The organism is Allobosea sp. 47.2.35, assembly GCF_024655635.1.
Taxonomy (GTDB): domain Bacteria; phylum Pseudomonadota; class Alphaproteobacteria; order Rhizobiales; family Beijerinckiaceae; genus Allobosea.
Genome location: NZ_JANLGI010000020.1, coordinates 1 through 57151, shown reverse-complemented (window position 1 = coordinate 57151; position 57151 = coordinate 1). Strand labels below are relative to the sequence as shown.

Here is a 57151-nt window from a genome sequence, read left to right as displayed (position 1 = left end):
CGCGCGTGCTGAAGCCGCCGCCCTTCGAATCGAGCAGGAGCACGACGAGCAGCGGCGTCAGCACCATGCCGAAGAGATTGGAGACCGAGGCGCTGCACAGGGCAGCCGCGACATTACCCCGCGCTATCGAGGTGAAGGCGATCGAGGATTGCACGGTCGAGGGCAGGATGCAGACGAAGATCAGTCCGGCGATCAGCTCCGATGGCAGGACGCCGGCGAAGACGCGGGCGAGCAGCACGCCGAGCAGCGGGAACAGGACATAGGTGCTGGCGAAGACAAGCGATTGCAGGCGCCAGTGCAGCAGGCCTTCCCAGACCGCTGCTGGCGACAGCCGCGCGCCATAGAGGAAGAACAGCAGCGCGACGGCGATCGAGACTGCATCATTGGCGACCACCGCGCCGCTGCCATGGGCAGGGAAAACGGCCGCGATCGCGACCGTCGCCATCAGCGCGATCAGATAGGGGTCGATGCCGAAGCGGGCGAGGGTGCGGCGGAGCATCTGTGGTCCTTCCGAATGGGATGCCGCGTTGTAATCGCCTTCCGCTTCATTTTGATCCATGTTGTCTACTATATCGGATATCATGAATCATGATGATGTTCGATTCCGATCCGAAACCGCTCGATCCCGTCCTGCTGCAGAGCTTCCTCAAGGTCTGCGAGACGCTGAGCTTCACCGAGGCCGCACGCCAGCTCGGTTTGCGCCAGTCTTCGGTCAGCCAGCATGTCGCGCGGCTGGAGAAGCGACTGGGCCGGCGCCTGCTGGAGCGCGACACCCATGGCGTGCGCCCGACCCCGGACGCGGATGCAATCCTGCCCTTCGCGCGGCAGGCGCTGGAGGCGGGTCAGCGGATCGAGCGCTATCTCGCCGGTTCGACCCTGCGCGGGCGGCTCCGGCTCGGGGTCTCCGAGGATTTCGCCTATACGGCGCTGCCGGAGATCCTGGCCGCCTTCGCCATGCAGCACCATGCGGTCGACCTCGAACTGACGGTCGGCCTGAGCGGCCTGCTCTACGAGCAATATGACGCGGGCGAGCTCGACCTGATCTTCGCCAAGCGGCGCAAGGGCGACGAGCGCGGCGAGGTCGCCTGGCAGGAGCGCCTCGTCTGGGCGGGCCGGCCAGGCGCCAGGCTGGCGGAGCAACGGATCGTCCCGCTCGTGCTCTATCCGCCGCCGAGCATCACGCGCGTCCATGCGATCGAGACGCTGGAGCGGGCGGGCCGCGCCTGGCGCGTCGCCTGCACCAGCGGCAGCCTCGCGGGCCTGCGCGCGGCGACGGTGGCGGGCCTCGGCATCACCGCGCATTCCGCCCGCCTGATCCCGCAGGGCCTCGCCGAGGTCGAGCCGCGCGAGGCGCTGCCGCCGCTGGGCATGATCGAGTTCGTCGTCATCGGTGGCCAGTCACATCAGGCTGCGGCGCGGGCGCTTGCCGACGCTATCCTCGCCAGCGCAGGGCGGCTTATGCCGGGGGCACCCAGGCGCGGGCGCGGCTAGTCCCGCGCCAGAGCCGCGACCGGATCGAGCTTCGCGGCGTTCCGTGCCGGCAGGAAGCCGAAGGTCAGGCCGATCAGGGTCGAGCAGGCGATGGCGACGGCAAAAGCCTCGCCCGAATAGATGAACCGCATCTGCGAGCCCGACGCCTCGAAGCCGTAGCCGATGGCAAGCGCCAGCCCGATCCCGAGCGCGCCGCCGATGAAGCAGACCAGCGAGGCCTCGATCAGGAATTGCTGCATGATGTCGCTGCGCCGCGCGCCGACCGCCATGCGCAGGCCGATCTCGCCGGTGCGCTCGATCACCGAGACCAGCATGATGTTCATCACGCCGATGCCGCCGACCAGCAGCGAGATGACCGCGATCGAGGAGATCATCAGCGTCAGCGTCTGGGTCGTGGCGGTGATGGTGTTGCGGATCTCGTCCTGGTTGAAGATGAAGAAGTCCTTGGCGCGGTGGCGGTGGGTCAGGAGCTCCGTCACGGCCTCCTGCGCGGCCGCCATCGGCGTGTCGTCGTCGACGCGCAAGGTGATCGAGCGCAATGAGAGATCGCCGAGGAAACGGCCCTGCACCGAGGTATAGGGCATGAAGATCTGCGGGTTCTGGCTGCCGCCGAAGCCGCCCTGCTGCTGGCGCATCACACCCACGATGCGGCTGGGTACCGACCCGATCAGGAAGACCGTGCCGATCGGGTTGGCGGTGCCGTTCGGGAAGAGCGCGCCCAGCGTGTTCTCGTCGATGACGACGTCCTGCGACAGCGTGCGGATATCCTCGGCCGTGAAGAAGGAGCCGCGCGTCAGCACGCTGCCGCGTACGTCGAAATAGCGCTCGCTGACGCCGTTGACGAGCGCCGTCGCCTCGACATTGCCGAGCCGGATCGTCGCACTGGTCGAGACCGTCGGCGTCACGCTCGCGGCATAGGGCTGGGCGGCGAGGACCTGCGCATCGAGCACCGTCAGCGTCTTGACCCGGCCGGAGCGCGTATCGCCGAAGCCGGCGCCGGGGAAGATCTCCAGCGTGTTGGTGCCGAGGCCGGAGATGTTCTGGAGCACGTTCTGCTTGGCGCCTTCGCCGAGCGCGACGACGCTGACCACGGCGGCGATGCCGATGACGATGCCGAGCATGGTCAGGGTCGTGCGCAACTTGTGGGCGGCCATGGCGCGCACCGCCATGCCGAAGGCCTCCTTGAGACGGCCGAAACCGGCGCGCAGCAGTCCGGCTGGGGCCGGCACGGGGGAGGGCGGTGGCACGGCTTCCGAACGCGGAGCTGTGCGGCGATCGTCGATGATCCGGCCGTCGCTGAGCTCGATGATGCGATGGGCGCGCGCTGCGACATTCATGTCATGGGTGACGAGGATGACCGTGTGACCCTCCCGGTTCAGCTCCTCGATCAGCGCGAGCATCTCCTCGCCGCTCTTGCGGTCGAGCGCCCCGGTCGGCTCGTCGGCCAGGAGGACGCGGGCGCCGTTCATCAGGGCGCGCGCCACCGAGACGCGCTGCTGCTGGCCGCCGGAGAGTTCGGAGGGGCGGTGCGTCGCGCGTGATGCCAGCCCGAGCCGTTCCAGCAGCTTGGCGGCGCGGCTCTGGCGCGGGCCGGGCGGCACGCCGGCATAGATCGCGGGCACCTCGACATTGGCGAGCGCGGTCAGTTCCGAGAGCAGGTGATAGCGCTGGAAGACGAAGCCGAAATATTCGCGCCGGAGCCGGGCCAATTCGTCCGGGTCGAGGTCGCGGGTCGGCCGGCCGTCGATCTCGTAACTGCCGCCGGTCGGGCGATCGAGGCAGCCGACGATGTTCATCAGCGTCGACTTGCCCGAACCTGACTGGCCGACGATCGCGACCATCTCGCCGGCCTCGATGACGAGATCGGCACCATCGAGCGCCGCGACCGCGGCCTCGCCTTCGCCGAAATCGCGCCGGACGCCGGCGAGGCGGATGAGCGGCTTGCCCATCGCGCGCGCCTCAGAAGCCAAAGGGCGAGCGCCGGGCACGCGTCGGGCGCGTCGCATCCGGGCCGCCGCTGCTGCGGGTGGTGACGACGCGCTCGCCGGCCTTCAGGCCGGAGGTGATCTCGACCACGATCTTGTTGTCGAGCCCGGTCGTGACCTTGCGCTGCTCGGGCTTGCCGTCAGGGCCGAGCACATCGACGAAGCTGTTGGGGCCGCGGCGCCGCACGGCGGTCGATGGGACAGTGAGGACATTCTGCGCCCGCCCGACGATGACGGTGACCTGCGCCGTCATTGAGGTCAGCAATCGCCCTTCCGGGTTCGGCACCTCGAACAGCGCGTTGTAGTAGACGGCGCTGGTGCTGGATGCGGAGGACGAGCTGCTCGCGCTCGACGAGGAGGTCGTGTTCTGCGTCTTCAACGTGTCGGGCGCCGGCTCGACATAGGAGATCTTGCCGGGGAAACGCCGCTCCGGGGCGCCGAGCACGCTGAAATAGACCTCCTGCCCGGCCTTGACCCGGAGCACGTCGGCTTCCGATATCTTGGCCTTGACCGTCATGGTCGAGACGTCGCCGAGCACCACGACCGTCGGCGCGGATTGCACCGCATTCACCGTCTGGCCTTCCTGCGCGACGATGGCGAGCACGGTGCCAGGGCTCGGCGCGGTGATGCGGGTATAGCCGAGCTTGGCACGGGCATCCTCGACCTTGACCTGGCTCGAGACGATCTGCGCATCGAGCGACTCAATCTGGGCGCGTGTCGTGCTCACCGTCATCTCGGCATTCTCGAAGGCGTCGCGCGAGACGGCGTTCTGGCCGACCATCTGCTTCTGGCGGGCGAGCACCGCCTGGGCATAGGCGAGGCTGGCACTGCGCTCGGCGCGCTGGGCCTTGAGCGCGGCGAGATCGGCCTCGGCCGAACGGAGCGCATTCTGCTGGGTGATGCCGTCGATCTCGGCGATCAGGTCGCCCGTCGCGACATTGTCGCCGAGCTTGACCTTGAGCGAGACGATGCGGCCGGTCGCCTGCGCGCCGACACTGACCTGCCGGACCGGCTCCAGCGCGCCGGAGGCGAGCACGGCTTCCTCGACATTGCCCATCACCGCCTCGGCGCTGGGCAGGCTGACAGTCTCGGCCGGCGAGGGTTGGCGGGCCTGCCAGACATAGTAGCCGCCGGCAGCCGCGAGGATGAGGACGGGGAGAAGAAGGCGGCGCAGCCTCATGGTTGCGGCTCCTCGACGGGAAGAATGCGCAGGCGCGGACCGGTCTCGGCGTCGACGACGGCCGGAGCCGAGACATTGACGGGCCGGAGCCAGCCGCCGCCCAGCGCCTTGTTGAGCGCGATGAAGCTCGTCGCGAGCGCGACCCGGCTCTGGATCAGCGATTCCTCGGATGCGTAGAGCGTGCGCTGGGCTTCGAGGACATCGAGGAAGCTCGCCGTGCCCGCCGTATAAAGCGCGCGGGAAAGCCGCGCGGCTTCGCCCGAAGCGCGGGCGGCCTCGGTCAGGCTGCCGAGCCTGATTCGCTGCTGCCGCAGGCCGACGAGATTGTCCTCAACATCCTGCAATGCGGTCAGCACGGCGAGCTTGAGCGCCGCATCCTGCTGGTCGCGCCGCGCGCGGGCCGCATCCAACGCCGCCGCCAGCTCGCCGCCATTGAAGATGGGCACGCTGACGCTCGGGCCGATCGACCAGCCGATGGCGCTGTTCTTTGCGAGGTCGCCGAGCTTCAGCGCCGAGGTCGAGATGTTGCCGGTCAGCGAAACCGAGGGGTAGCGATTGGCTTCCGCCTGGCCGATCCGGGCCGTCGCCTGCGCGAGCTGGCGCTCGGCCGAGCGGACATCGGGGCGGCGGCGCAGCACGTCAGCCGGGATGCCGGCGCGCGGTGGGGCGGGTGTACCGGGAACCGCTGCCGTGCGCCCGAAATAGCCGGCCATCGCGGCCGGCGGGCGGCCGGTCAGCACGGCGAGCCTGTGCTGGCTCTGGGCGAGCGAGGCTTCGAGCGCGGGAATCTGCGCTTCGGTGCTGGCCGCTTGCGCTGTGGCGCGGGCGGTGTCGATGGCAGAGATGTCGCCAGCCTGGAAGCGGGTGCGGGTCAGCGCCTCGGTCTCGCGCTGGGTCTTGGCCGTGCTGCGGGCAAGGACGATCCGCGCCTGCAGGCCGCGCGCCTCGACATAGGTCGAGGCGACATCGCCGATCAGCGTCAGCATAACCGTGTCGAGATCGTCGAAGGCGGCGTCCGTGCCATAGGTCGCGGCCTCCACGGCGCGGTCGCGCGCCCCGAACAGGTCGAGTTCCCAGGAGGCGTCGAAGCCGGCGCGGAAGCTGTTGCGCGTCACCGTCGACGAGCGCGAGCGCGTGGCGGAGGCGCCGCCATCGACTTGCGGGAAGAGCGCACCGACCGCCTGCTCGCGGGAGGCACGGGCCTCGCGGATACGGGCCTTGGCCTGTGCGACGTCGAGATTGCCGGCGATGGCCTGATCGATCAGCGCGTTCAGCGTCGGGTCGCGAAAGCCACGCCACCATTCGCTCGGTCTGGGCGAGGTCTTGCCGCCGGGCGCCGTGTTCCAGCGCTGCGGCAGGTCGAGTGCGGGCGGCGCATAGTCCGGCCCCACGGCGCAGGCACCGAGGCTCAACGCCAGCAGGGACAGAAGGGGAATGCGAATCATCGCGGCCAGAATGCCGGGAAAACCCGGAGCCGCCAGCTTTCCACCCAGTCCATGCGCAATATTTCGTCCCTATGGCATTCCTGCCAGCAGGATAACCGGTCAGCCTGTCCGGCGCATTGCGGCTAGATGACCATCCTGTGAGACAGGGTCTTGACGGTCATGTAATGCGCCAAGCCCTCGGCGCCACCCTCGCGTCCGTAGCCGCTGTCCTTGACGCCGCCGAAGGGCACCTCGGCGACAGAGGCCTCCAGCGTGTTGATCGAGACATTGCCGGCCTCGATGCCATCAGCGAGCTGATCGGCCCGCGCTGCAGAGTGCGTGAAGCCATAGGCCGCGAGGCCGAAGGGCAGGGAATTGGCCTTCTCGATGGCTTCCTCGACCGTGCGGACGGGGTTGATGATCGCCATCGGGCCGAAGGGCTCCTCGCGGAGCGCGCGGGCATCGTCAGGCAATTCGGTGAGAACCGTGGGCGGGAAGAAATAGCCGCGATTGCCCAGGCGCTCGCCGCCGGTCAGCACACGCCCGCCACGGGCGCGGGCATCAGCCGTCAGCGCTTCCAGAGCTTCGATGCGGCGATGGTTCGCGACCGGGCCCATCTCGGTCCCGGCATCGAGGCCGTTGCCGACTTTCGTGGCCTGCGCCTTTTCCACAAAGGCCTTGGTGAAGCGCTCGTAGATATCCTGCTGCACGAAGAAGCGCGTCGGCGAGGTGCAGACCTGCCCGGCATTGCGGACCTTGCGGGTAGCGGAGAGATGGGCTGCGGCGATGGGGTCGACATCGTCGCAGACGATGACCGGGGCATGGCCGCCGAGCTCCATCAGCACCGGCGTCATATGGCGCGCGGCGAGCTCCGAGAGATGCTTGCCGACCGCGGTCGAGCCGGTGAAGGCGACGAGCCGGGTCTGCGTCTGTGGGATGAGATAGCCCGAAATCTTGGCGGGAACGCCGAAGACGAGGTTGAACACGCCGGGCGGCACGCCGGCATCATGCAGGGCCCGCGCGATGTGGAGGGCGCCGGCCGGGGTCTCCTCGGCCGCCTTGATGATGATCGAGCAGCCGGCGGCGAGCGCGCCCGCGATCTTGCGGCAGGGCTGGCTCATCGGGAAATTCCACGGCGAGAAGGCCGCGACCGTACCGACCGGCTGGTGCATCACGACATAGCGGATGCCGGGCTCGCTCGGGATGACGCGGCCATAGGCGCGCTGGCCCTCGGCCGCATCCCATTCGAAGAACTCGCAGCCCCGGACCACTTCGAGCCGCGCCTGCGCCAGCGGCTTGCCGTGCTCCAGCGTGATCGCATAGGCGATCTCCTCGACGCGCTCGCGCATCAGCGCGGCCGCCTTCAGCATGATCTCGGCACGCACGCGCGGGGCTATGCGGCTCCAGACCCGGAAGCCTTCGGCGGCGGCCGTCAGCGCATCGTCGAGGTCGGATTGGGCGGCGAGCGGCACCGCACCGATGATGCTTTCATCGGCCGGATTGAGAACGGGCAGCTCCTCCGCCGTCTTCCGCCAGGCGCCGCCGATATAGAGCTTGAGATCGGGATAGGTCGTCATGGAAGCCTCGGCTGGCGATGCGTTCAGCAGTCTTTGCGCGGCGTTCCCGCCGGTCTCGATGGGGACCATAAGTGGCGGGTCATTCTGTGATCCAGTCGGCTAAATCAGATAAATTCAGACTGTTATGGTTATGAATGGCGCGGGCTGGCCTTCTGGCGTCATTCCGGACAAGCCGCAAAGCGACGCCGATCCGGAATTCACCCAAGAGCGCGGCGCCCAGTCGTGGATTCCGGGTCTTCGCTACGCTGCGCCCGGAATGACAGGAAAAGGTCAGCGCACCAGCGTGCGCACGCGGTTCTCGATCACCCTGACTAGCCCGAGCGCCGTCATCTCCGAGGATTTCGGATTCGTGGCGAGCGGGCGGTTCTCGATGGCGATGTCGAGCTTGCCGAAGGCGCCGCGCGCGCTGAGTTGGTGGCCATTGCCGCCGGCGGCGGGGTCGGCGACGAGTTCGACGCGGGTGCGGTCGAGACCGATGCCGGCCAGCGCCGAAATCACCGCGACATTGGCGTTCTGTGGGAAGCGCGAGGCGGCTTCGCGGGCAGTGCCGGAGAAGAAGGCGGTCGCCTTGGTGATCTCGTCGAGCGCGATCAGGTTCTCGGCCGAGGTGCCGCGCCAGGCGGCCGGCGGCTTGACGATGCGGTGGACGACCTCGTCGAGCGGCAGCAGGGAGGCGGCCGCGATGCCGTCGATCCCGGCGAGCGCGCCGGGCGGGATCAGGAGTTGGCTGCCGCTGCTTTCGGCGGCAGCGATCAGGCGGGCGAGCAAGGCGTCGTCACAGAAGGCACTGGTCGAGGCGACGGCGAAAGCGGGCGCGGCTCCAAGCGCCGCCTCACCCCAGATGCCGACCGCTTCGCGCCCCGCCGCTTCGACGACGAGATCGAGGTCGAGCCCGGTGAGTTCGTCGGGTGTCGTGATGAGGTTCGCGCCGCTGGGGATACCTCCGGCCGTGGCCGCGTTGCGGACGGCGACAGCAGCGATGGCGATATCGCCCTTGCTTCGCTCCGCCAGCAGCTCCGCGACGCGGCGGTTGATGGCGCCCCAGCCGATCAGGGCGAGGCGCAGCGGCTTGCGAGATTGCGTCATGAGCCCTCCGCCGTGCTCAAGGCAAGATCGAGCAACGCGCCGCCGTTCAGGCCTTCCAGCATGCTGAAATGGTGGCCGGAGCAGATCAGGGGGGCCGGCCCTTGCCATGTCGCGGCGAGCGCGGCCGACTGCGCCTTGAAGGCGTCGCTCTCGCCCTCGCCGACCGCGAAGGCGATCCGCGTGGATTGCGGGCGTGGCTGGGCGATGGGGCTGAGCCGTGTGGCGCGAGCGGCATCGTCGAGGCCGAGCAAGCGGCCCAGCGGCAGGTGGCCGAGCGGCTTCAGATCGTAGAGACCGGAAAGCAGCAGCGCCGAGGCGATCGGCGGCGCATCCGGCGCGCAGAGCACCATGGCGGCGAGATGCCCGCCGGCGGAATGGCCGGAGACATGCAGGCTGTCGGCGTCGAGTCCGAGCGCATCGGCCTCGCGGACGAGAAAGTTCAGGGCAGCGACGCTCTGGGCGATGCCCGTTTCCAGCGGTGTATCTGGCGCGAGCCCGTAATTGGGCATGGCGACGGCATAGCCGGAATCGAGCAGTCCTTGCGCGAACTGGGCATGCTGGACCTTGTCCGAGGCCTGCCAGTAGCCGCCATGGATGAAGACGAAGATCGGCGCCCGGGTTTCGCCAGCCGGGCGGTAGAGGTCGAGCCGTTCGAAGCGGCCGGGGCCATAGGCGAGATCGGCGGCGCCATGGCGGGCGCGGAAGGCCTCGCCGTCTCGGCTCCATTGCCGGAACAGCGCCTTCATATCGGCCTGCAGGCGCGGGCTGTATTGCCGGCCGAGTTCGCGCAAGCTGTAGCCGTCGACCAGCGTATCGGGCAGCGGCTGTGCCGCGGCATGGCGGGCGCGGATGGTCAGGCCGGGCTCGCTCCTTGGCGCCAAGCGGATCGACGGGCGGAAGCCGGCGAAGGTTTCGCGATAGGCCAGCTCGACGGAATGGCGGGAAAGGTGGAAGGCCTCGGGCCGGTCGGTTTCCCAGAGCATCTCGCGCAGGTGATGCGGGCCGCAGCCGGCGGCGATGAGCCCGGCGAGGATGTCGCCCAGCGCATCGCGCAGGGCCTCGACCGGGTCGCTCTCTGCGCTGTGTGCGACGATTACGGAAAGGTCTTCAGACGCCGACATAGCGATGCACCAGTTCCGCATTGGCGGCGAGGTCGGTGCTCGAGCCCGACCAGACCGTGCGGCCCTTCTCGATGATGTAGTGCCGGTCGGCGATGCGCTTCAGCACGTTGATGTTCTTGTCGATCAGCAGGATCGACTGCCCTTGAGCCTTCAGCGCCTCGATGCAGCCCCAGATCTCGGCGCGGATGACGGGGGCGAGGCCTTCGGTCGCCTCGTCGAGGATGAGGAGCTTGGGATTGGTCATCAGGGCACGGCCGACCGCGAGCATCTGCTGCTCGCCGCCCGAGAGCGTGCGGGCGGACTGGCCGGCGCGTTCCTGCAGGCGCGGGAACAGGGTGTAGACACGTTCCAGCGTCCAGGGCGAGGAGCGCTTCAGGCGGTTCGAGGCGGTGGCGACGAGGTTCTCGCGGACGGAGAGCGTCGGGAAGACCTGCCGGCCTTCCGGCACGAGGCCGATGCCGCAGCGGGCGATCTTCTCGGGCGCGATGCCCCGGACGTCCTGGCTCTCGAAGCGGATATCGCCGCCCTTGGGCGCGAGCAGCCCCATGATCGAGCGCACGGTCGTGGTCTTGCCCATGCCGTTGCGGCCGAGCAGGGTCACGACCTCGCCCTCGGCGATGTCGAGCGCGACATCGAACAGGACCTGGCTCCGGCCATAGGCGGATTGCAGGTTGCGCACGCTCAGCATCAGGCGTCTCCCTCGCCGAGATAGGCGGTGCGGACCTCCGGATTGTCGCGGATCTCCTCGGCGGCGCCGGTGGCGATGACGCGGCCATAGACCAGCACGGAGATGCGGTCCGCCAAGGCGAAGACGGCCTCCATATCGTGCTCGACCAGCAGCATGGTGACGCGGCCCTTGAGCGCAGAGAGCATCGCGACCATCTGCTCGCTCTCAGCATGGCCGAGCCCCGCCATCGGCTCGTCGAGCAGGAGGAGGCGCGGCTCGCAGGCGAGTGCGATCGCGAATTCGAGCTGCTTCTGCTCGCCATGGGAGAGGTCGGCGACCTTGATCTCGGCGCGCTGACTCAGGCCCGCGGTGGCGAGATGCTGGCGGGCGCGGCTGCGCAAGGCCTCGTCGCGGCGCGCATTGCCGAGCAAGCGGAAGCTGTGGCCGTCATGGGCCTGCACGGCGAGCGCGACATTGTCGAGCATCGTGAAGTCTGGCAGGAGCTGGGTGATCTGGAAGGTGCGGGCAAGGCCGCGCCGGACGCGCTGGGCAGTCGTCAGCGCGCCGATATCCTCGCCCAACAGCGTGATCGCGCCGTCGTCATGGGAGAGTTCGCCGAAGAGCTGGGTCAGCAGCGTGGTCTTGCCGGCGCCGTTGGGGCCGATCAGCGCGTGGATCTCGCCATCGCGCACGTCGAGATCGACGCCGTCGGTTGCGACCAGCCCACCGAAGCGCTTGCGCAGGCCGCGCACCGAGAGGAGCGTTCCGGTCATGGCGCGCTCCTGCCGAGGCCGAGGCGAGCGAGCAGGCCGTTGAGCCCGCCTTGCGTGAAGAGCACGACGAGGAGCAGGATCGGGCCGAGCACGAGCTGCCAATGCTCGGTCCAGCTCGTCAGCACGGTCTCGAGGATGACGAGGGCGGCGGCGCCGAGCAGCGGGCCGAGCAGGGTGCCGACGCCGCCGAGGATGACCATGATCATTAGCTCGCCGGATTTGGTCCAGTGCAGCATGTCGGGGCTGACGAAGCGCAGATAGTTGGCCATCAGCGCGCCGGCGAGGCCCGCGCCCATGCCGGAGATGACGAAGGCGGCGAGCTTGTAGCGATAGGGAGCGATGCCGATCGCCGCCATGCGCCGCTCGTTCTGGCGGATGCCGGCGAGCACCATGCCGAAGCGCGAGCCGACGATGCGCCAGAGCGCCAGGAAGACCAGCGCGGCGATGGCGAGGCAGATGAAATAGAAGGTCACGTCGTCGCGGGTGTTGAGGTCGAACAGCGCATTGCGGCGGCGGATCGTCATGCCGTCATCGCCGCCATAGGCCTTGAGCGAGACGAAGAGGAAGAACAGCATCTGCGCGAAGGCGAGCGTGATCATGATGAACTGCACGCCGCTGGTGCGGAGTGACAGCGCGCCGATGATGCAGGCGAAGAGGCCGGCGACGAGGATCGCAGCGGGCAAGGTGATGAGGAGCTGGTCCGTGCCGGGGATGAAACCGAGGAAGAGCGCGTCGTCGGCGAAGGTCCGGTAGAGGATGCCGACGGCATAGCCGCCGATGCCGAAGAACGCCGCGTGGCCGAACGAGACCATGCCGCCAAAGCCGAGCGCGAGGTTCAGGCTGGCAGCGGCGATGGCGTAGATCAGGACGCGTGTCGCCAGGGGTACCAGCGCCGGCTGGCCGAGTGCCTTGACGATGAAGGGCAGGGCGATCAGCGCGATGGCGAGGGCCAACAGCGCGAGGATGCGGCCCAGCGCGGGCGCGGAAGCCTCCGTGTGAGTGATGGCGTTCTCAGACATGGGCGGGGAACAGTCCCTTGGGCCGCACCAGCAGCACGATCGCCATCAGCAGATAGATTCCCATCGAGGCAAGACCGGCGCCGAGCGCATCGGCTTCCGAACCGGTCATCACCTGCCGCAGCAGGCCGGGCATGAAGGCCCGCAAGCTCGTGTCGACGAGGCCGACGAGCAGCGCGCCGAAGAAGGCGCCGCGGATCGAGCCGACGCCGCCGATCACCACCACGACGAAGGTCATGATCAGGATCTGCTCGCCCATGCCGACCTGCACGGCGAGGATCGGCCCGGCCATCAGCCCGGCGAGGCCGGCGAGCAGGGCGCCGAGCCCGAAGACGGCGGTGTAGAGCAGGCGGATGTCGACGCCGAGCGCACGCACCATCTCGCGATGGGTGGCGCCGGCCCGCACCAGCATGCCGACGCGGGTGCGGTTGATCAGGAGATATAGCCCGAGTGCGACCAGGAGGCCGACCGCGATGATCGCGAGGCGATAGACGGGATAGGTCAGTCCGGGCAGGAGCTGCACCGAGCCGTTCAGCGCCGAGGGAACCGAGACGAAGAGCGGCTGGCGGCCGAAGAGCAGCGTCACGCTCTGGTTGAAGATCAGGATCAGCGCGAAGGTCGCCAGCACCTGGTCGAGATGGTCCCGCGCATAAAGTCTTCGCAGCACGACGAGTTCCATCACCATGCCGATGAAGGCGGCAGCGGCAAGGCCCGCCAGCACGGCGATGAGGAAGGAGCCGGTCTGTGCCGCGGCGAAGGCGGCGGCATAGGCGCCAACCATGTAGAGCGAGCCATGGGCGAGGTTGATCACGCCCATGATGCCGAAGATCAGCGTCAGCCCGGCCGCGAGCAGGAACAGCATCACGCCGAACTGCAGGCCGTTGAGCAATTGTTCGAGAACGAGCGTCATCACTGCCAAATCCGGACAGGCGGCAGAGGCGTGTAATCCTCCGCCGCCGTTCCGATACGAGAGTTGCGTGAACGGCTAGGCCGGCCGGTTCAGAGCTTGCAGTCCTTGGCGTAGACGTCGCCATGGTTGCTCAGCACCTTGGTGCCGGTGGTCTTGAGTATCGGCGTGCCGTCGGCGCCCTTCTCGACCTTGAGCGCGTACCAATCCTGCACCGGGTGCTGGTTCGGACCGAACTTGAAGGCGCCGCGGACCGACTGGAAATCGGCCTTGGCCATCGCCGTGCGCAGCGCCGGCACGTCGGTCTTGCCGCCGGTCGCCTTCAGGGCAGACGCGATGGCGAGCGCGGCGTCGTAGCCCTGGCTGGCATAATAGGTCGGGGCGCGACTATAGGCCTTGGTCCAGGCCTCCATGAACTTCTTGTTGGCCGCGTTGTCGAAGTCGGAATTCCAGTGCGCGGTGACGCTGAGGCCGAGCGCGGATTCGCCGACCGCCTTCAGCGTGGTGGCGTCGAGCGAGGGCTCGGCCAGCACCATCGGCGTCTTACCGAGCAGGCCGGCCTGCTGGTACTGGCGCAGGAAGGCGATGCCGAGGCCGCCGGGATGGAACTGGAAGACGACGTCGGGATTGGCGGCGCGAATCTGCGCCATCTCGGGGGCGAAGTCGGTCTGGTCGAGGCGGGTATAGACCTCGCCGGCGATCTCGCCCTTGAACATCCGCTTGAAGCCGGTCAACGCGTCCTTGCCGGCCTGGTAGTTCGGGGCGAGGATAAAGGCCTTCTTGTAGCCGAGATTGGTGGCGTATTGGCCTGCGCTCTCGTGCAGGCTGTCGTTCTGCCAGGAGACGACGAAATAGTTGGCGTTGCACTCCTTGCCGGCGAAGTTCGAGGGCGCGGCATTGGGGCTGACATAGAGCGCGCCGGAATCGACGATATCCGGCACGGTCGCGCCGGCGACGTTCGAGAAGACGATGCCGGTCAGGATCTTGATGCCGTCGGTCTTCAGCATCTTCTCGGCGATCTGCTTGCCCTGGCCGGGCTTGAGCGCATCGTCCTCGACGACGAGCTCGACCGGCACGCCGCCGAGCTTACCGCCTTCCAGGTCGATGGCGAGCTTGAACGCGTCGCGGATGTCCTGGCCGAGATAGCCGCCGGGCCCCGAGAGCGTGGTGATCATGCCGATCTTGACCGGCTGCTGGGCCAGCGCCGTGGAGGCAGCCAGCGTCGTCGCGATGCCGAAAAGCAATCCGCGCAGTTTCATCATGGACTCCAGTCGTTCCGTTTTGCCTCTGAGATGGTTCGACGCGGCGTTTCTGCGCCGCCGCGCTTAGGCTTGTTCCCGTGCAACATCACCGCGCCCCGGCCGGGACGCAAGGCGCCACTGCCCGTTATCCAAGCACGGACTCCCCCTGTGCGGGGAGCCCGTCTTTCGGTGCGGCAGCGTCAGAGCGCGACCCAGCCGGCCGGCGGCTTGCGGCCGGGATGGAGCGCGCCGCAATGCTTGCAGGTGCGGGCCTTCTCGTCCGAGAAGAAGGCTTCGTAGAGCGGCGGCAGGTCCTTCACGAGGTCCCCGACCGTGACCTCGATGCGGTGCACGAGGCCCTGGCATTCGAAGCAGTACCATTCGAAGCCGTCGACCTGGCCGGCATGGCGCGCCGGCTCGACCACGAGCCCGATCGAGCCTTCCTGTGGGCGCTGCGGGGAATGGCGCACATGCGGCGGCAGCAGGAAGACGTCGCCCTCGCGGATCGTCACGTCGTAATGCTTCCCGTTGTCGACCAGCTTCAGCATCATGTCGCCCTTGAGCTGGTAGAAGAACTCCTCCACCGGGTCGTCATGATAGTCGGCGCGCTGGTTCGGGCCGCCGACGACCATCACGGTCATCTGGCCGTCGGAGAACACCTTCTTGTTGCCGACCGGCGGCTTGAGCAGGTGCTCGTTCTCTGCGATCCATTTCTTGAAGTTGAAGGCCTTGAGCCGTCCTTCGGTCGCCATGGTTCCCACTCCCGTCCTCGTTCGTGATCTCGATCAGCCTGCCTTGGCGAGCGGCGCCTTGCCCAGGCCGCAGGCTTCGAAGGCGGCGCGCGTCGCGGCCTTCTCGGCCTCGGTCAGCTCCAGCATCGGCGCTCGCACGCGCCCGCCGACCTGCCCGAGCAGCTCCTGCCAGTATTTCTGGTGCGCATGCGGCTTCTCGGAGGGCCTCGTGCCACGCAGGGCCTCGCGCGCCGGGTTCAGGCTGTCGCGGAGGGTGCGGGCCTTCTCGGCCTCGCCGCGGAAGGCGAGATCGGTATACTCGCGCATGCGCCGATCGTTCGCCGTCTGGATCAGGTAAGGCGGCGAGGAGCAGAGATAGAGCTGCCAGCCGAGCTCGAGGATGTTGTCGAGCCATTCCTCCTCGGATGCCGTGCTGACCAAGATGCGGTCGCCGGCCAGCCGGGTCAGCTCCGCATACATCGGGCGGGGCACGCTGTACTTGATCGCGACGACGTTCTCGATATCGGCGAGCCGGTTGCAGAGCTGCGGGCTCATCAGATAGCCGGAATCCGGGTGGCTCCAGAGCGCGATGCCGATATCGACCGTCTCGGCGATGGTCCGGTAGTACTCGTAAAGCGTCTCGTCCTGCTCCTTGAAGAAATGCAGGATCGGCGCGTGCACGACGATGTAGTCAGCGCCGACCTTCTGGGCATGCTTCGCCAGATCGATGACGACGTCCATGTTCTGATCGGAGCAGGACATGATGGTCTGGCCGCGGCCGGCCGAGGCCTCGACCGCCAGCTCGAAATTGCGCTTGCGCTCCTCGATCGACATCGAGAAGAACTCGCCCTGCTTGCCAGCGATGAACAGGCCGTCGATCTTGAGGTCGTCGAGCCAGTGGCGGATGTTCTGCCTGAAGCCGTCCTCGTCGATCGCGAGCGTATCGGTGAAGGGCGTGAGCGCGGCCGCCCAGATGCCCTTCATATGGGCGCGGGCATAGGCCTTGGCGTCCTTCTTGGCGTATTTCATCAGGCCGGCTCCCGCATTCCGGAGCGGCTCGGGCGCAAGCGGCTTTCGTGAGACGCACCCTTTGCACGCCATCATCCGAAATACCCTTGCCCGACACCCTCTCCCAGGCAGCCCGGCATGCATGCCGGGCGATGAGGGATGATGGCATGAGAGCCGGGGTATACGGCAACTCGTAACATTCGTATGAATTCGGAAGCTATCCTTATAAATCGGGAAACCCATGGCGATCACGCTGCGCCAGATCCAGGCCTTCCTGGCCGTGACCGAGCAGGGCACCTTCACCAAGGCGGCCGAGCGCCTGAACATGGCGCAGCCGGCCCTGTCCCAGCTGGTGCGCGATCTGGAGCGCGAACTCGGCATCCGCGTGCTCGATCGCACGACGCGCCGGGTCGAGCTGACCGAAGGCGGGCGCGAGTTCCACGGTGCCGCGCTGAAGATCGTGCAGGACCTGGACACGGCCGTGCTGAACGCCAACGGTCTGGCAGAGCGGCGGCGCGGGCGCATCGTGGTCGCGGTGCCGCCGCTGCTGGCAGCGGTTATCATGCCGCCGACGATCGTGGCCTTGCAGCAGAAATACCCCGGCCTGCAGGTCGCGATCATCGATGCGCGCAATGACCTCGTCGTCGAGGCCGTGCGCTTCGGCAAGGCCGATTGCGGCGTCGGAACCTTCCCGGCGCTCGACGACACGATCGAGCGCACCACGCTCGCCCGCGACAGCCTGATGCTGTTCTGCGGGCGGGGCAGCCGTTTCGCCGCGCAGGATTCGGTGGCCTGGCGGGACCTTGCCGACGAGCCGCTGGTGACGTTGACCCGCGACAGCGGCATCCGTCTGCTCGCCGAGGTCGGCTACGAGACCGCCGAGATCACGCTGAAGCCGGCCTACGAGGTGACGCAGATCACGACCGCGCTGGCGCTGGTCGAGGCCGGGCTCGGCATCGCCGTGCTGCCGACCTATGCGCGGGCGGTGGCGCCGAAGTCGGTGCTGGTGCGGCCGCTGACCGAGCCATCGATCGCGCGGGATATCGTGATGATTCGCCCCGGCGGCCGCTCGGCCTCGCCGGCGCTCTCGGCCTTCGAGGCGTTGCTGCGCCGCTTCGTGCGCCAACTCGCGCCGAGCGAGGCGGATTGAGAGGGGCCCGAAAAGCAAAAAGGCCGCCCGGTGAGGCGGCCTTTCGTCCCTGTATTGCAAGGGCATCAAATGGTGGGCGCGACAGGGATCGAACCTGTGACCCCTACGATGTCAACGTAGTGCTCTCCCGCTGAGCTACGCGCCCGTCGCCGCCGTGAGGTGGCTTCCGGAAGCGTGTCCGGGCCGTGTGGGCCGCGTTCACGCTGCGAGGTGAGGGGGCTATAGCGGCTCGCTTCGCGGGTGGCAAGGCGTTTGCCGCATAAATTCTCAAGGGGCTGTTGGCATCCGCACTCGCGCGATGCCAACAGCCCCTCAGGCCGCCAGCAGCTTCTCGACTTCGTTGACCAGCTCGCGCAGGTGGAAGGGCTTGGAGAGCACCTTCGCATCCTTCGGCGTCTGCGAATCGGGGTTCAGCGCCACGGCGGCAAAGCCGGTGATGAACATCACCTTGATGTCGGGGTCGAGCTCGGTGGCGCGGCGCGCCAGCTCGATGCCGTCCATCTCAGGCATGACGATATCTGTCAGCAGGAGCTCGAAAGGCTCCTCGCGCAGGCGGTTATAGGCCGACAGGCCGTTATCGAAGGAGGCGACGTCATAGCCCGCGTTCTGCAGGGCCTTGACCAGGAAGCGACGCATATCGTTGTCGTCTTCGGCGAGCAGTATCTTCGTCATGGGCCTGATCTGTTCGTCCCTGAGGCCTGTGTTTCTATAGCGTCTGGCGCCCCGGCCAAGGCCGGGTCTGGAACGGTTGGGTACTCACCCGGCCGCACAGTTGGAACCATGTCTCTCCATAAGGCAACATCATGGTAAACAAGGCGTGAATCCGACGCCGAATTTCCGCAGGTTTGCGACATCGCTTCAACCGCCCCGGTTTGTGTGCTTCAGTCATCGCGAGATGAGCCTGTCCTCCACCCCTTTCCCGCCTGCGCCGGACGACGTCGTCGCCGAGATCGAGCGGCCGTTCAGCCTGTACCAGCCGGCCTTGCAGGTCGTGCCGGTGGTGGTCGACGTGCCGCATGCCGGGCGCCGCTATCCGCGCGGCTTCGTCGAGGCGGCGCGCCTGCCCTTGCGCAGTCTCAGGCGCTCCGAGGACGCCTATGTCGACCGGCTTTTCGCGCAGAGCGTCTCGCTCGGCGCGCCGCTGCTCGTGGCAGAGTTCCCGCGCGCCTATCTCGACGTCAATCGCGAGCCCTACGAGCTCGATCCGCGCATGTTCGAGGGGAGAGTGCCGCCCTTCGCCAATACGCGCTCGATGCGGGTCGCGGGCGGGCTCGGCACGATTCCGCGCATCGTCGGCGACGGGCAGGAGATCTATTTCGGGCGGATTCCGGTCCAGGAGGGGCTCGCCCGCATCGACGGGCTCTACCGGCCCTATCATGCCGGCCTGCGCAGCCTCGTCCAGCGGACGCAAGGCGTTTTCGGCACCTGCATCCTCGTCGATGCGCATTCGATGCCCTCGGCCGGGCTCGACCGCGACGGGCTGGCGAAATCCGACATCATCCTGGGCGACCGCTTCGGCACCAGCGCCTCCGGCTACATCATCGACATCGCCGAGCAGGCCTTCACGCGGCTGGGCTTCAGCGTGACCCGCAACCGGCCCTATGCCGGCGGCTTCATCACCGAGCATTACGGAGCGCCGGCTGCCGGCGTGCATGCGTTGCAGATCGAGGTGAACCGCGCGCTCTACATGAACGAGGCGACGCTGGAGCCGCATGCCGGCTTCGGCGAAGTCGAGCAGGCGATGGCGGCGGTGATGGCGGATTGCTTCGCGCGCTGGAGCGGCTGGCTCGATGAATGGCGCGAGGCGGCCGAATAGCAGCGGCGTCGGAGGGGATATCCAAGAAAAAAGGGCCGCACACTTGCGTGGCGGCCCAAGTCTAGGGAGGAAACGCCCAAGGAGGGCAATGAAGGTTTGAGGTCATCTCCCCTTCGCAGTGCACAATATGAGGGTGCGCTGCAAAACGCAAGCAAAATCAGCGTAATCAACGGCGCTATGCGGTGTGTGCATGGCGCTGTAACGAAAAGCCGGGGTTTTTCGGATATTTCCGCGCCCGAGCCTCGGCTTCAGTGGTCTATCCGCGGAGTTGATGCTGCAAAGCAGCAAACTGGAGTGCCTGTTCATGAGCGCAGTCGATTTCGGCGCTTTCGTCGCGGATCTTGCGACGCAGTCCGGCCGGGCGATCCTGCCCTTCTTCCGGGCGCTGCACGCGACGGAGGACAAGTCGAGGGGCGGGGTGTTCGATCCCGTGACCGAGGGCGACCGTGCCGGCGAATCGGTGATGCGCCACATGATCAAGCGGCAATTCCCGGCCCATGGCGTGCTCGGCGAGGAATTCGGCAGCGAGAACACCGATGCGGAATATGTCTGGGTGCTCGATCCGATCGACGGGACACGCGCCTTCATCTCCGGCATTCCGGTCTGGGGCACGCTGATCGGGCTGACGCGCAACGGCGTGCCGGTCTACGGCATGATGCACCAGCCCTTCTCGGGCGAGCGCTATTCCGGCGACGGGCGCGAGGCGCGCTATGAGGGTCCGGGCGGGCCGAAGAAGCTGCGGACGCGGCCGACCACCGATCTCGCGACCGCGACGCTGATGACGACGACACCGGCCCTGTTCAAGGGCGCGGAGGCGAAGGCCTTCGCGCGCGTCGAGAAGGAAGTTCGGCTCTCGCGCTATGGCTGCGATTGCTACGCCTATTGCATGCTCGCGGCCGGCCATGTCGATCTCGTCATCGAGAGCGGCCTCAAGCCCTACGACATCGTCGCGCTGATCCCGATCATCGAGGGCGCCGGCGGCATCGTCACCTCATGGGACGGTGGCAGCGCTGCCGGGGGCGGGCGCATCCTCGCGGCCGGCAACAAGACGCTGCATGAGGCTGCCATGGCCCTGCTCGCCGGCTGAGCCAGGCAGCGACTGATCCTCGCCGGGGATGAAGGCGTCGAAGGCCGCCCAGAACTGGGCGCGAATCGCGTCGTTCTCCATCAGGATCTCGTGGCGCGCGGTGGGTAGCACCAGCGCCGAGCCGGTCTTGAGCCGTGCCGCGAAGCGCTCGATCGCGGGCGTCGAGACGACGGGGTCGCGGCCCGCCGCGATGATCAGCGTCGGCACCTTCACTTCCAGCGCGGCCGAAGGCGTGCCGAGGCGCGCCATCAGCCGGAAGGCGGTCCTGATCCAGGCGATGGTGGGGTCGCCGATGCTGAGTTCGCGCGCCGCAGCCGAAAGCGCGCTGTTGCGGGCATAGCGGGCGGGATCGCTGGTCAGGCGGTTGCCTTCGAAGGGCTTGGTCGCGATCGCGGTGTCGCCGCCGCCCGGAATGAAGGCGCGGCCGAAGCCGAGCCAGTAGAGCAGGCTCGCCAGGATTTTCGCCCGGCCGGGATGCGCGATCATCGCGATGCCCAGCATCGGCGCGAGCGCGACCATGCGCGCGACCGGCAGGGCATTCGAGCGGGCGGCGTCGAGGCAGAGCGCTGCACCCATCGAATGGGCGAGGACGAAATAGGGCGGCGGGAACTTGGCCTGCATCTCGGCCATGGCCAGCGCCAGATCGGCCTCGTAGTGCCTGAGCCGCCCTACATGGCCCTTGCGGATGCGCCGGACGAAACGCTGCGAGCCGCCCTGGCCGCGCCAGTCGAAGGCCAGCACATGGAAGCCGCGGCGGCGCAGCTCCGCGACGGTTTCGCTGTAGCGCTCGATGAATTCCGCTCGGCCCTGCACGAGGACGATGGTGCCGCGCACCGGCTTCACCGTCGGGCGCCAGCTGGCGAAGCGCAAGGCGGCGCCGTCCCGCGTCTTGGCGAGCCAGGTCTTGCCGTGCCCGGGAACGGGATAGTCCGGATCGGCGAAAAAGGTGGCCTCGGCCATAAAATGCTCCGCATCGCCACCGCGCCTTCAGACCGTGGCGGCCATGAGCGCAATATCCTGCACAGGATATCCTGCGAAAACATGTCGGTGCGCCGAAAAAGAAAACGCGAGCGCTGATTTCGGGCTTGCGAGAAAGGCTCTTGAAAAGCCCAAACGCCTCCCCAGATCAGGTCTGCGCAGGCCGGAACCGGATGCGCGAAAGCAACCAAGGTCCGCGCTCAGGCGAGGCGGGCCAATACCATTGTCGCTTCTTCGGAGGACATATCATGCGTCATTTCGATCTCTCCCCGCTCTATCGCTCGACCGTCGGCTTCGACCGTCTGTTCAATCTCCTCGACCAGGCGACGAGCAACGAATCCGCCCCGAGCTACCCGCCCTACAATATCGAGCGGACCGCCGAGAACGCCTACCGCATCACCATCGCGGTCGCGGGCTTCGGTGAGGGTGACCTCTCCATCGAGTCCAAGGAAAATGCGCTGACCGTCAAGGGCGAGAAGCAGCTCGTCGAGGGGGCCGAGAAGCGCGAGGTCCTGCATCAGGGCATCGCCGCGCGCGCCTTCGAGCGCCGCTTCCAGCTCGCCGATTACGTGCAGGTGACCGGCGCCAGCCTCGAGAACGGCCTGCTCCATATCGACCTCGTGCGCGAGATCCCCGAGGCCAAGAAGCCGCGCCAGATTCCGATCGGTAACGGTGGTTCGGCCAAGGTGCTCGAGGCCAAGGTCGCCAAGGCCGCGTAACCCAGGCGAAGCTTTCGATGAAAGCGAAAGGCTCCCGGAAACGGGAGCCTTTTTTGTTGGCGGTCAGTTCATCGGGGCGACCGGAGCGATCGGCGTCTCGGGCTTCCGCACCGATGGGGTCGGGTCGATGTTCTGCACCGGCGGGATCGACGAGGCTTCGGCGGCCGGCGCGGCGGTCGAGAGCGGCGGCTTGCGCTCGGTGCCCTCGGTATTCCTGACGTCGCTGGGATTGACGAGCTTCGGCTTGTCGGCGCCGGTCTCCGGATGGGTCGCGCCGGGCGAGGGCTCGGCCGGCTTGGCGGGCTGCGGCGGGACCGTAGCCGCCGGAGCGCTGGCCTGAGCTGGTGCCGTCTCCGCTGGCTTCACTGGTTCAGGCGCAGGTGGCGCGGCAGGCGAGGGCGGCGCGGTTGTCGCGGGGGCGCTTGCCTCGGCGGGGGGCTTCTCGACCGGTGGAACAGGTTCGGGCGTGGGCGGTGCGGTCGGGGATGGCGGCACGGTCGTCGCCGGGGCGCTGGCCTCGGCCGGGCCCTTGAACTCGGCCGGCCGTTCCGGTGGCTGGGGCACGAGGCGCTGGCGCGGCGCGGCATGCTCCTCGCGGGGATCGGCGCGGGCGACGCTGGGAGCGGCCTGGCCGCGCAAGGGGATGCGGCGGATCAATTCGCCGGCATAGGCGTCGAGGATGAGGCGCTGGCGCTGGCCATTGGGGGTGACCCCGTCGACGATATAGGTGTCGTCGCGCCGGACCGAACGCTCGATCCGGACAAGGCCGTAGCGGCGCGCGGCGATGCCACTGACCGAATAGGGCGAGACGGCAGCCGGCGCACGCGGCACCACGGCCGGCAGGCGCGGGGCATAGCCGTAATCGTAACGATAGCCATAGCCATAGCCATAGCCATAGGCCGGGTAAGGATCGTACCCGTCATAATAGTAGTATTGGGCGCTGGCGGTGCCCGCCATGCCGGCCATTGCGCCGGCCACGACCAAGCCCATCAGCGCGATGCGCCCCGGTGCGGTCGAACGATCTGCCATGCCAAATTCCCTTAACGACTGACTGTTCGGCACCTAGTCTTGTTAGGGATTGCGGCAGGTATGCGGCTGGAAACGGGGCACAAATGCGCCCGCTCAGCCGGCGATCGCGGCGACCAGGCGCTCGACGTCTCCCGCTTCCGTCGCGAAGGACATGACGAAGCGGCCGACGATCTCGCCATCCTTGAGTGGCGCTTCCGGAGGCAGCGACCGTGCCGACCAGTCGTAATAGCCGATGCCGGCCGCCTTCAGGCGCTCCTGCACGGCCGGCGGCAGGACGAGGAAGACCTCATTCGCCTGACAGGGCCAGGCGAGCCGGGCCTCGCTGCCCTGCGCGACCGAATCCGCCAGGCGCTTTGCCTGGGCATTGGCGTGGCGGGCGAGGTCGAGCCAGTGATCGTCGGCGAGCAGCCCCTCGAACTGGGCGCCGAGGACGCGGCCCTTCGAGAGCGTCTGGCCGGCACGCTTGCGGCGCCATTTCATCTCCTCGGCCTCGGCCGGGTCGAAGAAGATCACGGCTTCCGCCGCGAGCGCGCCGTTCTTGGTGCCGCCGAAGGAGAGCACGTCGACACCGGCCTTCCAGGTGATCTCGGCCGGCGTGCAGCCGAGCGTGACCAGCGCATTGGCGAAGCGGGCGCCGTCCATGTGAAGCTTGAGCCCGCGCGGCGTCACGGCCTCCTTCAGGGCGCGCACCTCGGCCGGCGTATAGATCGTGCCGCATTCGGTCGCCTGCGTGATGGTCAGCGCCTGCGCCTGGACCTGATGGAAATCCCCGGCGCGCAGATGCGAGAGCGCCTTCGTCACCGTCTCCGGCTTCAATTTGGCGCCGGTGCCGGGCAGGTCGACCAGCTTGGCGCCATTGGTGAAGAATTCCGGTGCGCCGCATTCGTCCTCGACGACATGCGCCTCCTCATGGGTGATGACCGCGCCCCAGGGCTTGACGATGCTGGCGAGCGCCAGCGCGTTCGCCGCGGTTCCGGTCAGCACGAGGAAGACCGCGACCTCGCGTTCGAAGATCGCGGCGAAGCGCTCCTCGACGCGGCGCGTCCACTCGTCCTTGCCATAGGGGGAGGCGGCGCCGGCATTGGCGGCGGCGAGCGCGGCCATGACGCGGGGGCTGGCGGCGGCGGTGTTGTCGCTGAAGAAATCCATGGCCTGAGCGTTATGCGGCGGGGGCTTCCCTGCCAAGCGATATGGGTGGAGAGGGGGCTTGCGCACCGCGCCGATCGAGCTCCGGTCATGCCGGCAAATCCGCTGGTCATCCCGGGCTTGGCCCGGGATCCATTCCGGAACGTCTCCGATCAGAGTTCCGGAATGGATCCCGGATCTCCGCTTCGCTGCGTCCGGGATGACCCGCGTTTTACCAAAAGCGCCTCATTCGACCGAACCACCGAAAAACAAGAACCGGGCTGCCAGAGTCAGGCTTTCGTTCCGGAAATGTCTGGTCAGGATTCGATTTTGCAATAAAATTTCGCTGCAGCGCGAAATCGGCGCTTGTGCGTAGATTGGAATTCTGGCAAGTTCATCGCAATAGGACAGTGTTGCTGTCCCATTTTTCACCGCGCCGACCAAAAGCTGCTCTAGCTCAAGGTCGCGCCGTCGCAACGGAGGCGAACATGACGAAGGGCCGGGCTACCAACGCCAAAGCCAATCGCACGCGCGCCGTCCGTAAAACGACGGCCTGAAGACAGGCGCGAACGGGCGAGGCACGCCCGAAGCGCCTGCGGAGGACGCGGGCGCGGTGGAAACAAAGCGCAAGCAGAGCCTCCAAAAAGACGACGGCCGGACCGCCTTGGCCCCATCCTTGCTGCCGACTTCCGGTCGGCTCCGAGGGCCGCAGCGGTCGGGATCATGGACTGACGGGTCTCCCTGCCGGCGTGAGCTCGCGGGGTTCTGGGAAGCGGGGTTTGACGATGAGCGTGACCAGCAAGTCGAGCGGCGCAGAGGCTTTCGAGCGTTTTCCGGCCGTGCGCGATCCGGCGATGCCGACGCATCAGGGCCTGTACGATCCCAATAACGAGAAAGACTCGTGCGGCGTCGGCTTCATTGCCGACATGAAGAACCGCAAGAGCCATGCGATCGTGCAGCAGGGCCTGCAGATCCTGCACAATATCGATCATCGCGGCGCGGTCGGTGCCGATCCGAAGCTCGGCGACGGCTGCGGCATCCTCGTCCAGATTCCCGACCAGTTCTTCCGCGAGGAGACCGCGCGGCTCGGCATCACCCTGCCGGCGCTGGGCTATTACGCCATCGGGCAGTTCTTCATGCCGCGCGATCCTGTCGCGCGGGCGATGTGCGAGGAGATCATCTCGCAGACCGTGGCGGAGGAGGGGCTCGTCTTCCTCGGATGGCGCGACGTGCCGGTCGACAACAGCGATCTCGGCCAGGCCGTGCTTGCGACCGAGCCGGTGCATCGCCAGCTCTTCGTCGGCCGCCCCGACGACATCACCGACGAGGACGAGTTCGAGCGGCAGGTCTATGTCCTCCGCAAGTCGGTCTCGAACAAGGTCTACAAGCATCAGGAGCGCAAGACGGCGGAATATTACCCCGTCTCGATGTCCTGCCGCACCATCGTCTACAAGGGCATGGTGCTGGTGAACCAGCTCGGCTCCTACTTCAAGGACCTGCAGGACGAGCGCTTCGTCAGCGCGCTTGCCCTCGTCCACCAGCGCTTCGCCACCAACACCTTCCCGTCCTGGCGCCTCGCCCATCCCTACCGGATGGTCGCGCATAACGGCGAGATCAACACGCTGCGCGGCAACGTCAACTGGATGGCGGCGCGGCAGGCGAGCGTCGATTCCGACCTGTTCGGCTCCGACATCTCGAAGCTCTGGCCGATCTCCTATGAGGGGCAATCGGACACCGCCTGCTTCGACAACGCGCTCGAATTCCTGGTGCAGGGCGGCTACTCGCTTGCTCACGCCATGATGATGCTCGTGCCGGAGGCGTGGAATGGCAACCCGCTGATGAACGAGGAGCGGCGCGCTTTCTACGAGTACCATGCGGCACTGATGGAGCCCTGGGACGGGCCGGCCGCGATCGCCTTCACCGACGGGCGCCAGATCGGCGCCACGCTCGACCGCAACGGCCTGCGCCCCGCGCGCTATCTCGTCACGGATGACGGGCTCGTGGTGCTCGCCTCGGAATTCGGCGTGCTGCCGATTCCGGAGGAGAAGATCGTCGAGAAGTGGCGCCTCCAGCCCGGCAAGATGCTCCTGATCGATCTCGAACAGGGCCGCATCATCGGCGATGACGAGATCAAGACCTCGCTCTGCCTTGCCAACCCCTACAAGGATTGGCTGAAGCGCACCCAGATCGTGCTTGAGGATCTGCCGCCGGTCGAGGCGCGGGCCTCGCGCACCGATGTGCCGTTGCTCGATCGCCAGCAATCCTTCGGCTACACCACCGAGGATGTTCGCCTGCTGATGGCGCCGATGGCGGTGACCGGGCAGGAAGCCGTGGGCTCGATGGGCACGGACACGCCGATCTCGGCGCTCTCGCTCAAGTCGAAGCTGCTCTACACCTATTTCAAGCAGAACTTCGCGCAGGTGACGAACCCGCCGATCGACCCGATCCGCGAGGAGCTGGTGATGAGCCTGCTCTCCTTCATCGGGCCGCGTCCGAACATCCTCGACCTGGAAGGCACCTCGCGGCGCAAGCGCCTGGAGGTCCGCACCCCGATCCTGACGAATGACGATCTCGAGAAGATCCGCTGCATCGGCCATTACGAGGATCGCTTCGACACCAAGACGATCGACTTCACCTATCCGGCGCGCGAGGGCGCTGCCGGCATGGACGGTGCCGTGGCGCGGCTCTGCGAGCGTGCCGAGGCCGCGGTTCATGGTGGCTACAACATCATCATCCTGTCCGACCGGCAGGTCGGGCCGGACCGCATTCCGATCCCGGCGCTGCTGGCGACGGCGGCGGTGCACCATCACCTGATCCGCAAGGGGCTGCGCACCTCGGTCGGCCTCGTCGTCGAATCCGGCGAGCCGCGCGAGATCCACCATTTCTGCTGTCTCGCCGGCTACGGCGCCGAGGCGATCAACCCCTATCTTGCCTTCGACACCCTGCTCGACCAGCATGAGCAGGGCGCCTTCCCCGAGGAGGTCGATGCCGACGAGGTGGTGAAGCGCTACATCAAGTCGGTCGGCAAAGGCGTGCTCAAGGTGATGTCCAAGATGGGCATCTCGACCTACCAGTCCTATTGCGGCGCGCAGATCTTCGATGCCGTCGGCCTGAAGAGCGCCTTCGTCGACAAGTTCTTCTTCGGCACCGGCACGGCGATCGAGGGCGTCGGCCTCGACGAGATCGCCGAGGAGAGCCTGCGTCGGCATCGCGACGCCTTCGGCGACTCGCCGCTCTACCGCAACAGCCTCGATATCGGCGGCGAGTACATGTACCGCGTCCGCGGCGAGGACCATGTCTGGAAGCCGGATGTCGTCGCCTCCTTGCAGCATGCGGTGCGCCTCAACGCGCAGGATCGCTACGAGGAATTCGCGCAGCAGGTGAACGACGACGCGCAGCGGCTCAGCACCATCCGCGGCCTGTTCAAGGTCAAGATGGCCACCGATAACGGCCGCGCGCCGGTGCCGCTGGAGAGCGTCGAATCCGCTGCCGATATCGTGAAGCGCTTCGCCACAGGAGCGATGTCCTTCGGCTCGATCTCGCGCGAGGCGCATGAGACGCTCGCCATCGCGATGAACCAGATCGGCGGCAAGTCGAATACGGGCGAGGGCGGCGAGGAATCGATCCGCTTCCGGCCGATGCCGGATGGCCGCTCCAAGCGCTCGGCGATCAAGCAGATCGCGTCCGGCCGCTTCGGCGTCACCACCGAATATCTCGTCAACTCCGACGTGATGCAGATCAAGGTGGCGCAGGGTGCCAAGCCCGGCGAGGGCGGCCAGTTGCCCGGTCACAAGGTCGATGCCAAGATCGCCCGGACCCGGCATTCGACGCCGGGCGTCGGCCTGATCTCGCCGCCGCCGCATCACGACATCTATTCGATCGAGGATCTGGCGCAGCTGATCTTCGACCTGAAGAACGTCAATCCGTCGGCCGATGTCTCGGTGAAGCTCGTCTCCGAGATCGGCGTCGGCACGGTCGCCGCAGGCGTCGCCAAGTCGCGCGCCGACCACATCACCATCTCCGGCTTCGAGGGCGGCACGGGCGCAAGCCCCCTGACCTCGCTGAAGCATGCCGGCTCGCCCTGGGAGATCGGGCTGGCCGAGACGCAGCAGACGCTGGTGCTGAACCAGCTGCGCGGCCGCGTGGCCTTGCAAGTCGATGGCGGTCTGCGCACGGGCCGGGACGTCATCATCGGTGCGCTGCTCGGCGCCGACGAGTTCGGCTTCTCGACCGCGCCGTTGATCGCGGCCGGCTGCATCATGATGCGCAAGTGCCATCTCAACACCTGCCCGGTCGGCGTCGCGACGCAGGACCCGGTGCTGCGCAAGCGCTTCAAGGGCCTGCCCGAGCATGTCGTGAACTACTTCTTCTTCGTGGCCGAGGATGTCCGCCGGATCATGGCGGAGATGGGCTTCACCAAGATCGAGGAGATCGTCGGCCGCTCGGACCTGCTCGACAAGCGCGACGCGATCGAACACTGGAAGGCGAACGGCCTCGACTTCACCAAGCTCTTCCACAAGGTCGACCTGCCGGGCGTGGCGATCCGCCATGTCGAGTTGCAGAAGCACCCGATCGACACCGTGCTCGACCGCCAGCTGCTCGCAGAGACGACCGACGCGATCGAGACCGGCACCCCGGTCGTGATCGAGAAACCGGTCGGCAATGTCGATCGCAGCACGGGCGCGATGCTCTCGGGCGCCGTCGCCAAGAAGTACGGCCATGCCGGCCTGCCGGAGGACACGATCACGGTGAAGCTCAAGGGCACCTCCGGCCAGAGCTTCGCGGCCTTCCTCGCGGCCGGCGTCACGGTCGAGCTTACAGGCCAGGCCAACGACTACGTGGCCAAGGGTCTGTCCGGCGGCAAGGTCATCGTGAAGCCTGACCCGGCGACCAAGGCCGTGGCCGAGCGCTCGATCATCGTCGGCAACACCGTGCTCTACGGCGCGATCGCGGGCGAGGCCTATTTCAGGGGCGTCGCGGGCGAGCGCTTCGCGGTGCGCAATTCCGGCGCCATCGCGGTGGTGGAGGGCACGGGCGACCATGGCTGCGAGTACATGACCGGCGGCGTCGTCGCGGTCATCGGCCAGACCGGGCGCAATTTCGCGGCCGGCATGTCGGGCGGCATCGCCTATGTGCTGGACGAGGACGGCACCTTCAAGTCGCGCTGCAACCTCTCGATGGTCGATCTCGAACCGGTCGAGGAGGAGGAGGACCTGATGGAGCGCCTGCACCATCACGGCGGCGATCTCGAACATAAGGGCCGGATCGACATGACCAACATGTCGGGCCACGATGAAGAGCGCCTGATGCAGATGCTGACGAACCATGTCGACTACACCGGCTCGGAGCGCGCCCGCACCATCCTCGACAACTGGGCGGATTACCGCACCAAGTTCGTCAAGGTGATGCCGGTCGAGTACCGCCGCGCGCTGCGCGAGATGGAACAGGCCCGCACCTTGCAGGCTGCGGAATAAGCGAACGCCACCCCGCCGGGGCCAGCTTGCGCCCCGGCATCTCGATCAAGTCAAGGCACGCGCACGGGGACGTACCCGCGCACACGGCGAGAGAAACGGCATGGGCAAGGTCACGGGCTTTCTCGAATTCGACCGGCAAGAGCAGAAGTATCAGCTCGCCGGCGACCGCATTCGCCACTTCCGCGAGTTTACGCTTCCCTTGGAGGAGCGCGACGTCAAGAAGCAGGCGGCGCGCTGCATGGATTGCGGCATCCCGTTCTGCCACGGGCCGACCGGCTGCCCGGTCCATAACCAGATTCCGGACTGGAACGAACTGGTCTATTCCGGCGGCTGGGAGGATGCTCTGCGCAACCTCCATTCCACCAACAACTTCCCGGAATTCACCGGCCGCATCTGCCCGGCGCCTTGCGAGGAAGCCTGCACGCTCAACCTCGAAAACATGCCGGTGACGATCAAGACGATCGAGCAGGCGATTGCCGACAAGGGCTGGGAAGAGGGCTGGATCGCGCCGGAAATCCCGGCCAAGCGCACCGGCAAGCGCATCGCCATCGTCGGCTCAGGGCCGGCCGGCATGGCCGCGGCGCAGCAGCTCGCCCGCGTCGGGCATGATGTCCATCTCTATGAGCGCGAGGCCAAGGCCGGCGGCCTGCTGCGCTACGGCATCCCCGACTTCAAGATGGAGAAGAAGCATATCGACCGCCGGGTGAAGCAGATGGAGGCGGAAGGCGTGACCTTCCACTACAACGCCAATATCGGCGTGAACCTGCCCTTCGCCACGCTGATGGCCGAGCATGACGCGGTGCTGATGACGGGCGGGGCGGAAGCGCCGCGCGACCCCGGCCTGCCGGACACCAACCTCGCCGGCGTCCACTACGCGATGCCGTACCTGACCCAGCAGAACAAGCGCGTCGGCGGCGAGGACGTCTCGGCGCTGGAGCCGATCAGCGCAGCCGGCAAGCATGTCGTCGTGGTCGGCGGTGGCGATACGGCGTCCGACTGCGTCGGCACCGCCTTCCGGCAGGGCGCGCTCTCGGTGACGCAGCTCGACATCCGGCCGATGGCGCCGGAGCTGGAGGACAAGCTTACCGTCTGGCCGTATTGGCCGACCAAGTTCCGCACCTCGTCCTCGCAGGCCGAGGGCGCCGAGCGCGAGTTCCAGGCGGCGACGCTCGGGCTCGAAGGCCGTAACGGCAAGCTCACCGGCGTGAAATGCGCCCGCGTCGACGAGAAGCGCAAGCCCATCCCCGGCACCGAGTTCGTGCTCCAGGCCGATCTCTGCTTCCTCGCCATCGGCTTCGCCGGCTCGGTGATCGAGGGCATGATCGCGCAGTCGGGCGCGGCGGTGGACAAGCGCGCCAACGTCGTCGCCAACGACCGCGACTACAAGACCAATGTCGGAAAGGTCTTCGTCGCCGGCGACATGCGTCGCGGCCAGTCGCTGGTGGTCTGGGCGATCCGCGAGGGCCGCCAGGCGGCCCATGCGATCGACAAGGAACTGATGGGCGCGACGATCCTGCCGGTGTGAGCGCTCCTGGCAGGGAGAGCCGCGCCCGAATGGGCTTTGGCATGCGGCAGGTCTGCCTCAATTTTTGGCAGTCCTTCGCAGGCGCGAATAATTAACTTGACCGGCATGTGGAATGCGGGTGCAAGACAGGTCGCAGACCCTGGCCCGGCTCCGTTCCATGAAATCGGTTATCTTCACCACCGAGGGCGTACCGAAGGCGCAACAGCTCGACGCCTGGCGCGGTTGGTTCGATTCCGTCTTCGACATCGAGATCGATGATCCCCGGCAAGGTTTCTCCGCGACGAGCGAAACCTGGGATCTCGGCGGCTTCGGGCTGACCCGGGTCCGTGCCCCCAAGCTGCGGGCGCTGCGGACCGCGAGCCTCGTCCGGCGCAACCCCATCGACCATTGGGGCGTCGCCTTCGGTTACCAGAGGACCTTGGGCGAATCCGGCAGGCAAGGCGTCCTCGACGTGCCGGCCAACACGCCTTACGTGGCTTCCTTCGGCCGTCCGCTCGTCAGCCAGCGCGACGCGGACGAGCGCTTGCAGCTCTATTTGCCACGCGACGGCTTTCCTGAGCTGTCGGCTGTTTTCGAGGCGGTCGAGGGCCGCCCTCTCGGCGGCCAGATGGGCCAGCTCCTGAGCGAATTCATCGCCCTGATGGCGCGCACCGCCACGGCTTTCTCGGAACCGAATCTGGACGAACTGCAAACCGCGGTTCGCGGGATGCTGCTCGCCTGCGTCGCGCCATCGGCCGATCACAGCGCCATCGCCGAGGCGCCGCTTGCCGCGACGCGCAAGGAGGTCGTCCGGCGGCTGATCGACCTCAACTTGAACAACCCCGCCCTGGGGCCCGATTTTCTGTGCCGGGAGGCCGGCATGTCGCGCTCGCAGCTTTATCGCCTGTTCGAGAGCGAAGGCGGCGTGGCGCATTACGTCCAGCGGCGGCGCCTGAGGCGGTGCTTCAACGAGCTGTCGCGGAACCCGGAAGGACGCTCCGTGGCGGCGATTGCCGAGGAGATCGGCTTCTCGGACCCATCGAGCTTCAGTCGGTCCTTCCGCAGGGAATTCGGCCTGGCGCCCCGGGAGGTGATGTATAGCCGGCTGTCAGGCGCGCCCGTCGAGGCTGCCCTGGCGAAGGCGCGGGCTTCCGAAGCGCCCAATCTGGATGACCTCCTCCGGCAGATCGTGCGGGACTAGAGTTCTCGTGGCGCGCGCCCTGTTCAACCGCGCCGACTTGGCTATGATCGCCACCATGGAATCGAACCAGAAGGGGAAGCAGGCGCCGCGCCGCCGCTTCCATTGCCGCACCCGCGGACCTGTCAGCGCCCCGCGCTTCACCTCGCGGGGCTGACCGGGAGCGCATTGCCGTCTCATCGTCAGCCTGACTCGGCGCGCTTGTGCGCGCATGCCTGACTTCATGAGATTCCGATGTCCCTGATCACCTTGAAAGACCTCTCGCTCGCGCGCAGCGCGCCGCTCTTCGCCGGCCTCGACCTCGCCATCGCCAAGGGCGATCGCCTCGGCCTCGTCGCGGCCAATGGGCGCGGCAAATCCTCGCTCCTGCGTATCCTCGCCGGCAGCGAGGAGGCGAGCGGGGGTACGCTGACCCGATCGCGCGGCCTCGTCACCGCCTTCGCGCCGCAGGACCCGCCCGAACGGCTCCTATCAATGAGCCTCTACGATGCCGTGCTGGATGCGCTCGACGCCGAAGCGGCCGAGACCGAAAGCTGGCGCGTCGATGTGCTGCTCGACGATCTCATGGTCGAGGAGAGCCTGCGCAGCCGGCCTGTCGGCAGCCTCTCCGGTGGCTGGCAGCGCACGATGCTGCTGGCGCGGGCGGCGGTGATCGAGCCCGACCTGCTGTTGTTGGACGAGCCGACCAACCATCTCGACCTCGAACGGATCGGCCTGCTGGAACGCTTTCTCGCCAACCTGCCGCGCGACTGTGCCGTGGTCGCGGCCAGCCATGACCGGGCCTTTCTCGACGATGTCAGCACGCGCACCCTGTTCCTGCGCCCGGCGGAGAGCGCCGATTTTGCCTTGCCCTATTCGCGGGCGCTTCAGGCCCTGGAGGAGCGCGACGCGGCGCGCGACCGGCAATTCGAAAACGAGATGCGCAAGGTCAAGGCGCTCCGCCAGCAGGCGGCGAAGCTGAAGAATATCGGCATCAATTCCGGTTCGGACCTGCTGGTGGTCAAGACCAAGCAACTCTCCGAGCGCGCCGACAAGCTGGAGGAGCGGGCCAAGCCCGGACACAAGGAGCGCTCGGCCGGCACGATCCGGCTCGCCAGCAGCGGCACCCATGCCAAGGCGCTGGTCTCGATCAAGGAAACGGCTATCAGCACGCCGGACGGGCGCCTGCTGTTCCGCACCGGGCCGCTCTGGATCGAGAAGGGCGATCGGATCGCGCTGCTCGGCGCCAATGGCAGCGGCAAGACGCGCTTCGTCACGCGATTGCGGGCGGCGCTCGATGGCTCCGATCCGGAAATCCGCGGCGCCGCGACCCTGAAGGCGGGCTATTCCGATCAGGGCCTGTCGCAGCTCGACGCCTGGCGCACGCCCTGGGATGCGGTGAAGCGCTCCAGCGATCTCGGCGATCAGACGGCACGCACCGTGCTCGCCGGGGCGGGAATCGCGAGCGAGGCGCAGGCCGCGCCGACGACGCGCCTCTCCGGCGGGCAACGGGCCCGGCTTGCAATGCTGCTGTTGCGCTTGGCCGAGCCGAACTTCTACCTGCTCGACGAGCCGACCAACCATCTCGATATCGAGGGGCAGGACATGCTGGAGGCCGAGTTGATCAAGCAGGAAACGGCCTGCCTGCTGGTCAGCCATGACCGTGCCTTCGTCCGGGCGGTGGCGACGCGGATCTGGGTCATCACGGCCAAGAAACTGGTCGAGGTCGACGATCCCGATCCGGTCTTCGACCGGCTGATGGCGGGCTGATCAGCGCGGCCAGCGGTAATCGTCGAGCCGGCCCGAGACCGGGTCCGGGGCGATGCCCTGGCCGAAGACGCGTTCGAGCTGGAGGGCGGCGTCGCCCCGCCCGCGCGCCTCGGTGATCGAGGCGAGCAATGGCTGCTCGGAGAGAGCGGCCTGGCCGGTAAGGGGCTGGATCGGCCCGGCGATCGGGCGAGCCTGCAAGGCGGCGGGCAGGCCGATCGTCGGCACGCCGGCGACCATCTGGTCGATCAGGCGCTCGACGCCACCGGGCTGAAGTTCGAGGGCGCTGGGGGCGCCGGTCTCGGGCGAGACGGGCAGGGCGATGACGCTGTTCTGCGGCGCGGCCTCGATCATGCGGCGGATGACGAGATCGACGAAATGAGCGGCCTTGCGGGCGCCGGCGGCGGTGAAATGGATGCCGTCGCCAAGGCGCAGCCGCACCGGCTGGCCGGAGACGTCCGGGCCGGTCGCGGCATAGCGGTTCTCGGCATCGACGAAGCCGCCCCAGAGATCGACATATTGCCCGCCCGCCTTCTCGACGCGCTGGCGATAGAGGTCGTTGAAGATGATCATGTCGGCCGAGAGCCGCCCGTTCTGCATCGGCGGCGCGCCGACCCAGATCAAGGGCACGCGCTTGCCGGCGAAGGCATTGGCGATGGCGTCGATCCGGTCACGATAGAGTTCGAGCCAGCGCGGGCTCAGGGGCTCATGGACGGTGTCGCCCTCGCGCAGCGGCTGGCGGTCGTTGAGGCCGAGCAGGATGACGCCGATGCTGATCTTCTGGTCGCTGGCGAGAAGCTCGGAAGCGGCTTTCGGCCAGTCGTAGAAATCGCTCCGCACCAGGCCGGAATCGGGCTTGGCCCGGTGGATCACCTCGACATCGGGGCGGCTGTTGAGGGCATCGTCCAGGCCGTTCGCGAGGAGGTTCGCGAGCGAGTCGCCCATCACGAGGACATGATGGGCGACATCGACCTTGGGAATGACCGGATCGTCGCGGACGACGACGGGCGCATCGCGACGGCGGGCGACAGGCGCGACGCGCTGGCGCGGCTGCGGCGCGGTCCGTGGCTGAGCCGGTATTTGCCAGAACATCTGGAACAGGCTGCGCTGCTGTTGCGGCTGCTGCTGGGCGAGGGATACCGGCCCGCCCGTCAGGAGGAGCAGGCAGGCGGCACCCAGAACCATGGCAAGCGAACGCAGGCGCATCGGCCGATCCGGCGGTTACCCTTCACCTTGCAGTATAGGCCCTCGCAGGCCCGAAGTCAGCGCTTGCCGCGCAGCTTGGTCAAAAGGGCCGGGGTCGGGTAGCCGTCGGCGATCTCGCCTGCGCTGATCTGGTAGCGGCGGACGGCCTCGCGGGTGCCGGTGCCGATGCGGCCATCGGCGTCGTGGTTGTAGAGGCCGAGCGCCTTCAGGCGGTTCTGGAGGTCGCGGGTCGCGGCCATGTCGAGGCGCGGCGCCTTGGTCGGCCAGTTGCCCTGGATGGCGGCGCGCCCGGCGATCCGGTCGCCGAGATGGCCGACGGCCATCGCATAGGCGTCGGACGAATTGTACTTCTTGATGACGTCGAAATTGGCGGTGAGCAGCATGACCGGGCCGGTATGGCCGGCTGGGTAGAACAGGCGGCCTTCGCCGGAGGAGGGCAAGCGGCCGCCATCGGCGCGGCGGATGCCGGCGGATGCGAAGGCGGAGAAGCTCGCCTTGTCCAGGCGGTGGTCGAAGCCGGCGGGAAGCGTCACCTCCATGCCCCAGGGCAGGCCCGGCACCCAGCCATAGCCCTTGAGATAATTGGCGGTGGAGGCGATGGCGTCGCTCGACGAGGTCCAGATGTCGGCATGGCCGTCGCCGGTCCAGTCGACCGCGTATTTCATGTAGCTCGACGGCATGAACTGGGTGTGGCCCATGGCGCCAGCCCAGGAGCCTTTCAGCTCGCTGCGCTCGACATGGCCCTTCTCGATCAATTCCATCGCGGTCAGCAATTCGTCGCGGAAGAAGTCGCCGCGATAGCGGATCGAGGCCAGTGTCGCGAGCGAGCGGATGACGTCCTTGCTGCCCTTGAACGACCCGTAATTGGTCTCCATGCCCCAGACGCCGAGGACGACCTCCTTGGGCACGCCATAGCGTGCCTCGACCTGCGCGAGCACGGAGGCATTCTCGGCCGCGGCCTCGCGCCCGCGCTGGATGCGGGAGCCGCCGACGGCGTTCTCCAGATAATTCCAGATCGGGGCGCTGAACTCGGATTGCTTCTTCGTCAGAGCAACGATCGAGGCATCCGGCGTCACGCCACGGAAGGCGAGGTCGAAGGTCGCGCGCGAGATGCCGCGTGCTTGCGCCTGCGGCCAGAGCCGTTGCACGAAGACGTCGAAGGAGGCGCTCGCCGGGGTCGCCTGCGCATGGCTGCGGGCATGGGCGCCGGACGCGTTGATCGAGCCGGTGGTCTGGGCCAGCGCCGGTGCCAGGCTGAACAGGACTGAGGCTGCGATGACGGACAGGCGCATGGACACTCCCGGCGAATGCTGGATGGAAACATCTTCACAGCGCCCGAACAAGATTAACCAAGGGTTAAGGGAGCGCCAGCCGGGGATGCGTTCGGACCTGTCAGCGACGCTATGGCGCGGCCGGCGATGGGACGTGTTCGTGATTTGACAAGCTCGGGCGATTGTCAGATTCTCGGCGGATGAATAGCGCGTCCCCTTTCCGCCGCGGTCTGCACCGCTCGGGCAACCTCATCGCGGGCTTCTAGCCCCGGGCCTGTCGCGCGTCGCGCCGCCGGTTCGGGGGCGCTTCATCTCCTTAATTTCCCTGCGAGTCAGACCTTTTGTGCCGCGCGGTTTTCGTCCGCCGGCGGGCGCTCGCCTTTTCCATGAAAGATTGTTCCCATGACTGCCAAGCGTCCCGCCATCACCGTTACGGCTGCGGACCATGCCATGCTGAGCCGCATCGCGGCCGGCGCGGCCAACACCATGCCCGATCTCGCCGCCGAGCTGACCCATGAGCTCGACCGCGCCCGCATCCTGCCGGGAAGCCGGGTCTCGGCCGATCACGCCCGGATCGGCAGCGAGATCGTCTATCGCGACGAGACGACCAAGCGGGAGACCACCGTCACGCTGGTCTGGCCTGAACATGCCGATATCGAGAAGAACCGGATCTCGGTGATGACGCCGATCGGCGTCGCGCTGATCGGCATGGCGGCCGAGCGCTCGATCGACTGGACGACGCGTTCGGGCGACGTGAAGCGCCTGACGGTGCTCGAAGTGCGTGAGCCGGCCGAGGAGCCGGCTGCGCCCTGACACGGATCCGAAAGCTCAGGCCGAGGCGTTCTTCGTCCTGAGTTTTTCTTCCCAGGCGAGCGCCTGGCCGACGATCTCCTCGAGATCATCATGCTCCGGCTGCCAGCCGAGCTCGGCGCGAATACGGTCGGCGCGCGCGATCAGCGAGGCGGGGTCGCCGGGCCGGCGCTCCGCCAGCGTCACCGGGAAATCGACCCCTGAGACCTTCTTCACGACCTCGACGACCTCCTTCACCGAATAGCCGCGGCCATAGCCGCAGTTCAGCGTCAAGCTCTCGCCGCCGCCGCGCAGATGGTCGAGCGCGGCAAGATGGGCGCGGGCAAGGTCGGTGACGTGGATATAGTCGCGCACGCAGGTGCCGTCCGGCGTCGCGTAGTCCGTGCCGAACACGGTCAGGCCGTCGCGCTGGCCGAGCGCCGCCTGACTCGCGACCTTGATCAGATGGGTGGCGTTCGGCGAGGATTGGCCCGAGCGCCCCTTCGGATCGGCGCCGGCGACGTTGAAATAGCGCAGCGCGACGTAAGAGAAGCCATGCGCCTTCGCCGCGTCCTGCAGCATCCACTCGCTCATCAGTTTCGAGCGACCATAGGGGTTGATCGGGTTCAGCGCGATCTCCTCCGGCACCGGCGAGACCGGCGGCTCGCCATAGACGGCGGCGGTGGAGGAGAAGATGACGTGCTTCACGCCCTTGCGCGCAGCGCTTTCGATCAGGGCGCGGGTCTTCACGGTATTGTTGAAATAGTAGCCCAGAGGGTCGGTCACCGATTCCGGAACCACGATCCTGGCGGCGAAATGCGCGATCTCCGTGATGTCATACTCGCCGATCAGGCCCTCGACCAATTCCTGGTTGCCGATATCGCCCTGGACGAAGATCGCCTCGGGCGGCACCGCCCACCAGAAGCCGGTCGAGAGGTTGTCGAGCACCACGACCTTCTCGCCGCGGTCCAGCAATTCCAGGACCATGTGGCTGCCGATGTAGCCGGCGCCGCCGGAAACCAATACCGCCATCGTCTCTCTCGCCTCATCTTCGTCAGGAACCCGACCTATCGAAAAACCGTTGACGGCTTCTCAAGGCCTGTCAGCTAATACCGCCTGATGGCCGGCAACCATGACAGTTGTACGGCCGTCCCCACCATCGCCTGGCTTCGGCAAGGCTATTGCGCCCAATGGATTTTTCATGACGAAACGCATCCGCAAGGCCGTTCTCCCCGTCGCTGGTCTTGGCACCCGCTTCCTGCCCGCCACCAAGGCGATCCCGAAGGAGATGCTCACCATCGTCGACCGCCCGGTCGTGCAGCATGTCGTGGACGAGGCGCGCGCCGCCGGCATCGAGCATTTCATCTTCGTCACCGGCCGCAACAAGGCGGTGATCGAGGACCATTTCGACATGGCCTACGAGCTCGACGACACGCTGGCCAAGCGCAACAAGGTCAAGGAGCTGGAGGCGCTGAAGCACGATCTGCCGGCCGCCGGCGCGACCAGCTTCACCCGCCAGCAGGCGCCGCTCGGCCTCGGCCATGCCGTCTGGTGCGCGCGCGAGATCGTCGGCGACGAGCCCTTCGCGCTGCTGCTGCCGGATATGCTGCATTACAGCCATGGCAAGGGCTGCCTCGCCGAGATGATCGACGCCTATGACCAGCATGGCGGCAACCACATCGCCGTGGCCCCCGTGCCGGACGACCAGACCCATCAATACGGCATCGTCGGCGTCCAGGACGCCAAGGCCAAGGTCTCGAAGATCACCGGGATGGTCGAGAAGCCGCCGAAGGGCACGGCGCCGTCGAACCTGCATATTTCCGGCCGCTACATCCTGCAGCCGACGATCTTCAACCTGCTCGCCAATCAGGAAAAGGGTGCGGGCGGCGAGATCCAGCTGACCGATTCGATGATCGCGCTGTCGCATCTGGAGCCGTTCTTCGCGGTGCGTTTCGACGGCGAGATCTACGATGCCGGCTCGAAGATCGGCTTCCTTGCGGCCAATGTCGCCTATGCGCTCGACCGCAGCGATCTCGGCCCGCAACTGCGTGCGGAAATCGAGAAGCTGCTCGACCGCTGAGGCGTGCACGGCCCGTTCAACTCAGCTCTCGTCCTGAGGCGCTGTTCCGACTAGGAATGGCGCCTTCAAGGGTGAGGGCTTGCGTCTTGCTGACGGTGCAAAGTTGAGTGACCAGAGCTTCGTCTTCGACCGGGCGCTCGGCCGTTCGCGGCTGAAACGCGCGCTTGCCGGCGACTATCCGGATTTCCTGCTGCAGCGCGCGGCAGGCGATCTGGAGGATCGGTTGGGCGCGGTGCTGCGGGAGTTCGCGGTCGCGGCCGACCTGGGCACTGCGCTGCCGGTCGTCGCTCCTATCCTCGCCGGCCGGGTCGGGCGTCTACTACGCATGGCGGAAGCCGAAGGGGCGCAAGCCGACGTCGTCGGCGATCTCGAAAGCCTGCCTTTAGCCGCCGGTTCGCTCGATCTCGCCGTCTCGTTGCTTGCACTGCACGGGGTCAACGACCTGCCGGGTGCGCTCATCCAGATCAAGCGGGCGCTCAAGCCCGACGGTCTGTTCATGGGCTGCCTGCTCGGTGGGCGTAGCTTGCAGGAACTCCGGCAGGTGCTGCTTGAAGCCGAGAGTGAGACGATGGGCGGGGTCAGCCCGCGCGTCGCGCCCTTCGCCGACCTGCGCGATCTCGGCGGGCTGCTGCAGCGGGCCGGATTCGCATTGCCCGTCATCGACAGCGAGATCGTCACGGTGCGCTATCGCGATGCCTTCGGGCTGTTCCGCGATCTGCGTGCCATGGGCTGGGCCAATGCGCTCATCGCCCGGCGCAAGACGCCGTCGCGGCGCGAGACCTTGCTGCGCGCGGCCACGCTCTACGCCGAACGCTTCGCCGATCCGGATGGGCGTCTGCCCGCGACCTTCGAGTTCGTCTGGGTTTCCGGCTGGGCGCCACATGAGAGCCAACAGAAGCCGTTGAAGCCGGGTTCGGCCAAGGCGCGGCTCGCCGATGCGCTGGGCGTGCCGGAGATCAAGGCGGGCGAGAAGCCGGGAGGCGAAGGATGAGCGAGCGACAGCCCCGCCTGAGCCGCGCCGATGTCCGCGTCTTCCGCGCCATCCCGACGCGCTGGCACGACAATGACGCCTACGGGCACGTCAATAATGTCGTCTATTACGGCTGGTTCGACACGGCGGTGAATGCCTGGCTGATCGAGAACGGCTTCCTCGACCTTTCCGGCAGTGAGATCGTCGGGCTCGTGGTCGAGACCGGCTGCACCTATTTCGAGAGCGTCGCCTTCCCGGAGACGGTGGAGGCGGGGATCGCGGTCGAGCGCCTCGGCAACAGCTCGGTGACCTATCGCATCGGCATCTTCCGGCAGGGCGGCGCGCAGGCGGCGGCACAGGGCCGCTTCACCCATGTCTATGTCGAGCGCGCGAGCCAGAAGCCCGTGCCGATCCCGGCGCCGCTCAGGAGCGCCTTGACGGCCATCCAGAGCTGAAAGCCGCGTCTGCGTCGCGGAATGTTGTCTCGCGCGCCGAGGCAGGCTATGCCCCTGCCAACCCCTATCGCCGGACCGCCAGGAACCCTGAGCCCGTGATTCCGAACGACATCAAGATCACCCCGCAGCTCGTCGCCGAGCACGGCCTGAAGCCGGACGAGTACCAGCGCTTCCTGCATCTGATCGGCCGCGAGCCGACGATCACCGAGCTCGGCATCGTCTCGGCGATGTGGAACGAGCACTGCTCCTACAAGTCGTCGAAGATCCATCTGAAGACGCTGCCGACCAAGGCACCCTGGGTGATCCAGGGCCCGGGCGAGAATGCCGGCGTCATCGATATCGGCGAGGGCACCGCCATCGTCTTCAAGATGGAGAGCCACAACCACCCGTCCTTCATCGAGCCCTATCAGGGCGCGACGACGGGCGTAGGCGGCATCCTGCGCGACGTCTTCACGATGGGCGCGCGCCCGATCGCGGTGCTCGACGCGCTGCGCTTCGGCTCGCCCGATCATCCGAAGACCCGCCATCTCGTCTCCGGCGTCGTCGCCGGCATCGGCGGCTACGGCAATTCCTTCGGCGTGCCGAATGTCGGCGGCGCCACCGGCTTCCATACCCGCTACGACGGCAACATCCTCGTCAACGCCATGGCGGTCGGCATCGCCAAGGCCGACGAGATCTTCTACGCCAAGGCCTCCGGCGTCGGTAAGGCGATCGTCTATCTGGGATCCAAGACCGGCCGCGACGGCATCCACGGCGCGACCATGGCCTCGGCCGAATTCGACGACAAGTCGGAGGAGAAGCGCCCGACCGTGCAGGTCGGCGACCCCTTCGCCGAGAAGCTCCTGCTCGAAGCCTGCCTCGAGATCATGGCCGCCGGCCATGTCGACGCGATCCAGGACATGGGCGCCGCCGGCCTGACCTGCTCGGCCGTCGAGATGGGCGCCAAGGGCGATCTCGGCGTCGAGCTCGACCTCGACAAGGTGCCCTGCCGCGAGGAGGGCATGAGCGCCTATGAGATGATGCTGTCGGAGAGCCAGGAGCGCATGCTCATGGTGATCAAGCCGGGCCATGAGGACGCCGCCGAGGCGATCTTCAAGAAATGGGGCCTGGACTTCGCCGTCATCGGCCATACCACTGACACGCTGCGCTTCGTCATCAAGCACCAGGGCGAGGTCATGGCCGACCTGCCGATCAAGGAGCTCGGCGACGAGGCTCCGGAATATGACCGGCCCTGGATCGAGACCGCGCCGCAGCAGCGCATCGCGGCCGAGACCGTGACGCCGCCTTGCGGCAACGTGGAAGCCCTGAAGAAGCTGATCGGCTCGCCGGATCTCTCCTCCAAGCGCTGGATCTGGGAACAGTACGACACGCTGATCCTCGGCAACTCGGCGGTGACGCCGGGCGGCGATGCCGGCGTGATCCGCATCGAGGACGGGCCGCGGGGCCTCGCCATGACCGCCGACGTGACGCCGCGCTATTGCGAGGCCGATCCGTTCGAGGGCGGCAAGCAGGCGGTGGCCGAAGCCTGGCGCAACCTGACCGCCACGGGCGCCACGCCGCTCGCGATCACCGACAACCTCAATTTCGGCAATCCCGAGAAGCCGGAAGTGATGGGCCAGTTCGTCGGCTGCATCCGTGGGATCGGCGAGGCCTGCAAGGTGCTCGACTTCCCGGTCGTTTCCGGCAATGTCTCGCTCTACAACGAGACCAACGGCATCTCGATCCTGCCTACCCCGACCATCGGCGGCGTCGGCGTCATGGCCGATGTGACCAAGCACGCGACCGTCGCCTTCAAGGCCGAGGGCGAGGCGATCGTCCTGATCGGCGAGACCGCCGGCTGGCTCGGCCAGAGCGCCTATCTCGCGACCGTCTGCGGCCGCGAGGAGGGCGCCCCGCCGCCGGTCGATCTCGCGGTCGAGCGCCGCAACGGCGATTTCGTGCGCGGGCTGATCGCGTCCGGCAAGGTCACAACCTGCCATGACCTGTCGGATGGCGGCCTTGCCGTGGCGCTCGCCGAGATGGCGATGGCCAAGGGCATCGGCGCCACGATCGAGGCGTTCCCGGCCGGCCCCGTCCATGCCGCGCTCTTCGGCGAGGACCAGGCGCGCTATGTCCTGACCGTCCCGGCTGCCGAGGCCGATGCCGTGATCGCTGCCGCCAAGGCAGCCGGCGTACCGGCGCTCGCCATCGGCAAGACGGGCGGCGCCTCGCTTGCCCTGCCGGGCGAGCCTGCCTTGGCGATCGCCGATCTCCGCAAGATCCATGAAGACTGGCTGCCGTCCTATATGGCCGGCAAGGCGGCCTGAGGAGTTCGACCCATGGCGATGGATGCCCACGAGATCGAGCGCATGATCAAGGCGGCGCTGCCGGATGCGGCGATCGAGATCAAGGATCTGGCCGGCGACGGCGACCACTATGCCGCGACCGTCGTCTCGGCCGCCTTCAAGGGCAAGACCCGGGTGCAGCAGCACCAGATGGTCTATGCCGCGCTCCAGGGGAATATGGGCGGCGTCCTGCACGCCCTTGCGCTGACGACCAGCGTTCCCCAAGATTAGAACAATGCCATCCGGCGGGCCTTGAACCCGCTTCAGGAGACGAGACGATGTCCGACGTCAATGCCCGCATCGAAGCGGAAGTGAAGAACAATGACGTGGTGCTGTTCATGAAGGGCACGCCGCAATTCCCGATGTGCGGCTTCTCCGGCCAGGTCGCGCAGATCCTCGGCTATATCGGCGTGCCCTATAAGGGCGTGAACGTGCTCGAGGACCAGGAAATCCGCGAGGGCATCAAGGCCTATTCGAACTGGCCGACGATCCCGCAGCTCTACGTCAAGGGCGAGTTCGTCGGCGGCTGCGACATCACCCGCGAGATGTTCCAGGCCGGCGAATTGCAGCAGCTCTTCGAAGAGAAGGGCATAGCGGTGAAGCAGGCGAGCTGAATTCAGCCTTCCGCGCGGGGCGGCAGCGTCTCAAGCGCCGCCCATAGCGCCTGCGGCAGATCGCCCTCGCGCTGGATCAGCGAAATGCAGCCGCGCCGCCCCTCCGCTATGGCTTTGGGGCGCAGAGTCGCATTGTCGAAGACACGCCATTGATCGATCGCATCGATATAGGCCGGCAGGTTTTCGATCGAACGGGAGAAGCGGCGCCGAACGTCGGCTTCCGTGACGTCGTGGCCGCCTTCGCTGACGCGGCGGGCGATGCGCGCCAGCGAGATTTCCGGGCTGGCGACCTACAACAGGTTGACGGCGAAGCCGGCCTCCCGGGCCGCTGCGATCGTGCGCAGGTGCGTCTTGCCTGAGAGCGTCGTCTCGATCGAGAACGATCTCCTTTCAGCGATCAGCGAGCGTGTCAGCTCCAGCGCGACACGGCCGGCGCGCTGCTGCTCCATCGAGGGGTCGAGCGGGGAAAGACCGCGCGCGATCTCGTCGAGATTGACGAAGCGCGTGCTGCCCGAGACGGCCTTGATATGCCGGAAGGCATAAGTGGTCTTGCCGACACCATTGGGGCCAGCAACGATCCAGAACTGGGGCTTTGGGGTCGTCATTCCCGTGTGGCTAGCACGCGTTCAGCGGTAGCGCCAATCCGATGCCGCTTTCCTCAGGCCGCCGCGCATTGCGGGTGCGGCTTGCGGACGCGCTCCGTCGAGGCCGGGTATTTCTCCAGCAGCCGCTCCGGCCTGATCGGCCGGCGCACGAGGTCGCCGCCGCAATTCGGGCAGGTGCCGGCGAAGCGCGTCTCGACGCAGTCGACACAGAACGTGCATTCGAAGGTGCAGATCAGGGCATCGCGCGATTGCGGCGGCAGGTCGCGGTCGCAGCACTCGCAGTTCGGGCGCAATTGCAGCATGGCGTCGTCTCCTTCCGATGGGCCGGAAGAATGACCGCAAACGAGACCGAAACCAGCGATTTCGCGTGATCCGACCGATCAACGGGGCGGATCAGTCGGCCGCCCGTTATTTCACCAGCAGCCAGTCGTCGATCACCAGCGCGTCGAGCCCGCTCGTATAGAACATCAGGATCGCGTCCTCCGCCGTGTGCAGGATCGGCTTGCCCATGATGTTGAAGGAGGTGTTGAGGATCACCGGTACGCCCGTCAGACCGTGGAAGGCCGAGATCAGCGCGTGGTAGCGCGGATTGCGCTCGGCGGTGACGCTCTGGAGGCGGCCGGTCGCGTCCTCATGGACCACGGCCGGGACACGGTCGCGGACCGCTTCCTTCCAGACCAGCGTGCGCTCCATATAGGGCGCGTCCTGATAGTTCTCGAACCAGTCGGCAGCATGCTCGGCCAGGATCGAGGGGGCGAAGGGCCGAAAGGCCTCGCGGTATTTCACCTTGGCGTTGAGGATATCCTTGGCGTCGGCCGGGCGCGGATCGGCGATGATCGAGCGGTTGCCAAGCGCACGCGGGCCGAACTCGGCGCGGCCCTGCACCCAGCCGATCAGCTTGCCCTCGGTGAGCAGCTTGGCCGTCACCGGCGCGACCTCGTCGGGAGCGAGCTTGCGCAGGCGCTTCTCCCAGAGCTGCATGCGCTCGAAGGGTTCGGTCGAGACCGTTGAGCCGAGATAGGGCGTGAGCGGCCCCTTCGGCGCGCGCCAGTCCGGGTTAGCCTCGGCGTGGCTGAGCCAGGCCGCGCCGATCGCGTTGCCGTCATCGGCCGGGGCCGAGGGCACGAAGACGGTCTTGAAGCCGTGGCGGCCAGCGATCCTGCCGTTGAACGATGAGTTCAGCGCGCAGCCGCCGGCCATGACGAGATTCTCGCTCGGGACCAGCGCGGCGGCCTCACCGAGCAGCGCTTCCATCATCTCGGCGAAGACGTCCTGCCCGCAGCGGGCGAGATCGGCCCAGCCCTGATCCAATGCGTTCGCCGGGCGTTCCGCCAGAATCTCGGCAGCGACCGCCTGCACCACATCGGCCTTGGCGAAGGCGAGCTTGTGGCCCTCTATCTGATAGAGCTTGCGCAGCAGCGCCATCAGTTCGGGATCGGCCTTGCCATAGGGGGCGAGCCCCATGATCTTCCATTCCTCGCCCTTGGCCTGGTCGAAGCCGGCGAGGTCGGTGACGAGGCCGAAATAGAAGCCGATCGATTCCCGGCCGCGATGGCGCTTCACTTCACGGAGCTTGCCGTTCTCCATTGCGAAGATCGCCGAGGCGCCGGTCTCACCCATGCCGTCTACGACGAGGCAGGCGGCATTGTCGAAGGGCGAGGACCAGCAGGCATAGGCCGCGTGGCTGAGATGGTGGCCGTAGCGCTTGAGGCCGGTGACATTGGCCTTGCCATAGGCGCGGTCGAGCCCGAGCAGCACGCCCATGCCGGCGCGCTGCTGGCTAAGATGCAGCGAGGCGATCAACGCGCGCTCTGTGCGCTCCGGCACCAGCGAGCGGTTGAGCTCGGGCGAGAGCTTGAGCAGGGCATCGAGCGTGAAGGAGCCGGCGCGTGCCATCTGGTCGAGAAAGCCGGTGAAATCCTCGCCCCAGCTCGTGGCGATGCGGACTTCGGCATCCGCCGGAATGTAGCGCGTCAGCAGCCCTTCCATCCGTGGCGCCGAATCCGGCTCACAGTTCGGCGCGCGCTTGTATTGCAGATAGCGCTCGGTCGCTTCCGCGAAGAGAACCGCGCCATCGGGGCCGATGATCGCGATGGCGGGGTCGTGGAAGGTGGTGGCAAGGCCGATCGTATAGGTCATACGCCTGCCTTACCCTTGTCGGCGCCATCAGCCAAACCAATTGGGCGAGGCCGCGCGACGGGGAGCGTTTACTTCGCGGCGAAGGCGATGCTGGCCGCGACCTTCTCGATACCGGCCTTCACGGCGTCATAGGCGCTGGCCGGGGCGATCGCGACGAGGCGGACGAAACGCCCGTCGGCACCCACCGCCATGTATTGCGCGAAGCGCTTCTCGGTGCCGCGATCCGTGGCCGTTCCGGTCAGCAGCACGCCGGGCGATCCGGCGAAGGTCACGCGCTCGCGCTTCGCGATCGTCGCGGCTTCGAGATTCTTGGTCTGCTTGAGCAGAGCCTCGGCGCTGGCTTCCAGCTTGTCGGCCGGGATCGGCGCGGAAAGCTGATAGGCGACGACGATGATCGGCTGCGTGCCGGACGGGTCGGCATCGAGCGGGCCGGCCGTCATCAGCACGCCGGAGCCGCCGAGCGTATCGATGATGCGGAACGGCTCGGCGGCTGCGACCGTGAAGGGCAGGGCCTTGAGTTTGTCGGCGATGCTGGGCGGGGCGCCGAGCGAGATCGTCTTGAGCATCGCGACGATGTCGTCGGGGTCGAGATCGGCGCCATCCGGCGACTGGACCGTGATCAGCACGGTCTTCTCGCCCTTCAGCAGCACCATCCACTTGTCGTAGCTCGTGCCGTTCACATCCTGGCTGCCGGTGATCAGCGGGGCCGGGCCGGCGCCGGTCTCGATCGATTCGATGTCGTCGACGGTGATGTTCTGGCGGGCGAAGTTCGTCTTGGCCTTGTCGATATCCTTGAAGAGCGGGGCGAGCTGCTCATGCGCCTGCGGCGGCAGTTCGGCGACGAGGAGCGAGGCCTTGGTGCTCGCGCTCTCGAGCCCGGCGAAGGTCTTCGACGGCGCGAAGCCGGCGAGCGGGACGAGCGAGACGGTTGTGCCGCTGATGGTCTTGCGATCCTGACCCTGCGCGAGGCCGAGGCCGGCACCCAGCAGAGACACGGCGAGGAGGCAGCGCAGAAGCGCCGCGCGGAAGGTGGATATGTTCACGATTGAAGACCTCGCTGTGAAGAATGCTACCTCCCACCGTCGCGCAATAAGCCCGCGAGGTTCACACCCGTCAATCAGCGGCCGATGGCGGCCTTCATCAGCGCCTTCGCGTCACTGCTCGCCCAGTCGGCCGGGCCCTGGATGATGCCGAGCTCGCAGCCGGCCTTGTCGACGATCAGGCTGACCGGCATGCCCTCGACCTTGTGCGCGGCGCGCAGGGCCTGGAAGGTCGCAGCCTGCGGATCGCCGTAATAGGGCAGGGCCGTGATCCGGTTATCGGCGAGCCAGGTCTTCGGCTTGTCGAGATTGCGCGTGTCGATATTGATCGCGACGACCGCGAAATCCGGCCCGCCCATCTCGTTCTGCAGCGCGTCGAGCGAGGGCATTTCCTTCAGGCAGGGAGCACACCAGGTCGCCCAGAGATTGACCAGCAGCGTCTTGCCCTTGAGCGCTGCCAGCGTCGTCGGCTGCCCATCGGGGCCGGTGAAGGCCAGCGCGGGCGCCGGCTGCGGGTTGGCGCGCAGTTCGACGGCCGCGACCTCGCCCGTGACCAGCGGCTTCATGCGCGCGACCGCCGTGCGGGCCGCGCTGCATGATCCGTTGCCGGCATCGCCAGTGACGGAGTAGAAGGCAGCTACGCCAGCGAGGCCGAGCGCCGCCACGACCCCGAGGGCCAGTCCGATCTTTTTTCCAGACGTCATTATGCGTCCTCAAAAGCAGGAAAGACCGTCGTGAGCAATCGCATGTGGGGTGGGCGTTTCGCCACAGGCCCCGACGCCATCATGGAGGAGATCAATGCCTCCATCGATTTCGACAAGAAGCTCTGGCGCCAGGATATCCGCGGCTCGCTGGCACATGCGGCCATGCTGGCCGAGACCGGTATCCTGACCAAGGACGACGTCGCGACGATCACCGCCGGTTTGAAAAAGGTCGAGGGCGAGATCGAGAGCGGCGCCTTCACGTTCTCGCGGGCGCTCGAAGACGTCCATATGAACGTCGAGTCGAATCTCAAGGACAAGATCGGGCTTGCCGCCGGCCGCCTGCACACCGCCCGCTCGCGCAACGACCAGGTCGCGACCGACATGCGTTTGTGGGTGCGCGACACGCTCGACGAGATCGACGGCCAGATGGCCGATCTCCAGCGCGCGCTGGCCGAAAAGGCCGACACCTATGCCGGCGCGGTGATGCCGGGCTTCACCCATCTCCAATCGGCGCAGCCGGTCACCTTCGGCCATCACCTGCTCGCCTATGTCGAGATGCTCGGCCGTGATCGCAGCCGCATCCGCGATGCCCGCGCCCGTCTCAACGAATGCCCGCTCGGCGCCGCCGCGCTCGCCGGTACCTCCTTCCCGATCAACCGGCACATGACGGCGAAGGCGCTCGGCTTCGACCGGCCGACGGCCAACTCGCTCGATTCGGTCTCGGATCGCGATTTCGTGCTGGAGACGCTCTCGGCGGCCTCGATCTGCGCGATGCATCTCTCGCGCTTCGCTGAAGAGATTGTGCTGTGGTCGACGCCGCAATTCGGCTTCGTCCGGCTCTCCGATGCCTTCTCGACCGGCTCCTCGATCATGCCGCAGAAGCGCAATCCCGACGCGGCCGAACTGGTGCGCGGCAAGGCGGGGCGCGTCTTCGGGGCGCTGCAGGGCCTGCTGACCATGATGAAGGGCCTGCCGCTGACCTATTCGAAGGACATGCAGGAGGACAAGGAAGGCACGTTCGACGCGCTGCAGACGCTGTCGCTCTGCCTCGCCGCGACCGCCGGCATGGTCCGCGACATGCAGCCTGATCTCAAGGTGATGAAGAAGGCCGCCGGTCTCGGCTACGCCACCGCGACCGATCTGGCCGACTGGCTGGTGCGGGTCCTCAAGATGCCGTTCCGCGACGCGCATCACGTCACCGGCCGGCTCGTCGGCATCGCCTCGGAGAAGAAGGTGGGGCTCGAGAAGCTCTCGCTCGCCGAGATGCAGGCGGTGGAGCCGCAGATCACCGAGGCCGTCTTCGCCGTGCTCGGCGTCGATCAGTCGGTGAAGAGCCGCGTCAGCTATGGCGGCACGGCCCCGGCCAATGTCCGCAAGCAGGCCCGGCGCTGGCTGAAGCAGCTCGCGAAAGGCTGAGGTTGGAGCGGCGGAGACGCTCGCGCTCCGCCGCTTCCTCCGCTAAGGTCCCGCCACGTTTCGCCCTGAGGGTTCGTTTTCGTGCTTGATTCCCGCCTGAAACTTGGCCGCACCTTGCTGGTCGTCGGCCTGCTGGCCGTTGCGCTCGGCGCCTGCGGGCGCAAGGGCCCGCTGGAGCCGCCGCCCAATGCGACCAATGCCATCGACTTGCCGGACGACCAGATCGGCGCCAAGGAGAACGATCCGGCCTCGCTGGGCTCGGCCTCCGTGCTGGCGAAGCCCGCCAAGGCCAACCGGGCGATCACCGTGCCGAACCGGTCCTTTGTCCTCGACCCGCTGATGTGACGGCTCGCACCGTCGCAACGTCCCTATTCTGCGTCAGGCTCGGGTCGCTGCTTTGCTCCGCCCGAGGATGACGCCTGCCTAGCCCGACTGCGAGCTCATCCCATGCATCATTTCGCCTATCGCGACGGCTCGCTCCATGCCGAGGGCGTCGATCTCCAGCGCATCGCGACCGAGGTCGGCTCGCCGGTCTATGTCTATTCGAGCGCCACGATCGAGCGGCATTACAAGCTGTTCGAGGCGGCGATGAAGACGACCGCGCCGGCCGGCAAGACCCATGTCTTCTACGCCATGAAGGCGAACGGCAATCTCGGTGTGCTGAAGACGCTGGGCGCGCTTGGCGCCGGCATCGACACCGTCTCGGAAGGGGAAGTGCGCAAGGCGCTGGCCGCCGGCATTCCGCCTGAGAAGATCGTGTTCTCCGGTGTCGGCAAGAGCGAGCAGGAACTGCGCTTCGCGGTCGAGGCCGGCATCTATCAGGTCAATATCGAGAGCGAGAGCGAGCTCGACCTGCTCTCCAAGGTGGCGGCGTCGCTGGGCAAGCGGCAGGAGGCGGTGTTCCGGGTCAATCCGGATATCGGCGCCGGCGGCCATGCCAAGATCACGACCGGCTCTTCCGAGAACAAGTTCGGCGTCTCCTTCGAGGAGGTCGGCCGGCTCTATTCGCGTGCAGCGAACATGCCGGGCGTGCGGATCATGGGCCTTGCCGTCCATATCGGCAGCCAGATCCGCGAGATCGACGCCTTCGAGGCGGCCTATACCAAGATGGTCGCGCTGGTCGGGGACCTGAAGGGCGAGGGCCATCGCGTCGACCGGCTCGATCTCGGCGGCGGGCTCGGCATTCCCTACGACATCCCGAAGACCTTCGATTACGGGCCGGGCCTGATCGAGGCCTATGCCGAGATGGTCGCCAAGGTGACCAAGGGGCTCGATGTCGAGCTCGGCTTCGAGCCCGGCCGTCTGATCGTCGGCAATGCCGGCATCCTGCTGACGCGGGTGCTGCATCTCAATCCGCGCCCGACCAAGCAGTTCCTCGTCGTCGACGCGGCGATGAACGACCTCGTCCGGCCGGCGATGTACGAGGCCTATCATGAGGTCTGGCCGGTGACGGAGCCGGTGATCGGCGGGCCGGAAGCGGCCTATGACGTGGTCGGGCCGATCTGCGAATCGGGCGATACCTTCACCACCGGGCGCAAGCTGCCGCAATTGCGCCAGAACGACCTTATCGCCTTCATGACGGCCGGCGCCTATGGCGCCTCGATGTCCTCGACCTACAACCAGCGCCTGCTGGTGGCCGAGGTCATGGTCAAGGGCGACCAATATGCCGTGACGCGGCCGCGCCAGAGCTATGAGGAGCTCATCGGCACGGACAAGCTTCCCGGCTGGTTCGCCTGATCGGCTCAGTCCCGCACCGCTCCGTTCACGAAAGGCGGAGCGCTGTGTGTTGGTGCCTCTTCGCGCTGGCAATGCCACATTCCCGTGCTAGCCTGATTTGGTCAGGCGAGTTCAGACGGAAATGGGGGCTGCCCGGAGCGATGGCATGAGCGAGGCAGAGCGCCGCAAGGCGCCCGACACGATCGACGGCATCCGCCAGCGGCTCAGCCGTCTCGCGCTGGCCTCGCGCCTGTCGCTCGGCTGGGAGCGGCTCTGGCCCCGGCTGTGGCTGCCGCTCGGCGTCGTCCTCGCCTTCCTCGCCGTCTCCTGGTTCGGCCTCTGGACGCATCTGCCCTGGTATGGGCGGATCGTCGGCGTGCTCGCCTTCGCGGGCGCTTTCGCCGCCAGCCTCTGGCATGTCACCCGCCTCGTCCTGCCGACGCATCGCGATGCCCTGACGCGGCTCGATCGCTCCTTCGCTGACGGCCACCGCCCGGCGTCCTCACTTGAGGACAATCTCGCGATCGGCTCGGCCGATCCGGTTTCGCAGGCCCTGTGGAAGCTGCATGTCGAGCGCCAGAGTCGGCAGGTCGCTTCCCTGCGCGTCCAGCCGCCGCAGCCGCGCATGGCGGGCCATGATCGGCGGGCGCTGCGCGCCGTGCCGCTGCTCGCTGCCATCACAGGCTTCTTCGTCGCCGGGCCCGAAGTCACGCAGCGGCTTTCCGCCGCCTTCGACTGGAAGGGGCCATCCGCGATCGCCGCCTCGACCCGGATCGATGCCTGGATCGACCCGCCGGCCTATACGCGCCTGCCGCCGATCCTGATCGATTTCGCCAAGCTGGCGAGCCCGAATCTGAGCGCGCCCGAGAAATCGGTCATCGTCGTGCGCATCGCCGGCAAGACGAACATGGACGTCGCCACGACCGGCCGTCTCGACCTGATCAAGCCCGAGGCCAAGGAAGGCGAGGGCAAGGATGCTCAGGCGAAGGCAGCGCCCGCGAAGCCGGCCCAGCCATCGGGGCCGCAGCAGGCCGTGCTGGAAAAGCGCTTCACGCTCGCCGGCAACGGCACGCTGAAGCTCACCGGCAGCGGTGCGCCGGGGACCACGCTCACCATCACCTCGGTCCCCGACCAGCCGCCGACCATCGCCTTCACCGACCCGCCGAAGCCGGTCACCGGCGCGCAGTCGGGTGGCCTGGGCATCACCTACAAGGCCAAGGACGATTACGGCATCGCCTCGATCGAAGTGAATGTCTCGCGCCCCGACGTCGCGAAGGGCGGGCGCTCGCTGGTCGAGCCGCCGAAGCAGAATCTCGCCGTGCCGTCCTCCGCCTCGGGCGAGGAGGAGAACAAGAGCACGGTCGATTTCTCCGCCCATCCCTGGGCCGGCGCCAAGGTCAGGATGGTGCTGATCGCCAAGGACGAGGCCGGACAGGAGGGCCGCAGCGAGCCGCTCGAAGTGGTGCTGCCGCAGCGCACCTTCACCAAGCCACTGGCCAAGGCGCTGGTCGAGCAGCGCCGCAAGCTCGTCATGGATGTCGAGGACCGCTCCAAGGTGCAACTCGCCATGGATGCGCTGATGATCGAGCCCTCGCTCTTCATGAAGGAGCCGGGCGTCTATCTCGGCATGCGCATGCTGAGCGAGCGCCTGCGCCGCGCTGCCGGCGACGACGCGTTGCGCGAGGTTTCGGAGCTGATGTGGGCGATGGCGCTCCAGCTCGAGGACGGCGACATGTCCGATGCCGAGCGGGCGCTCCGGCAGGCGCAGGAAAATCTCCAGCAGGCGCTGGAGCGTGGCGCCTCCGAGGAGGAGATCAAGAAGCTCACCGACGAGATGCGCCGGGCGATGGACAATTTCATGCGCCAGCTCGCCGAGCAGATGATGCGCCAGCAACAGCAGAACGGCGACCGCGACCAGGCGCGCCTGCCCGAGAATTTCCGCACGGTGACGCCGCGCGATCTGCAGAACATGCTCGACCGCATCGAGGAGCTCTCGAAGCGCGGCGACATGGCCGAGGCGCAGCGCCTGATGGAAGAGCTCAACCGGATGCTCAACAATCTCCAGATGGCGCGCCCCGGCCAGCAGGACCCGCGCCAGCGCGAGATGAACCAGGCGCTCGGCGACCTCGACCGGATGACGCGCGACCAGCAGAACCTGCGCGACGAGACCTATCAGAACGAGCAGCGCCGCCAGCAGGGGCAGGGCCAGACCCAGCGCGGCCAGCGCCCCGGCCAGCAGCAGGCGCGGCCGGGCCAGCGCCAGCAGGGTCAACAAGGCCAGCAAGGACAACGCGGCCAACAGGGCCAGCGCGGCCAGCAGCCGGGACAACAGCCCGGTGAGCAGGGTGAGGACGGCGAAGGCGGCGAGGGCATGCAGGGCCGGAACGGCCAGGGGCAGGGCTTGTCGCAGCGCCAGCAGGCCTTGCGCGAGCGTCTGCAGGACCTCCAGCGCCGGATGCGCGGCATGGGCGCGCCGCAGAATGGCGAGCTCGACGAGGCCGAGGACGCGATGCGCGAGGCGGAGAGCCAGCTCGGCCAGGGCCAGGGCGAAGGCGCTCTCGATGCGCAGGGTCGTGCGCTCGAAGCCTTGCGCAAGGGCGGGCAGAACCTCGCCCAGCAGATGCAGGGCCAGCCCGGCGAGGGCGAAGGCGAAGGGCAGGCCTATGGCGAGCCGGATGGCCGCCCGGCGGGTCGTCCCTCGGCGCAGCAGCGCGGCAGCGAGGATCCCCTCGGCCGGCCGCAGCGCCAGCGCGACTGGGCCGATGGCCGGGTCAAGGTGCCCGGCGCCGACGAGAGCGCGACCCAGCGGGCGCGGCGCATCCTGGAAGAGTTGCGCAAGCGGCTCGGCGATCCCTTGAGGCCGGCCGAGGAGCTGGATTATCTGGAACGGTTGCTCAGGCGGAACTGAGCGGGCTGCTGCCAGCGTTTGGCGGAACTTACTGCACCAGGCGGAATGATGGCGCGGGGAACCCTCTCCCGGAGGGAGAGGGCAGGGTGAGGGGTAGGCCCTTGAACGCCTGTCCGATTGCTACCCGCGCCAAGGATCGCCGCGAGCTGATTTTCCGGCCTTCCCTCACCCCTGCCCCTCTCCCATCCGGGAGAGGGGTTCCCCGCGCCCGTTCTTGGAACCTGCGGAGCCCCCGCCGCTCGCCACCAGCGCCCCAATCACGATGAGCGCGCAGGATGCCGCCAGCAGCCAGCTCGCGGGGGCGTAGCCGAACAGCACGAGGATCAGCGTGGAGAGCACCGGCGCGGCATAGGAGGCGACGCCGAGCAGGGCGACGTCGCCCTGCTTCATGCCGATATCCCAGACGACGAAGGCGAGCCCGATCGAGCCGAGGCCGAGGCCGAGAACGCCGCCCCACTCGATTGACGTCAGCGACCAGAGCGTGGTCTCGAAGGCGAAATGGCAGGCGAGCGCCGGCACGGCGCAGCCCAGCATGGTCACGCAGAGGCTTTCCGAGGGCACATTGGCGAAGCGGCGCGAGGCCACCGAATAGCTCGCCCAGACGAAAGCGCCGAGCGCGGCCAGGACATGGCCGAGCGCCAGCCCGCCGCCGCTGCCGAGGCCGCCCGAGACCAGGAGGCCGGTTGCCACCAGCCCGATCAGCGCGCCAACGAGATGGCGCGGCTTAAGCCCGCCGCCCGGCAGCAGCGCGGCGAAGAGCACGATCAGGAGCGGCCAGAGATAATGGATCAGGTTCGCCTCGGCAGCCGGTGCGGTCTTCACGGCGGCATAATAGAGCGCGGTGTCGCCGAACGGCCCGTAGAGCCCGAGCGCGAAGGAGGCCGGCGTCGGGCGGATGCGCGATAGCTGCCCGCGTAAAGCCGTGATTGCGAGGATCAGCAGGCCGCCGATCACGAAGGTCATGGCGACGAGCTGGAAGGGCGGGACACGGCCCGACATCGCCGTGAACAGCGCGAGCGTCGACCAGAGCAGGATGGCGCAGAAGCCGATGAGGGTCGCGGGACGGGTGGTCATGACGGGGCCGGTGTGAAGACCGCGCGGCGATAGCAGGTTTCACAGGGCTTGCCGATGGCCACCGGCTCGGATGCGCGCGATGCTGCACCGCAACCCAGCCTTGCAGCCATGGGCGTCATGCTCCCGGCCCCGTTGACCGCGCGCAAAAGGCGGCTCATTGCCTGCATTATGACCACGATCCCGCTGCAATCCGTCACTCGCCGTCCGCTGATGCCGGTTCTGGCGGCACTCAGCGTCGCGCATCTGCTGAACGATCTCGTCCAGTCGATGATCCCGGCGCTCTATCCGCTGTTCAAGGAGAATTATCAGCTCGATTTCGTGCAGATCGGCCTGATCACGCTCGCCTTCCAGGTGACCTCCTCGCTGCTGCAGCCGCTGCTCGGCTTCGTCACGGATCGCAAGCCATGGCCCTATGCGATGGTCGCGGGCATGTGCGCGACGCTGGCGGGCCTCCTGATGCTCTCTTTCGCCCATAGCTACCCGATGGTCCTGGTCGGGGCGGGGCTGATCGGCCTGGGTTCGGCAGTGTTCCATCCGGAGGCGACGCGGATGGCGCGCCATGCCGCGGCCGGCCGTCAGGGCCTGGCGCAAGGCGTGTTCCAGGTCGGCGGCCATATCGGCTATTCCGTCGGCCCGCTACTGGCGGCGCTGGTGGTGATGCCGCGCGGGCAGGAGAGCCTGTCCTGGTTCTCCGGCGTCGTGCTGGTCGCGATGCTGGTGATGGGCTGGCTCGGCGCGCGCTATTCGGCGATGCGGCGCGAGCAGAAATCGTCTTCGACGCATATCGACGAGACGGCGAGCCACGGGCTGCCGCGCGGGCGCGTGCTGCTGGCGATGGCCGTGCTGGTCATGCTGCTGATCTCGAAGAACGGCTACACGGCCGCCTTCACCTCCTATTACACCTTCTACCTGATCGAGCGCTTCGGCATCGAGATCCAGCTCTCGCAGATCATGCTGTTCCTCTATCTCGTGGTCGGCGCCATCGGCGTGATCGTCGGCGGCATGATCGGCGACCGGATCGGCCGCGACCGGGTGATCTGGCTGTCGATCCTGGGCTCGCTGCCCTTCGCGCTGATGCTGCCCCATGCCGACCTGTTCTGGACCGGCGTGCTCAGCATCATCGTCTCCTTCATCATGTCGAGCGCCTTCTCGGCGATCCTGATCTACGCGATCGACCTCGTGCCGCACCGGGTCGGCCTCGTCGGCGGCCTGTTCTACGGTCTGTCCTTCGGGCTCGGCGGCGTCGCGGCGGCCGGCATCGGCCTGCTCGCCGACAAGATCGGCATCATCGAGGTGTTCAAGATCTGCGCCTGGCTGCCGGCCTTCGGGCTGCTGACCTTCCTGTTGCCGAAGAGCGGGCGACAGAGCTGAGTCGGGTCTTTTCCGGCGGCCTAAACGGCCGCTGCTCCGGGCGGGCTCGACGCATTGAGCCCACATTCGAAGGCTAGCCCTGTGCCGATCGGGCCGAATGCGTTCGGCCGCCGCGTAGGGATTGGCCGATGCTGCTTCAGATTGGAACGCTGATCGCCGCGACCAGCCTGGTGCAGCTCGCGAACGGCTTCTTCAACACCTTCCTGTCCTTGCGGCTGACGCTCGAGGATTTCGGCCCGGCCGCGACCGGCATCGTGCTCAGCGCCTATTTCGTCGGCTTCACCATCGGCGCGGTGTCGAGCGGCGGGGTGATCCAGCGTGTCGGCCATATCCGCGCCTATACGGCCTTCGCCGGGCTGGTCGTGGTCGCGACCGCCCTGATTGTGAGATCGCCTGCAATGTTGGCCCCGTTGGGGGCGGTTATCGCTTTGAAGGT

The 57151-nt window shown here is 67.3% G+C and carries 48 protein-coding genes, 1 tRNA gene and 1 pseudogene (1 of these 50 cut by a window edge); 22 read left to right on the top strand and 28 right to left on the bottom strand.

From position 1 onward, the window contains the following. On the bottom strand, positions 1–499 hold the 5' portion of the coding sequence (locus NUV79_RS21005) for a bile acid:sodium symporter family protein (protein WP_257735017.1). The gene continues 518 nt to the left of window position 1, outside the view; the window shows 499 of its 1017 coding nt (coding positions 1–499); the start codon lies at positions 497–499; the stop codon falls past the left edge of the window. Positions 500–588: 89 nt separating this feature from the next. Between NUV79_RS21005 and NUV79_RS21000 the strand changes: the two genes are divergently transcribed. Continuing rightward, positions 589–1491: a LysR family transcriptional regulator gene (locus NUV79_RS21000; protein WP_257735016.1), complete on the top strand. Its 903-nt coding sequence runs from the start codon at positions 589–591 to the stop codon at positions 1489–1491. Here NUV79_RS21000 and NUV79_RS20995 read toward each other — a convergent pair. From NUV79_RS20995 to NUV79_RS20935, 13 genes are all read right to left on the bottom strand, one after another. Next, entirely contained in the window at positions 1488–3440 is a 1953-nt protein-coding gene (locus tag NUV79_RS20995) for a MacB family efflux pump subunit (protein ID WP_257735015.1), read from the bottom strand. The two genes, NUV79_RS21000 and NUV79_RS20995, sit on opposite strands and share 4 nt — an antisense overlap. 10 nt (positions 3441–3450) lie before the next feature. Continuing rightward, positions 3451–4656, bottom strand: a complete 1206-nt coding sequence (locus NUV79_RS20990) for an efflux RND transporter periplasmic adaptor subunit (RefSeq protein WP_257735014.1) — start codon at positions 4654–4656, stop codon at positions 3451–3453. Continuing rightward, positions 4653–6101, bottom strand: a complete 1449-nt coding sequence (locus NUV79_RS20985; protein ID WP_257735013.1) for an efflux transporter outer membrane subunit — start codon at positions 6099–6101, stop codon at positions 4653–4655. The genes NUV79_RS20990 and NUV79_RS20985 overlap by 4 nt, the downstream gene beginning before the upstream one ends. A 122-nt stretch (positions 6102–6223) precedes the next feature. After that, a complete protein-coding gene (locus NUV79_RS20980) occupies positions 6224–7657 on the bottom strand; it encodes an NAD-dependent succinate-semialdehyde dehydrogenase (protein ID WP_257735012.1) in 1434 nt (477 codons plus the stop codon). Between the two features lie 270 nt (positions 7658–7927). Further along, entirely contained in the window at positions 7928–8743 is an 816-nt protein-coding gene (locus NUV79_RS20975; RefSeq protein WP_257735011.1) for an aspartate dehydrogenase, read from the bottom strand. Next, positions 8740–9864, bottom strand: a complete 1125-nt coding sequence (locus tag NUV79_RS20970; RefSeq protein WP_257735010.1) for an alpha/beta hydrolase — start codon at positions 9862–9864, stop codon at positions 8740–8742. The genes NUV79_RS20975 and NUV79_RS20970 overlap by 4 nt, the downstream gene beginning before the upstream one ends. Beyond that, entirely contained in the window at positions 9851–10552 is a 702-nt protein-coding gene (locus NUV79_RS20965) for an ABC transporter ATP-binding protein (protein ID WP_257735009.1), read from the bottom strand. Before NUV79_RS20965 ends, NUV79_RS20970 begins: the two co-directional genes overlap by 14 nt. Next, positions 10552–11304 (bottom strand): ABC transporter ATP-binding protein, encoded by a 753-nt coding sequence (locus tag NUV79_RS20960; RefSeq protein WP_257735008.1) that lies wholly within the window; start codon positions 11302–11304, stop codon positions 10552–10554. The genes NUV79_RS20965 and NUV79_RS20960 overlap by 1 nt, the downstream gene beginning before the upstream one ends. Continuing rightward, a complete protein-coding gene (locus NUV79_RS20955) occupies positions 11301–12323 on the bottom strand; it encodes a branched-chain amino acid ABC transporter permease (RefSeq protein ID WP_257735007.1) in 1023 nt (340 codons plus the stop codon). The genes NUV79_RS20960 and NUV79_RS20955 overlap by 4 nt, the downstream gene beginning before the upstream one ends. After that, entirely contained in the window at positions 12316–13230 is a 915-nt protein-coding gene (locus tag NUV79_RS20950) for a branched-chain amino acid ABC transporter permease (protein WP_257735006.1), read from the bottom strand. The genes NUV79_RS20955 and NUV79_RS20950 overlap by 8 nt, the downstream gene beginning before the upstream one ends. A gap of 89 nt (positions 13231–13319) precedes the next feature. Next, on the bottom strand, positions 13320–14486 hold the full coding sequence (locus NUV79_RS20945; protein WP_257735005.1) for an ABC transporter substrate-binding protein: 1167 nt from the start codon (positions 14484–14486) through the stop codon (positions 13320–13322). 182 nt (positions 14487–14668) lie between these two features. Further along, a complete protein-coding gene (locus NUV79_RS20940; RefSeq protein WP_257735004.1) occupies positions 14669–15220 on the bottom strand; it encodes a 3-hydroxyanthranilate 3,4-dioxygenase in 552 nt (183 codons plus the stop codon). 33 nt (positions 15221–15253) lie between these two features. Continuing rightward, the gene (locus NUV79_RS20935; protein ID WP_257735003.1) at positions 15254–16228 is read right to left on the bottom strand and encodes a dihydrodipicolinate synthase family protein; all 975 of its coding nucleotides are present in this window, start codon (positions 16226–16228) and stop codon (positions 15254–15256) included. 220 nt (positions 16229–16448) lie between these two features. Between NUV79_RS20935 and NUV79_RS20930 the strand changes: the two genes are divergently transcribed. Then, a complete protein-coding gene (locus NUV79_RS20930; RefSeq protein WP_257735002.1) occupies positions 16449–17357 on the top strand; it encodes a LysR family transcriptional regulator in 909 nt (302 codons plus the stop codon). Between the two features lie 70 nt (positions 17358–17427). Here the strand turns inward: NUV79_RS20930 and NUV79_RS20925 are convergent. Then, positions 17428–17502 (bottom strand) — tRNA-Val (locus tag NUV79_RS20925). Positions 17503–17669: 167 nt separating this feature from the next. Beyond that, positions 17670–18029: a cell cycle two-component system response regulator CpdR gene (gene cpdR, locus NUV79_RS20920; RefSeq protein ID WP_038363805.1), complete on the bottom strand. Its 360-nt coding sequence runs from the start codon at positions 18027–18029 to the stop codon at positions 17670–17672. 223 nt (positions 18030–18252) lie between these two features. Here cpdR and NUV79_RS20915 point away from each other — a divergent pair, with 223 nt between their 5' ends. Beyond that, on the top strand, positions 18253–19173 hold the full coding sequence (locus NUV79_RS20915) for an N-formylglutamate amidohydrolase (protein WP_257735001.1): 921 nt from the start codon (positions 18253–18255) through the stop codon (positions 19171–19173). A gap of 304 nt (positions 19174–19477) precedes the next feature. Continuing rightward, positions 19478–20260 (top strand): histidinol-phosphatase, encoded by a 783-nt coding sequence (gene hisN, locus NUV79_RS20910; RefSeq protein ID WP_257735000.1) that lies wholly within the window; start codon positions 19478–19480, stop codon positions 20258–20260. On the opposite strand, the gene NUV79_RS20905 is transcribed toward hisN, so the two are convergent. Then, entirely contained in the window at positions 20165–21220 is a 1056-nt protein-coding gene (locus NUV79_RS20905) for an alpha/beta fold hydrolase (protein ID WP_257734999.1), read from the bottom strand. The two genes, hisN and NUV79_RS20905, sit on opposite strands and share 96 nt — an antisense overlap. 266 nt (positions 21221–21486) lie before the next feature. Here NUV79_RS20905 and NUV79_RS20900 point away from each other — a divergent pair, with 266 nt between their 5' ends. Next, entirely contained in the window at positions 21487–21957 is a 471-nt protein-coding gene (locus NUV79_RS20900) for an Hsp20 family protein (RefSeq protein ID WP_257734998.1), read from the top strand. Positions 21958–22020: 63 nt separating this feature from the next. Here the strand turns inward: NUV79_RS20900 and NUV79_RS25285 are convergent, their stop codons facing one another. Together NUV79_RS25285 and NUV79_RS20890 are read right to left on the bottom strand one after the other, a co-directional pair. Continuing rightward, positions 22021–22986, bottom strand: coding sequence for a hypothetical protein (locus tag NUV79_RS25285; protein WP_308218229.1), 966 nt, complete (start codon positions 22984–22986; stop codon positions 22021–22023). 93 nt (positions 22987–23079) lie between these two features. After that, a complete protein-coding gene (locus NUV79_RS20890; protein WP_257734997.1) occupies positions 23080–24135 on the bottom strand; it encodes a threonine aldolase family protein in 1056 nt (351 codons plus the stop codon). Between the two features lie 761 nt (positions 24136–24896). Between NUV79_RS20890 and gltB the strand changes: the two genes are divergently transcribed. The 4 genes from gltB (at position 24897) to NUV79_RS20870 (ending at position 34036) form a co-directional block, all read left to right on the top strand. After that, positions 24897–29585: a glutamate synthase large subunit gene (gene gltB, locus NUV79_RS20885; protein ID WP_257734996.1), complete on the top strand. Its 4689-nt coding sequence runs from the start codon at positions 24897–24899 to the stop codon at positions 29583–29585. Positions 29586–29685: 100 nt separating this feature from the next. Further along, a complete protein-coding gene (locus NUV79_RS20880) occupies positions 29686–31110 on the top strand; it encodes a glutamate synthase subunit beta (protein WP_257734995.1) in 1425 nt (474 codons plus the stop codon). Positions 31111–31222: 112 nt separating this feature from the next. Further along, positions 31223–32290 (top strand): helix-turn-helix domain-containing protein, encoded by a 1068-nt coding sequence (locus NUV79_RS20875; protein ID WP_257734994.1) that lies wholly within the window; start codon positions 31223–31225, stop codon positions 32288–32290. Positions 32291–32521: 231 nt separating this feature from the next. Next, positions 32522–34036, top strand: coding sequence for an ABC-F family ATP-binding cassette domain-containing protein (locus tag NUV79_RS20870; protein WP_257734993.1), 1515 nt, complete (start codon positions 32522–32524; stop codon positions 34034–34036). Here the strand turns inward: NUV79_RS20870 and NUV79_RS20865 are convergent, their stop codons facing one another. After that, a complete protein-coding gene (locus tag NUV79_RS20865; protein ID WP_257734992.1) occupies positions 34037–35239 on the bottom strand; it encodes an SGNH/GDSL hydrolase family protein in 1203 nt (400 codons plus the stop codon). A 56-nt stretch (positions 35240–35295) separates the two neighbouring features. Continuing rightward, positions 35296–36531, bottom strand: a complete 1236-nt coding sequence (locus NUV79_RS20860; protein WP_257734991.1) for a lytic murein transglycosylase — start codon at positions 36529–36531, stop codon at positions 35296–35298. 381 nt (positions 36532–36912) lie between these two features. Here NUV79_RS20860 and rnk point away from each other — a divergent pair, with 381 nt between their 5' ends. Further along, entirely contained in the window at positions 36913–37323 is a 411-nt protein-coding gene (rnk, locus tag NUV79_RS20855; protein WP_257734990.1) for a nucleoside diphosphate kinase regulator, read from the top strand. Between the two features lie 15 nt (positions 37324–37338). Here the strand turns inward: rnk and galE are convergent, their stop codons facing one another. Beyond that, complete coding sequence (galE, locus tag NUV79_RS20850) at positions 37339–38331, bottom strand: UDP-glucose 4-epimerase GalE (RefSeq protein WP_257734989.1); 993 nt, start codon at positions 38329–38331, stop codon at positions 37339–37341. Positions 38332–38500: 169 nt separating this feature from the next. On the opposite strand from galE, the gene NUV79_RS20845 reads away from it, so the two are divergent. The 6 genes from NUV79_RS20845 to grxD all read left to right on the top strand — a co-directional run bounded on the left by NUV79_RS20845 (position 38501) and on the right by grxD (position 43742). After that, a complete protein-coding gene (locus tag NUV79_RS20845; RefSeq protein ID WP_257734988.1) occupies positions 38501–39379 on the top strand; it encodes a UTP--glucose-1-phosphate uridylyltransferase in 879 nt (292 codons plus the stop codon). A 103-nt stretch (positions 39380–39482) separates the two neighbouring features. Then, on the top strand, positions 39483–40370 hold the full coding sequence (locus NUV79_RS20840) for a methyltransferase domain-containing protein (protein WP_257734987.1): 888 nt from the start codon (positions 39483–39485) through the stop codon (positions 40368–40370). After that, on the top strand, positions 40367–40804 hold the full coding sequence (locus NUV79_RS20835) for an acyl-CoA thioesterase (RefSeq protein WP_257734986.1): 438 nt from the start codon (positions 40367–40369) through the stop codon (positions 40802–40804). Before NUV79_RS20840 ends, NUV79_RS20835 begins: the two co-directional genes overlap by 4 nt. Positions 40805–40899: 95 nt before the next feature. Continuing rightward, complete coding sequence (gene purL / locus NUV79_RS20830; protein WP_257734985.1) at positions 40900–43110, top strand: phosphoribosylformylglycinamidine synthase subunit PurL; 2211 nt, start codon at positions 40900–40902, stop codon at positions 43108–43110. Between the two features lie 12 nt (positions 43111–43122). Further along, entirely contained in the window at positions 43123–43359 is a 237-nt protein-coding gene (locus tag NUV79_RS20825) for a BolA family protein (RefSeq protein ID WP_061970071.1), read from the top strand. 47 nt (positions 43360–43406) lie between these two features. After that, positions 43407–43742: a Grx4 family monothiol glutaredoxin gene (gene grxD, locus NUV79_RS20820; RefSeq protein ID WP_113585809.1), complete on the top strand. Its 336-nt coding sequence runs from the start codon at positions 43407–43409 to the stop codon at positions 43740–43742. Between the two features lie 290 nt (positions 43743–44032). Here the strand turns inward: grxD and NUV79_RS20815 are convergent, their stop codons facing one another. The 5 genes from NUV79_RS20815 to tlpA form a co-directional block, all read right to left on the bottom strand. After that, positions 44033–44347, bottom strand: a complete 315-nt coding sequence (locus NUV79_RS20815) for an AAA family ATPase (protein WP_257734984.1) — start codon at positions 44345–44347, stop codon at positions 44033–44035. A 53-nt stretch (positions 44348–44400) separates the two neighbouring features. Continuing rightward, entirely contained in the window at positions 44401–44649 is a 249-nt protein-coding gene (locus NUV79_RS20810; RefSeq protein WP_257734983.1) for a DUF1272 domain-containing protein, read from the bottom strand. Between the two features lie 106 nt (positions 44650–44755). Beyond that, entirely contained in the window at positions 44756–46486 is a 1731-nt protein-coding gene (locus NUV79_RS20805; protein WP_257734982.1) for a carbamoyltransferase family protein, read from the bottom strand. Between the two features lie 68 nt (positions 46487–46554). Next, positions 46555–47529 carry a hypothetical protein gene (locus NUV79_RS20800; RefSeq protein WP_257734981.1) on the bottom strand — a complete coding sequence of 325 codons (975 nt, stop codon included), beginning with the start codon at positions 47527–47529 and terminating at the stop codon, positions 46555–46557. 74 nt (positions 47530–47603) lie between these two features. Continuing rightward, entirely contained in the window at positions 47604–48230 is a 627-nt protein-coding gene (gene tlpA, locus NUV79_RS20795; protein WP_257734980.1) for a thiol:disulfide interchange protein TlpA, read from the bottom strand. Positions 48231–48260: 30 nt separating this feature from the next. Here tlpA and argH point away from each other — a divergent pair, with 30 nt between their 5' ends. The 4 genes from argH (at position 48261) to NUV79_RS20775 (ending at position 54270) form a co-directional block, all read left to right on the top strand. Further along, the gene (gene argH, locus NUV79_RS20790) at positions 48261–49646 is read left to right on the top strand and encodes an argininosuccinate lyase (RefSeq protein WP_257734979.1); all 1386 of its coding nucleotides are present in this window, start codon (positions 48261–48263) and stop codon (positions 49644–49646) included. Positions 49647–49727: 81 nt separating this feature from the next. After that, on the top strand, positions 49728–49991 hold the full coding sequence (gene lptM, locus NUV79_RS20785; protein ID WP_257734978.1) for an LPS translocon maturation chaperone LptM: 264 nt from the start codon (positions 49728–49730) through the stop codon (positions 49989–49991). 102 nt (positions 49992–50093) lie between these two features. Then, a complete protein-coding gene (gene lysA / locus NUV79_RS20780; protein ID WP_257734977.1) occupies positions 50094–51383 on the top strand; it encodes a diaminopimelate decarboxylase in 1290 nt (429 codons plus the stop codon). A gap of 145 nt (positions 51384–51528) precedes the next feature. Next, entirely contained in the window at positions 51529–54270 is a 2742-nt protein-coding gene (locus tag NUV79_RS20775; RefSeq protein WP_257734976.1) for a TIGR02302 family protein, read from the top strand. Between the two features lie 165 nt (positions 54271–54435). On the opposite strand, the gene yddG is transcribed toward NUV79_RS20775, so the two are convergent. Next, positions 54436–55344, bottom strand: a complete 909-nt coding sequence (gene yddG, locus NUV79_RS20770) for an aromatic amino acid exporter YddG (protein ID WP_257734975.1) — start codon at positions 55342–55344, stop codon at positions 54436–54438. 168 nt (positions 55345–55512) lie between these two features. Here yddG and NUV79_RS20765 point away from each other — a divergent pair, with 168 nt between their 5' ends. Further along, a complete protein-coding gene (locus NUV79_RS20765) occupies positions 55513–56715 on the top strand; it encodes an MFS transporter (protein WP_257734973.1) in 1203 nt (400 codons plus the stop codon). A gap of 128 nt (positions 56716–56843) precedes the next feature. Continuing rightward, a pseudogene (locus NUV79_RS20760) lies at positions 56844–57151 on the top strand (MFS transporter); the annotation flags it as partial.

Excerpts from the sequence above, each read along its gene's own strand:
- NUV79_RS20960 (WP_257735008.1), bottom strand. The coding sequence starts at position 11,304 with ATGACCGGAACGCTCCTCTCGGTGCGCGGCCTGCGCAAGCGCTTCGGT.
- yddG (WP_257734975.1), bottom strand. The coding sequence starts at position 55,344 with ATGACCACCCGTCCCGCGACCCTCATCGGCTTCTGCGCCATCCTGCTC.
- cpdR (WP_038363805.1), bottom strand. The coding sequence starts at position 18,029 with ATGACGAAGATACTGCTCGCCGAAGACGACAACGATATGCGTCGCTTC.
- NUV79_RS20975 (WP_257735011.1), bottom strand. The coding sequence starts at position 8,743 with ATGACGCAATCTCGCAAGCCGCTGCGCCTCGCCCTGATCGGCTGGGGC.
- NUV79_RS20900 (WP_257734998.1), top strand. The coding sequence starts at position 21,487 with ATGCGTCATTTCGATCTCTCCCCGCTCTATCGCTCGACCGTCGGCTTC.
- NUV79_RS20995 (WP_257735015.1), bottom strand. The coding sequence starts at position 3,440 with ATGGGCAAGCCGCTCATCCGCCTCGCCGGCGTCCGGCGCGATTTCGGC.
- NUV79_RS21000 (WP_257735016.1), top strand. The coding sequence starts at position 589 with ATGATGATGTTCGATTCCGATCCGAAACCGCTCGATCCCGTCCTGCTG.
- grxD (WP_113585809.1), top strand. The coding sequence starts at position 43,407 with ATGTCCGACGTCAATGCCCGCATCGAAGCGGAAGTGAAGAACAATGAC.
- NUV79_RS20805 (WP_257734982.1), bottom strand. The coding sequence starts at position 46,486 with ATGACCTATACGATCGGCCTTGCCACCACCTTCCACGACCCCGCCATC.
- NUV79_RS20860 (WP_257734991.1), bottom strand. The coding sequence starts at position 36,531 with ATGCGCCTGTCCGTCATCGCAGCCTCAGTCCTGTTCAGCCTGGCACCG.
- NUV79_RS20990 (WP_257735014.1), bottom strand. The coding sequence starts at position 4,656 with ATGAGGCTGCGCCGCCTTCTTCTCCCCGTCCTCATCCTCGCGGCTGCC.
- NUV79_RS20970 (WP_257735010.1), bottom strand. The coding sequence starts at position 9,864 with ATGTCGGCGTCTGAAGACCTTTCCGTAATCGTCGCACACAGCGCAGAG.
- NUV79_RS20930 (WP_257735002.1), top strand. The coding sequence starts at position 16,449 with ATGGCGATCACGCTGCGCCAGATCCAGGCCTTCCTGGCCGTGACCGAG.
- lysA (WP_257734977.1), top strand. The coding sequence starts at position 50,094 with ATGCATCATTTCGCCTATCGCGACGGCTCGCTCCATGCCGAGGGCGTC.
- NUV79_RS20815 (WP_257734984.1), bottom strand. The coding sequence starts at position 44,347 with ATGACGACCCCAAAGCCCCAGTTCTGGATCGTTGCTGGCCCCAATGGT.
- NUV79_RS20965 (WP_257735009.1), bottom strand. The coding sequence starts at position 10,552 with ATGCTGAGCGTGCGCAACCTGCAATCCGCCTATGGCCGGAGCCAGGTC.
- NUV79_RS20945 (WP_257735005.1), bottom strand. The coding sequence starts at position 14,486 with ATGAAACTGCGCGGATTGCTTTTCGGCATCGCGACGACGCTGGCTGCC.
- NUV79_RS20915 (WP_257735001.1), top strand. The coding sequence starts at position 18,253 with ATGAGCCTGTCCTCCACCCCTTTCCCGCCTGCGCCGGACGACGTCGTC.
- NUV79_RS20950 (WP_257735006.1), bottom strand. The coding sequence starts at position 13,230 with ATGACGCTCGTTCTCGAACAATTGCTCAACGGCCTGCAGTTCGGCGTG.
- NUV79_RS25285 (WP_308218229.1), bottom strand. The coding sequence starts at position 22,986 with ATGGCAGATCGTTCGACCGCACCGGGGCGCATCGCGCTGATGGGCTTG.
- NUV79_RS20905 (WP_257734999.1), bottom strand. The coding sequence starts at position 21,220 with ATGGCCGAGGCCACCTTTTTCGCCGATCCGGACTATCCCGTTCCCGGG.
- NUV79_RS20765 (WP_257734973.1), top strand. The coding sequence starts at position 55,513 with ATGACCACGATCCCGCTGCAATCCGTCACTCGCCGTCCGCTGATGCCG.
- NUV79_RS20880 (WP_257734995.1), top strand. The coding sequence starts at position 29,686 with ATGGGCAAGGTCACGGGCTTTCTCGAATTCGACCGGCAAGAGCAGAAG.
- NUV79_RS20845 (WP_257734988.1), top strand. The coding sequence starts at position 38,501 with ATGACGAAACGCATCCGCAAGGCCGTTCTCCCCGTCGCTGGTCTTGGC.
- galE (WP_257734989.1), bottom strand. The coding sequence starts at position 38,331 with ATGGCGGTATTGGTTTCCGGCGGCGCCGGCTACATCGGCAGCCACATG.
- NUV79_RS20870 (WP_257734993.1), top strand. The coding sequence starts at position 32,522 with ATGTCCCTGATCACCTTGAAAGACCTCTCGCTCGCGCGCAGCGCGCCG.
- rnk (WP_257734990.1), top strand. The coding sequence starts at position 36,913 with ATGACTGCCAAGCGTCCCGCCATCACCGTTACGGCTGCGGACCATGCC.
- NUV79_RS20775 (WP_257734976.1), top strand. The coding sequence starts at position 51,529 with ATGAGCGAGGCAGAGCGCCGCAAGGCGCCCGACACGATCGACGGCATC.
- gltB (WP_257734996.1), top strand. The coding sequence starts at position 24,897 with ATGAGCGTGACCAGCAAGTCGAGCGGCGCAGAGGCTTTCGAGCGTTTT.
- NUV79_RS20980 (WP_257735012.1), bottom strand. The coding sequence starts at position 7,657 with ATGACGACCTATCCCGATCTCAAGCTCTATATCGGCGGCGCCTGGCGG.
- NUV79_RS20865 (WP_257734992.1), bottom strand. The coding sequence starts at position 35,239 with ATGCGCCTGCGTTCGCTTGCCATGGTTCTGGGTGCCGCCTGCCTGCTC.
- NUV79_RS20875 (WP_257734994.1), top strand. The coding sequence starts at position 31,223 with ATGCGGGTGCAAGACAGGTCGCAGACCCTGGCCCGGCTCCGTTCCATG.
- tlpA (WP_257734980.1), bottom strand. The coding sequence starts at position 48,230 with ATGACGTCTGGAAAAAAGATCGGACTGGCCCTCGGGGTCGTGGCGGCG.
- NUV79_RS20890 (WP_257734997.1), bottom strand. The coding sequence starts at position 24,135 with ATGGATTTCTTCAGCGACAACACCGCCGCCGCCAGCCCCCGCGTCATG.
- NUV79_RS20810 (WP_257734983.1), bottom strand. The coding sequence starts at position 44,649 with ATGCTGCAATTGCGCCCGAACTGCGAGTGCTGCGACCGCGACCTGCCG.
- NUV79_RS20985 (WP_257735013.1), bottom strand. The coding sequence starts at position 6,101 with ATGATTCGCATTCCCCTTCTGTCCCTGCTGGCGTTGAGCCTCGGTGCC.
- NUV79_RS20835 (WP_257734986.1), top strand. The coding sequence starts at position 40,367 with ATGAGCGAGCGACAGCCCCGCCTGAGCCGCGCCGATGTCCGCGTCTTC.
- NUV79_RS20940 (WP_257735004.1), bottom strand. The coding sequence starts at position 15,220 with ATGGCGACCGAAGGACGGCTCAAGGCCTTCAACTTCAAGAAATGGATC.
- hisN (WP_257735000.1), top strand. The coding sequence starts at position 19,478 with ATGAGCGCAGTCGATTTCGGCGCTTTCGTCGCGGATCTTGCGACGCAG.
- NUV79_RS20825 (WP_061970071.1), top strand. The coding sequence starts at position 43,123 with ATGGCGATGGATGCCCACGAGATCGAGCGCATGATCAAGGCGGCGCTG.
- NUV79_RS20935 (WP_257735003.1), bottom strand. The coding sequence starts at position 16,228 with ATGAAATACGCCAAGAAGGACGCCAAGGCCTATGCCCGCGCCCATATG.
- NUV79_RS20955 (WP_257735007.1), bottom strand. The coding sequence starts at position 12,323 with ATGTCTGAGAACGCCATCACTCACACGGAGGCTTCCGCGCCCGCGCTG.